Origin of the sequence: Streptomyces graminofaciens, assembly GCF_030294945.1 — a bacterium.
GTDB classification, from domain to species: Bacteria; Actinomycetota; Actinomycetes; order Streptomycetales; family Streptomycetaceae; genus Streptomyces; species Streptomyces graminofaciens.
The window spans coordinates 8,122,069-8,179,739 of the sequence record NZ_AP018448.1 but is presented as its reverse complement, the minus strand read 5'-3'; the positions used below and the strand labels follow the sequence as shown (position 1 = coordinate 8,179,739).

Here is a 57,671-nt window from a genome sequence, read left to right as displayed (position 1 = left end):
ACCGGCTGGGGCCGCACCGCCCCGACCGCCGCCCGGCTGATCCGTCCACGTACGTACGAGGAGGCCACGGACGCCGTGCGGGCGTGCGGGGCGCTCGGAGCGCGCGGAGGGATCGCCCGGGGGCTCGGACGGGCGTACGGGGACGCGGCGCAGAACGCGGGTGGCGCCGTGCTGGACATGACGGGCCTGGACCGGGTGCGCACGGTCGACGCGGACGCCGGCACGGTCCACTGCGACGCGGGCGTGTCGCTGCACCGGCTGATGGAGGTGCTGCTCCCGCTGGGCCGGTTCGTGCCGGTGACCCCGGGGACCCGTCAGGTGACCGTGGGCGGCGCCATCGCGGCGGACATCCACGGCAAGAACCACCATGTGTCGGGGTCGTTCGCCCGCCATGTGCTGTCGCTGGAGCTGCTGACGGCGGACGGGGAGATCCACACCGTGCGCCCCGGCACCCCGCTCTTCGACGCCACGGCGGGCGGCATGGGCCTCACCGGTGTGATCCTCGGCGCGACCGTACGGCTGCTGCCCGTCGAGACGGCGTGGATGTCGGTCGACACCGAACGCGCCACCGACCTGGACGACCTCCTCGCCCGCCTCGCGGCCACGGACCACTACTACCGCTACTCCGTCGCCTGGATCGACCTGCTCGCCCGGGGCGCGTCGACCGGCCGCGCGGTACTGACCCGGGGCGACCACGCGCCACGGGAGGCGCTCCGGACCGCAGGGTGGGCGTGGGGCACGCGCGCGCGTGGAGCACGTTCTGCCGAGAGGGACGGACACCCGAGTCCGTTGGAATTCCGGACTTCGCGGCTCCCGGCCGCCCCCTCCTTCGTCCCGGAGGGCCTCCTCGGCCGTACGACCGTCGGCCTCTTCAACGAGCTCTGGTACCGCAGGGCACCCCGCTCCCGCACCGGCGAACTGCAGCGGCTCGCCACCTTCTTCCACCCCCTCGACGGGGTCCCCCACTGGAACCGGATCTACGGTCGGTCCGGTTTCGTGCAGTACCAGTTCGTCGTCGGCTACGGCCGGGAGGAGGCTCTGCGCCGGATCGTGGACCGGATCTCGACGCGCCGCTGCCCCTCCTTCCTCGCCGTCCTGAAGCGGTTCGGCGAGGGCGATGCCGGCTGGCTGTCCTTCCCGATGCCCGGCTGGACCCTGGCCCTGGACATCCCGGCGGGCCTGCCCGGCCTCGACGCCTTCCTGGACGAGCTGGACGAGGAGGTGGCGGCGGCCGGCGGGCGGGTGTACCTGGCCAAGGACGCGCGGCTGCGCCCCGAACTGCTGGCCGCGATGTATCCCCGGCTCGACGAGTTCCGCGAACTGCGCCGGGAGTTGGACCCACGCGCGGTGTTCGTCTCGGACCTGGCGCGACGCCTGAGCCTGTGAACCCCACGAACCCCGCCCTCGTTTCCCCCCAAGGAGCCGCCATGAAGGACGCCTTCGGCACCCCCCAGTCCCTGCTGGTCCTCGGCGGTACGTCGGACATCGCGCTGGCCACCGCGCGCCGGCTGATCGCCCGCCGTACCCGCACCGTGTGGCTGGCGGGCCGCCCGTCGCCCGAGCTGGAGGCGGCCGCCGCGCATCTGCGCGGGCTCGGCGCCGACACGCACACCGTCGCCTTCGACGCGCTCGCCCCCGAGTCCCACGAGGCGGGCCTCGGCAAGATCTTCGCCGAGGGCGACATCGACATGGTGCTGCTCGCGTTCGGCGTACTCGGCGACCAGGCGGGCGACGAACGCGACCCGCTGGCGGCCACGCGGGTCGCCCAGACCAACTACACGGGCGCGGTCTCGGCGGGCCTGGTCTGCGCGCGTGCCCTCCAGGCGCAGGGCCACGGCTCACTGGTCGTGCTGTCCTCGGTGGCCGGTGAGCGCGCCCGCCGCTCCAACTTCATCTACGGCTCCAGCAAGGCCGGCCTCGACGCCTTCGCCCAGGGCCTCGGTGACGCCCTGCACGGCACCGGCGTCCACGTCATGGTCGTACGCCCCGGCTTCGTCCGCACCCGCATGACGGCGGGCCTGCCGGAGGCCCCCCTCGCCACCACCCCGGAGGCGGTGGCGACAGCCATCGAGCTGGGCCTGCGACGCCGGTCGGAGACGGTGTGGGTGCCGGGGGCACTGAGGCTGGTGATGTCGGTACTGAGGCACGCGCCGAGGTCGGTGTTCCGAAGGTTGCCGATGTAACAGTCACTCACCGGGGTGGGGCGCCCTCGCGCGCCCCTCAGTACATCAGTGCGCCGGCAGCGTCGTGTCCTCCACCGGCGCCCCCGCCTGCGGCGGCACGACCGACCCCCCGAAGGCGTACTCGCGGAGCTTGCGCCACACCCCGTCGGAGCCCTGCTCGTAGAGCGCGAACCCGGTGCAGGGCCACTCGGCCTCGAACTCGGCGAGCTCCTCGAACGCCCGGTCCATCGCCTCCTCGGCGATGCCGTGCGCCACCGTGACATGCGGGTGGTACGGGAAGTTCAGCTCGCGCGCCACCGGACCCGACGCGTCCCGGACCTGCTTCTGCAACCAGGTGCAGGCCTCGGCCCCCTCGACGACCTGCACGAACACGACGGGTGACAGCGGGCGGAAGGTCCCCGTGCCGGACAGCCTCATCGGGAAGGGGCGCCCGGTGCCCGCGACCTGGACGAGGTACGCCTCGATCGCCGGCAGGTCAGCCTGCTCGACCTCGGTCGGCGGCAGCAGCGTGACATGCGTGGGGATGCCGTGAGCCGCGGCGTCGCCGAAGCCCGCGCGCCGCTCCTGGAGCAGGCTGCCGTGCGGCTCCGGGACCGCGATCGATACACCGATCGTTACGGTCCCCACGTCGTCTCCTTCGTCGTGTCGTGCGCTGTGTCGTTCGTGGTCGTGCGTCGGTCGGCCGTCGGGGCGGCACCGGCTATCGACTGTACGGCCATGGCGGTGCCGGGGGCAGGCGCAGCCGGAGTGATGTGCGGCGCTCTGCGGTGGTGCGGCCCGGGCTCAGGGCGCGCGGTGGTACGGATCAGTGCTTGGCGGGGAGGAAGCCGACTTTGTCGTACGCCTGGGAGAGCGTCTCCGCGGCTACGGCACGCGCCTTCTCGGCACCCTTGGCCAGGATCGAGTCGAGCGTCTCCGAGTCGTCCAGATACTGCTGGGTGCGCTCCCGGAACGGCGTCACGAACTCGACCATGACGTCGGCGAGGTCCGTCTTGAGCGCACCGTAGCCCTTGCCGACGTACTGCTGCTCGAGTTCCGCGATACCCGTCCCCGTGAGGGTCGAGTAGATGCTCAGCAGGTTGCTGACGCCCGGCTTCTCCGCGGCGTCGAAGCGGATCACCGTGTCCGTGTCGGTGACGGCGCTCTTGACCTTCTTGGCGGTGGCCTTCGGGTCGTCGAGCAGATTGATCAACCCCTTCGGGGTCGACGCCGACTTGCTCATCTTGATCGACGGGTCCTGAAGGTCGTAGATCTTCGCCGTCTCCTTCAGGATGTACGGCTTGGGGATCGTGAAGGTCTCGCCGAAGCGGCCGTTGAAGCGCTCGGCGAGGTCACGGGTGAGCTCGATGTGCTGACGCTGGTCCTCGCCGACCGGGACCTCGTTGGCCTGGTACAGCAGGATGTCCGCGACCTGGAGGATCGGGTACGTGAAGAGGCCGACGCTCGCGCGGTCGGCGCCCTGCTTGGCGGACTTGTCCTTGAACTGGGTCATGCGGGAGGCCTCGCCGAAGCCGGTGAGGCAGTTCATGATCCAGGCGAGCTGGGCGTGCTCGGGGACATGGCTCTGCACGAAGAGCGTGCACCGCTCCGGGTCGAGACCGGCGGCGAGCAGCTGGGCGACGGCGAGGCGGGTGTTGGCCCGCAGGTCGGCCGGGTCCTGCGCGACGGTGATCGCGTGCAGGTCGACGACCATGTAGAACGCGTCGTGGGACTCCTGCAGGGCCACCCACTGGCGCACGGCGCCCAGGTAGTTGCCGAGGTGGAACGAGCCTGCGGTGGGCTGGATTCCGGAGAGCACGCGGGGTCGGTCAGAAGCCATGCTCACCATTCTCTCAGAGGGTGAGAGGGACATTGGCCCGAGAGGTGGGCAGTGGTTTCGGTGTGTGGGGACCGCGGACCGTTGTGGCTGGTCGCGCCTCGCGGCGGGGCCGCAGATGAATGCGGCCCCGCGCCCCTTTCAGGTTGGCCGCCCCTGCGGGCGTCGATCAGCCGAGGTCGATTTCGGGGTACAGCGGGAAGCCCGCCACCAGGTCCGTCGCCCGCTGGGCGATCTCCTCGGCCACCTTCTCGTCGAGGACGTGGGAGGCCTTGGAGGGCGCACCCGACTTGGTGGTGCCGGCCTCGGCCGTGGTCAGGACGCGGTCGATCAGGCCCGCGACCTCGTCCATCTCGGCGATGCCGAGACCGCGCGTGGTCAGCGCGGGCGTGCCGATGCGGATGCCGGAGGTGTACCAGGCGCCGTTCGGGTCGGCCGGGATGGCGTTGCGGTTGGTGACGATGCCGGAGTCGAGCAGCGCGGCCTCGGCCTGGCGGCCGGTGAGGCCGTAGGAGGTGGCGACGTCGATCAGGTTGAGGTGGTTGTCGGTGCCGCCGGTCACGAGGGTCGCGCCCTGGCGCATCAGGCCTTCCGCCAGCGCTCGGGAGTTGTCGACGATGCGCTGGGCGTAGTCCTGGAAGGCCGGCTGCCGGGCCTCGGCCAGGGCTACCGCCTTGGCTGCCATGACGTGCGGGAGGGGGCCGCCGAGGACCATCGGGCAGCCGCGGTCGACCTGGTCCTTGAGGGAGTCGTCGCACAGGACCATGCCGCCGCGCGGGCCGCGCAGCGACTTGTGGGTGGTCGTGGTGACGATCTGGGCGTGCGGGACCGGGTCGAAGTCGCCGGTGAGGACCTTGCCGGCGACGAGGCCCGCGAAGTGCGCCATGTCCACCATGAGCGTGGCGCCGACCTCGTCGGCGATCTCGCGCATGATCCGGAAGTTCACCAGACGGGGGTAGGCGGAGTAGCCGGCGACGATGATCAGCGGCTTGAACTCACGGGCGGAGGCGCGCAGGGCCTCGTAGTCGATGAGGCCGGTGGCGGGGTCGGTGCCGTAGGAGCGCTGATCGAACATCTTGCCGGAGATGTTCGGGCGGAAGCCGTGGGTGAGGTGGCCGCCGGCGTCCAGGGACATGCCGAGCATGCGCTGGTTGCCGAAGGCCTGGCGGAGCTCGGCCCAGTCGGCCTCGGAGAGGTCGTTGACCTGGCGGGCGCCGGTCTTCTCCAGGAAGGGGACCTCGACCCTGTCGGCGAGGACGGCCCAGAAGGCGACGAGGTTGGCGTCGATGCCGGAGTGCGGCTGGACATAGGCGTGGCGGGCGCCGAAGAGCTCGCGGGCGTGCTCGGCGGCAAGGGACTCGACGGTGTCCACGTTGCGACAGCCGGCGTAGAAGCGGCGGCCGACGGTGCCCTCGGCGTACTTGTCGCTGAACCAGTTGCCCATGGCCAGGAGGGTGGCCGGGGAGGCGTAGTTCTCGGAGGCGATCAGCTTGAGCATCTCGCGCTGGTCGGCGACCTCCTGGCCGATGGCGTCTGCCACGCGCGGCTCGACGGCGCGGATCACGTCGAGAGCACTGCGGAAGGCGGTGGACTCGGTGGAGAGGGGCTCGGCTGACATGGGGACCTCCGGACGTTGCGTTCAGCGTTCACGGTACGGCCCAGGCGCACGGCACTCATCTTGCGCGGGCCGCTCCCCGATGGTCGGTCCCATCCCAGCGCGCCAGTCACGGCCCGTCGATCACCCTATCGGGCACCCGCGAGCGGCGGCCGCCCGCGTCCACCATACGAACGACGAGGCGGGACGGCGGCCGTCACAGGATCACATGGGGCAGGAAGCGGGCGTACCCGTCCGTGACCAGCCCGGACGACTCGCGGATGCCGAGGCCTGCCGACTCGTCCTCGACGACCCAGGCGCCGAGGACGACGTGGTTGCCGTCGAAGGCGGGCAGGGGCGCCAACTCCTGGTAGCAGCAGGGTTCTTCGCGGACGACGGGGTCGCTGCCGGGCGGGTGGACGGTGACGCCGGCGCCCTCGCGGCCGAGGAGGGGCTTGGCGACGTAGCCGTTGGTCGTGGTCAGTTCGCGGGGGCCGTCGAGGTAGGCGGGGAGGAGGTTGGGGTGGCCGGGGTGGAGCTCCCAGAGGACGGCCAGGAGGGCCTTGTTGCTGAGGAGCATCTTCCAGGCGGGCTCGATCCACATCGTGGTCCCCGTGCCGCCGCCGTTGTCGAGGGTGGCGAGGACGTGCGGGGCGAAGCGGTCGGTGGTGAGCCATTCCCAGGGGTAGAGCTTGAAGACGCTGCGGATGAAGCCGAGCTTCTTGTCCACGAAGCGGCCGGAGAGGCGGTCCCAGCCGATGTCCTCCATGGGGATCCAGCCGGTGTCGAGGCCGGCCTGTTCGGCGGTCTCCTTGAGGTAGGCGACGGTCATCAGGTCCTCGCCGAGTTCGTCGGCAGCGGAGTGCGCGAAGTAGAGGGGGCTGCCCGGCGGGAGGAGGGAGGCCTGTTTCCTCCAGGCGTCGACGAGTCGTTCGTGGAGGGAGTTCCACTGGTCGCCGCCCGGGAAGCGTTCCTCCATCCAGAACCACTGGGCGCTCGCGGCCTCGACGAGCGAGGTCGGGGTGTCGGCGTTGTACTCCAGCAGCTTGGCGGGGCCGGTGCCGTCGTAGCGCAGGTCGAAGCGGCCGTAGACGGAGGGGAGTTCGGCGCGCCGGTGCCAGGCCTCGGCGACGAGGTCGACGAGGCGCGGGTCGGTGATGCCGAGGTCGGCGAAGCGGTCCTCGGCGACGATGTGCGCGGCGGCGGCCAGGCACATCCGGTGGAGTTCCTCGACGACCTCCTCCAGCGCCTCGACCTCGGGCAGCGAGAAGACGTAGTGGGCGCTCTCGTCCCAGTAGGGCCGCAGGGAGCCGTCCGGGTGGCGGGTCAGCGGGTAGATGAGCCCCTGTTCCTCGACGGTCTGCTGCCAGCCGGGGCGGGGCTCGATCGTGCGGCGTTCCATGGCTCTGCCTCCCCGGCGGGTCAGCCGCCGCCGGAGCCGGAGCCCGAGCAGCCGAAGCCGTCCCGGTCGACGGCCTCGCTGCGGCTGAAGGTGCCGTAGTCGGCCCACTGTCCGGTGACATCGGCGTCGTAGTACCAGGCGGCGTCGACGGTGCCGGCCGACTTGCGGTTGCTGCTGCCGCTGCTGGTCTTGCGACTCTTGCTAGACGAGGAAGACGTCGAGTTGCAGTTCCTGTCGGCGACGATCTTGTAGCCGTTGGCTATGTCGTAGCTGTCGCGGTCGACACAGCGGCGGTCCGGTTCGGAGCCGCAGGAGGTGAGAGCCGCCGCGACGACGCCCATGCCACCGAGTACGACCGTGCTGGACCGCAGACGTCTGCGCTGCTCTCCCATGTGTGCTCCCCCGTCGGGCGTGTGTGCTGGTGCGGGCCGGCGTGGCGTACGTCGACGACGTAGTGAATCGGCCATCCGGGTACCGGCCACCGCTGGACCGACGGTCAGACTAGTGATCGATTCCGCGGGCCCGCCAACCGGCCCCCCGAACGGACCGATGACGGGGGTACGGAGTTCGATGCGACCGCGCGGGACGCCGTGGCCAGGGCTTCGGTTGGGGGCGGCGGGCACGGCGCGGCGGGCGGCCGTGACGGGAAAAGGCCCTGCCCCCGGGCGAACCGGGGGCAGGGCCTCTCAGAACCGACTACGGCGCTTCTCAGATGAGGCCGAGCGCGCGGACCGCGTCGCGCTCCTCCGCCAGCTCCTGGACCGAGGCGTCGATGCGGGCGCGGGAGAACTCGTTGATCTCCAGGCCCTGGACGATCTCGTACTTGCCGTCCTTCACCGTGACGGGGAAGGAGGAGATGAGGCCCTCGGCCACACCGTACGAACCGTCGGACGGGATGCCCATGGAGGCCCAGTCGCCCTCGGCGGTGCCGTTGACCCAGGTGTAGATGTGGTCGATGGCGGCGTTGGCGGCGGAGGCGGCCGACGAGGCGCCACGGGCCTCGATGATGGCGGCGCCGCGCTTGGCGACGGTCGGGATGAAGTCCTCGGCGAGCCACTTCTCGTCGTTGACGACCTCGGCGGCGTTCTTGCCGGCCACCGTGGCGTGGAAGATGTCCGGGTACTGGGTCGCGGAGTGGTTGCCCCAGATCGTGAGCCTCTGGATCTCGGAGACCGGCACGCCCGTCTTCTTCGACAGCTGGGTCAGCGCGCGGTTGTGGTCCAGGCGGGTCATCGCGGTGAAGCGCTCGGCCGGGACGTCCGGCGCGGCGGCCTGGGCGATGAGGGCGTTGGTGTTGGCCGGGTTGCCGACGACGAGGACCTTGATGTCGTCCGCGGCGTGGTCGTTGATGGCCTTGCCCTGCGGCTTGAAGATGCCGCCGTTGGCCTCGAGCAGGTCGCCGCGCTCCATGCCCTTGGTACGGGGGCGGGCGCCGACGAGCAGGCCTACGTTGGCGCCGTCGAAGGCCACGTTCGGGTCGTCCGTGATGTCGATGCCCTGAAGCAGCGGGAAGGCGCAGTCGTCGAGCTCCATGGCGGTGCCCTCGGCGGCCTTGAGCGCCGGCGTGATCTCCAGCAGGCGGAGCTTGACGGGCACGTCCGCGCCGAGCAGCTGGCCGGAGGCGATGCGGAAGAGCAGGGCGTAACCGATCTGGCCGGCCGCGCCGGTGACGGTGACGTTCACGGGAGTGCGGGTCATGGCGTTCTCCGTATGACAGCTGGCGGTGGGGCGTCCCTGCCCCTGTGGGACGTACAAATGATCGATCTCTTGGCATCAAGAGAGATCGGTGGTCAGGCTATCGCGCATCCGGGATCCCGGACGTCCGGGTCCGTGTGGCCCACCCCACAGCCCGCCCGACGGCGCACTCCAACAGCCCGCAAAAGGAGACGCGGCCGCCCCGGTCCGGGAGAGAAGGACCAGGGCGGCCGCCTTGGGGATGCCGGGCCGGGAGGGGGGGATCTCCCGGGCGGGCCGGACTCCCGTGGGGGTACTGTCCCGTCTGCCCCGGACTCCGAATCCCATTCCCCCCGTACGGCGATTACTTTGCGTTACGACGTCGAGGCGCCCTCACCGCACCCGCCGAGCGTGCCGAACTCGCCGAAGCCGTCGAGCCGTCGGAGGCGTCGGAGGCGACAACCGCACCGAAGCCCCCGGCATCTACCCGGTGCACCCTTCCTCCCCGGTCGCCAGCGTCGCGCAGGCCGTGGCGTCGCCCGCGTCCTTCACGGCGACCATCATCGTGTACGCGATGTTGTCCCCGGCCGCCTCGATCGCCGCCGTCTGCTTGGTCTTTCCCACCGTCACCCGGACCTCGTCGCCCTGCGTGGCCTGCGTGATACGGGCCCAGGCGGCGCCGCAGGTCTCGCTGTAGCGGACCTCGACGCGGGCCGCGCCGACCGTGGCGAAGTCGGTGGTCTTCACGAGGTCGCCGATGCACCCCATGCTCTCCGGGTCCTTGCCATCGCAGTCCTTGCCGCTGCACTTCACCCCGGCCGGGAGGTCGGAGTTGGTGCTGATCGAGGGCGTCGGGGACACCGGCGACTTGTCCCCCGCCTCGTTCTCCCCGCCGCCCCTGGTCAGGAGGAAGGCCACGGCGATCAAGACGAGCGCGCCGACGGCCCCCGCGAAGAACATCGCCACCCGCCGCTTCGGCCGCGACCCGCCGCCGTCGGGCCGGGCGAGCCCCTGCACGGGCCCGAACACCCCGGGCGGAACAGACGCGCCGCCCGGCGTACGAACCCCGGCGGCCCCCGACGCCGAAGCCCCCGCCTCGGTCGACGGGGAGGACGACGGCGACGCCACCCCCGGCCGGTCCGACGGCGACGGCGTGACCCCCCAGCCCACCCGCGCCGGACCAGCCGTGCCCGCCGAGCCGCTTCCCCCACCGTACGAAGGCGAGGACGGGGACGGGGACGAGGACGAGCCGGACGGCGATGGGGACGGTGCGGAAGGGTCGGAAGGAGCGGACCGCGAAGGCGAACTCCCGTACGACGGCCTGCGTTCCTCCCCCGGCGGCGGTGCCTGCGGCGGAACCGTCGGGGACACTCCGGCCGGACCTGCCACACCCGGCGTCGCGGTCGCGCCCCGGCTCGCCCTGCCGCTCTTGCCCTTGGCGGACGGCTGCGACCCCGTGTCCCCCAGCGCGGCGCGCGCCTGGGAGATGCGGATCGCCTCCATGGTCATGTCGTGGCGCATCTCCGAGCGGCTCCAGGCGCGCTCGGCCAGCTCCCACATCGTGGTCAGATGGACGGGATTGGTACCGGTCACCTCGGCCAGAGCGACGATCGCGCCCTTCGGCGCGAGGAGTCTGCCGTTGAGGTACCGCTCCCAGGACGTCTTGCTGTAGCCCGTGCGGTCGGCCACCGCCGCGATGCTCAACCCGCTGCGGTCGACGAGCCTGCGCAGCTGGCCGGCGAACTCCTTGACCTGCGGATCGAGTTCATCGGGCAAGGCCCTCCAACGAGGCATTGCTTCCCCCTCTTCCCCCCGAACGTGCCTGAACTTTCCCCCGCGCCGACGGTCCCCGTCCGCCCTTGTCCCGCACTACCCCATGGGATGCGCGAGGCCGAGCTGTCAGTTCCCGGGGTGGGGGCGCGCGGGAGCATTTCGGGCCGGGGCGTGCGCCGTCGCGCACCCCTGATTCCGGGTCCCCAAGTGTCCCACCGACGTCCCGTACGGCATCCCGTGCCGCCGGACGAAACCCCAGGCCTGCGCACGGGACGTCCCGGACCATCCCGAATGCCCACATTAGCCCTGGCGTTGAGCAGATCAGCGGCAAATCCTCGAACTTGTCAACACATCGGCACAACGGCCACACATGCCCGGGCTCACGGGTCGAACGGAACCCGTACGACTCTTAGGGCTCGTACACCTCGGTGATGGCCAGGAAAGCACGGGGACCAGGGGGATCACATGCACCACAAGCCCAAGGCCAGGACCAGGCTGCTGCTCGCGGCCGTCGCCGTGACGGCCTCCGCCGGGCTCGCGCTCGGCGCCGCCGCTCCGCTCGCCACTGCCTCCGGGCCACATGTCGTCGACGGCACCGGATCCGCGTACAACGACTGGGGCGACGAAGGCACGCTGTCCGTGAGCAGCCACTCCAGGAGCAACGCGACGCGGCTGTGGCAGAGCGTGCTGTACGCCGACGGCGCCAAGTGGAAGGACGCGAACGGCGGTCTGCACACCTTCACCGCCTCCGACATCGACGGGATCTTCGGCCCGAAGACGCGCTCGGCGACCAAGTACTGGCAGGCGCAGGAGGAGTTGGAGTACATCGACGGCATCGCGGGCCAGGAGACCTTCGGCCAGGCCGACGGCTTCCTGGACGGCCCGTACAACAACGGCGACGTGCTCTACTCGGGCGTCGCGCACGAGGTGACCTTCAAGCGGATCGACGGGAAGTACCACGTCAGGATCGGCTCGAAGTGGAAGCTCGCCGCGTACGACTGGCGGGGCTGACAGGCCCTGGAAGGGCCCTAGGGGCCGTCCCCCGTCGGGTGATGTGCGCCCGAGGGCGATTCACGTCAGGGTGACGGCCCCTATCAGCGCGGCGCCCACGAGGGCCAGGACGGCGAGGACCGCGAGCGCCGCGTAGAGGGCGATACGGCCGGGCTGCCGGGGGCTCGGCTCCTCCACCAGGACGTCCCACCAGGGCACGGTCGGGTCGTCCTCGTACGCGCCGCTCTCGGGCTCGCCCGCCTGCCCCGGCTCGCCGGCCCGCTCCGGGGCACCCGCCGGTCCCCCGCCCGGTGGCGCGGTACGCGGCCAGACCCGTACCGCCATTTCCCAGCGGACTCCGAAGCGTTCGGCGTCCTCGCCGGCGACCCGGCACAGTGCGACGACCGCCTGCCGGGGCGGCGGCTGGGTGGCGTTGAGATAGCGCTGCCAGGAGGACTTGCTGTACGCGGTGCGCGCGCCGAGCGCGACCAGACTGAGGCCGGTGCGGTCCTTGAGGAGCCGCAGTTGCTCCACGAAGTGCCGTACCTCCGGGGGGAGTTCGTCCGGCAGCGGCTGCCACGCGCCCATCGGCTGCCTCCTCGGTGTCGGGCGGGGTCTGACCAGGGAACAGGGGTCTGCGCGCGGTGCGGGCAGGGGGGCGGCAAGGGTCTGAGCAAGTGACGAAGCCGGTGGGCGGACCGGTTCCCACCGGAAGGAGCACGGGTTCCGACCGGAAGGCGCACGGCCGACGCGACGGCTCCCGGCCGCCACTTCGCACTCCCCCGCTCACCCCTACGCGCCCCCGCCCACCCCGCCCATCCGCACATGGCGTGCGGACGACGCCGTCGTGGCCGGATGCGGACACCTTGGCGGAATGGTCACTTCCGTGCCACAGCGGCCCGACAGCTGTTGAACAGGGCGTTCGCCGTACCCGAGTGTGGATCGGGACGGCGGTTCGTCCTTACTCGGGGGAGGGGACGGGCCGCCGTCTCGATGCCGACGACGACAGGGGCTCGGCGCTCAGCCCGTCTCCTCGCCCACCGTGAAGTGCAGCGTGTCGCCGAGGAACGGGAGCTCCAGCCAGGGGTCCGGCTGGGCCATCAGCGCGAGCAGCACGATGGCCGTGCCGAGGACGCCGTAGGTGACCATGTCGGTGAAGCGGGAGCGGACGGCGAGCATGCCGACGTCCGGTACGACCCAGCGCAGCGCCCCGCCGGCGAGCAGCGCGGCGCCGATCAGCAGGGTGCCCCAGCGGAACACGTCCATCGCGGTGAGCAGCAGGCCGAGGCCCACTGCGCACAGCACGACGAGGATCGGCCACTGGCGGGCGGGGGCCGGCGCGTCACCGGAGGCGGCGCGGCCACCGCCCTCGGGGCGCGCGGTGTCCCTCGTGAACCTCGGGAAGCGCCGGGTGGCCCGGACGGGTCGGCCCTCGGCGTCGGGGGCGCTCACCGCGTCCCGCACCGTCTGTTCGGCGGCCTGCTCGGCGGCTTTCTCCGCCACCTCGTCCACCCCCTCGTCCGCCCTCTTGTCCACCATCCGGTCCGACCCGCCGTCAGCCGACACTGCGCTCCGCCGCCTCGACCACGTTGACGAGCAGCTGGGCGCGGGTCATCGGGCCGACACCGCCGGGGTTCGGGGAGATCCAGCCGGCGACCTCGGCGACGCCCGGGTGGACGTCGCCCACGATCTTGCCCTCGGCGGAGCGGGAGACCCCGACGTCGAGGACGGCGGCGCCCGGCTTCACGTCCTCGGGGCGGATCAGATGGGCGGAGCCGGCGGCGGCCACGATGATGTCGGCGCGCTTGAGGTGCGCTGACAGGTCACGGGTGCCGGTGTGGCACTGGGTCACCGTCGCGTTCTCGCTGCGCCGGGTGAGCAGGAGCGGCATCGGGCGGCCGATGGTGACACCGCGGCCGACGACCACGACCTCGGCTCCCTTGATCTCTACGCCGTACTGACGCAGGAGGGTGAGGACGCCGTTGGGGGTGCAGGGCAGGGGGGCGGGCTCGTTCAGGACGAGGCGCCCGAGGTTCATCGGGTGGAGGCCGTCGGCGTCCTTGTCGGGGTCCATCAGTTCGAGGATGCGGTTCTCGTCGATGCCCTTGGGGAGCGGCAGCTGGACGATGTAGCCGGTGCAGGCGGGGTCCTCGTTCAGTTCCCGCACCACCGCCTCGATCTCCTCCTGGGTGGCGGTCGCGGGCAGTTCGCGCTGGATGGAGGCGATGCCCACCTGCGCGCAGTCGCGGTGCTTGCCCGCGACGTACTTCTGGCTGCCGGGGTCTTCGCCGACGAGGATCGTGCCGAGGCCGGGCGTGACGCCCTTCTCCTTCAGCGCCGCCACCCGGGCGGTCAGATCGGACTTGATCGCGGCTGCGGTGGCCTTGCCATCGAGAATCTGGGCGGTCATGGGTCCAATCTTCGCGGATGACGGGGCCCCGGTTCCAATCCGGCCACCTCGTGGACGGACGAAGAGGGGCTGCGGAGGGTGCGTCGGCCCATCACAGCCATGATCGGAATGTGTTGCACTTGCACAACACACGAGGAATGCCGCTGGACAAGAGAGCGGGCATATAAAACGATTGTGGGCACAGTGCCGCGGGCACTGCCGGGGGGATGTAACCGCGTCATACAGATCACAGATCAGGGCTTTCCTCCGACCCGTGCCGCGCGTCCCCGCACAAGGCAACGGAGGAAAAACCGCCATGAGCTTCGGCGACCCGAAAAACCCCTACGGCCCGCCGCCCCAGCAGCAGCCGCCCGCCCCCGGCTACGGATACCCGCAGCAGACCCCGCCCCAGCAGCCCGGCTACGGCTACCCGACGGCGCCGCCGGTCTCGCAGGGCTACGGCGGCTACCCGGACGGGCCCGTCGCCATCCCGGGCGGTGTGAAGGGCGCGCGCATCATGCTGTACGTCCTGGGCGCGTTCCAGGTGATCGGCGGTGTAGCGCTGATGGTGGCCAGCGCCTGGTTCGCCGACTACATCTCGGACAGCGCCAACGCCGACGGCTCGCTCTCCTCGGAGGACACGGACACGATCGCGAACTTCGGCGCCGGCGTGTTCATCGCCTTCGGCGTCGTCGCCCTGGGTTTCGCCGCCTGGGGGATCCTCACCGCGACGAAGTTCTCCACCGGGGGCAACGGCATCCGGATCTCCGCGATCGTCTATGCCTCCTTCGTCACGGCTTTCAGCGTGGTCAGCCTCATAAGCGCCAACGTCTTCGCCCTGATCAGCCTCGCGCTCGGCATCCTGATCATCGTCTTCTGCAGCAAGCGGGACGCCGGTCAGTGGTTCAACCGCCCGCGCTACTGAGCCCCCGCGCCCGCAGGGCCGTACCTCCCATTACCGGGCGCCACAGCGAGCGGGAAAGCTGCCGATCCGGTCGTTCTTCGACAGCAGACATACAAATCCGTGCGGCCCACTGATCCGGAATCGGTGGGCCGTCCGGGCCCTCGCGGGTAGTCTCTCGCTGAACTGGTGTTGCCACATGGACCGTTGAGGCAACGCATGGCCAGAGCACACCACTCCGGGGGGACCATGTCAGATCAGCGGCAGCCCCTGCCGTCATACTCCCCGGCCTCCGGTGACGCAGCGCTGGCGCAGGCCGGCGCCACTCCGCTGAAGTCCTCGGACCCCGCGCGCCTCGGCCCGTACGTACCGCTCGGGCTGCTCGGCAGCGGCGGGATGGGGCGGGTGTACCTGGCCAGCCCCGCCGACGACGGGCCCGGGCTCGCCGCGGTGAAGGTGATCCGGCCCGAGTACGCCGAGGACGTCCGGTTCCGGCGCCGCTTCGAGCGCGAGGCGATCGTGCACGAGCGGGTCCGTACGCAGTACGCGCCCTCGTTACTCGGCACGGGCTTCGAGGACGAGCATGAGCTGCTCTGGATGGCCACGCAGTACCTGCCGGGCCTCAACCTCGCCGACGCGGTCCAGGAGTGCGGCACGCTGACGTCCGCCGGGGCCTGGCGGCTGGTCGGCGAGCTGGGCCACGCGCTGTCGGCGCTGGCCGCCGCCGGGGTCGTGCACCGCGACCTCAAGCCGTCCAACGTGCTGCTCTCGACCGGGGGCGTGCACGTCATCGACTTCGGCATCTCGCAGGCCGTCGACAGCAGCGCGATCACCTCGACCGGCAACCGCGTCGGCACCCCCGCGTACATGTCGCCCGAGTATCTGCGCGACGGCCGCTGCGACTCCGCCTCCGACGTCTTCTCCCTCGCCGGGACCCTTGTGTACGCCGTCACCGGGCACGCCCCGTTCGGCGACGGGACCGGGGTGGACGTCATGCACCGGGTGGCGTTCGAGGAGCCCAGGCCGGACGTCATGACCGAGCTCCTGGCCCTGGACCCCGACCTGTCGACGCTTCTCACCGCCTGCCTCGACAAGGACCCCGTCGGGCGGCCCACTCCGGCAGGGCTCGTCGAGGCCGCGACGGCCGCCGCCGCCCGGCTCGGCCCCGGACTGCCCTGGCCCGAACCCCTCGACTCCCGGCTGCGGGCCCGCCGGGAAGCCGCCGTCCTGCTGTCCCGGGCGACGGCCCAGGAGACCGTTCACCTGCGGGCGTCCACGCGACGGGAGGGTGCGGGCGGATCGGGCCTCGCCGCCGGATCAGGGCTCGCCGCCGGGTCGAATCCCGCGTCCGCGTCGGCTGCCGCGTCCGCTGGCGCCGCCGATCCGGTCTCCGGCTTCGGGCCGGCTCCGGAGATGCCGGGGGCCGCAGGGGCCGCGGGGGCTGCGGGGGCTGCGGCGGGAAGTCAGGGCAAGGCGCCGAACCGGGCCCGCCGAAAACGGCCGTACTTCGTGGTCGTCGCCGCGCTCGCCGTGTGCGTCCTCGCCGTGACCGCGTGGTTCGCGACCCGTCCCGCCATCGGCGACCCCTCGTCCTCCTCCGAGGCTGCGGAGGGCTCCGCGCGCGACGCCGCGGTCTCCGCCCTGCCCGCCGCCTCCGACTCGCCCTCGACCGAGAAGGCGAGCGGCAAGGCGAACGGCAAGGTGGGCGAGGAGGAGGAAGAGGAAGGCGACGAGGAGGAGGGCAAGGGCTCGAAGATCGAGGAGGATCGTTCCTCCGGCTCGACGAACACGACCCCCGGGGCCGGCGACCCCACCGACGACACATCGGACGGCGACGGGGAGGGCGGCGACAGCGGCACCGCCCCGAGCGCCACCCCCACCGATGCCCCGACGAAGCCCTCCACCCCGGCGTGGATCTCCGACTGCGCGTACTACTCCGGCAGCGAACTCACCAAGCGCGGCGACACCGGCGACCCTGTCCTGCAGGTGCAGTGCATGCTCAGCAAGCGCGGCTACAGCATCGGCGGAGCCGGAGTGGACGGCAACTTCGGCAAGGACACCCGCGCCTCGGTCAGGCTCTTCCAGAGCGACAAGGGCCTGAACGCCAACGGCCGGGTCAACGCCGCGACCTGGGCGGCTCTGCGCAGTACGACCTAGGGCGTGTTTCGAAAGTGGCGTCGTCCGCCCGGAGGGCGGGGCCCGCGGCGTCTGGTGCGGTGCGTCGCAAGGCGGAGGGTCGTCCGCGTACTGGGCGTACGCGGACGACCCCGACAACGCGGCGAGGTGCCGTGCCAGGCGTCGCGGGGCAGACGGGACTTTCGAAACACGCCCTAGGGCCCAGAGACCCTAGGGCCTGAGCACATGGTCGTGAACGGCGAGGGCCCGCCGGGGGTACCGGCGGGCCCTCAGGCCTGTCCAGCGGATCACCGGACAGGCCCCAGCCGTACAGGCGGATCGGCGACTCAGTGGAAGAAGTGGCGCGTACCCGTGAAGTACATCGTGACGCCCGCCTTCTGCGCGGCCTCGACGACCAGTTCGTCGCGGACCGAACCGCCCGGCTGGACCACGGCCTTGACGCCGGCCTCGGTGAGGATCTCCAGCCCGTCGGGGAACGGGAAGAACGCGTCGGAGGCGGCGTACGAGCCCTGCGCGCGCTCGGCGCCCGCCCGCTCGACGGCGAGCTTCGCGGAGTCGACGCGGTTGACCTGGCCCATACCGACGCCGACCGAGGCGCCGTCCTTGGCGAGCAGGATCGCGTTGGACTTCACGGCCCGGCACGCCTTCCACGCGAAGGCGAGCTGCTGGAGCTCGTCGGCGGAGAGCGCCTCGCCGGTCGCGAGGGTCCAGTTGGCGGGGTCGTCGCCGTCGGCCTGGAGACGGTCCGTCACCTGCAGGAGCGCGCCGCCGTCGATCGGCTTGACCTCGACGGGGTGGGCGGGGCTGTCGGGGACGCGCAGCACGCGGATGTTCTTCTTCTTGGCGAGCGCCTCCAGCGCGCCCTCCTCGTAGTCCGGCGCGACGATGACCTCGGTGAAGATCTCCGCGACCTGCTCGGCCATCTCCTTGCTGACCGGCCGGTTGACGGCGATCACACCGCCGAACGCGGACAGCGGGTCGCAGGCGTGCGCCTTGCGGTGCGCCTCGGCGACATCGGCGCCGACCGCGATACCGCACGGGTTGGCGTGCTTGATGATCGCGACGGCGGGCTCGTCGTGGTCGTACGCGGCACGGCGGGCGGCGTCCGTGTCCGTGAAGTTGTTGAACGACATCTCCTTGCCGTGCAGCTGCTCGGCAGCCGCCAGCCCACCCGTGCCGGAGGTGTAGAGAGCCGCGGGCTGGTGCGGGTTCTCGCCGTAGCGCAGGGTGTGCGAGCGCTCCAGGCTGCCGGCGACGAAGTCGGGGAACTGGGAGTCGTCGGCCGGGGCGTAGGCGGAGGCGAACCAGGAGGAGACCGCGATGTCGTACTCGGCCGTGTGCCGGAAGGCCTCGGCGGCGAGCCGCTTGCGGGCGGCGAGGTCGAAGCCGCCGTCCTTCACTGCGGTCAGGACGTCGGCGTACCGGACCGGGCTGGTGACCACGGCGACCGACGGGTGGTTCTTGGCGGCGGCGCGGACCATCGACGGGCCGCCGATGTCGATCTGCTCGACGCACTCGTCGGCCGAGGCGCCGGAGGCGACGGTCTCGCGGAACGGGTAGAGGTTCACGACGACGAGGTCGAAGGGCTCGACGCCGAGTTCTTCCAGCTGGCTCCGGTGGTCGGGGAGCCGCAGGTCGGCGAGGATGCCCGCGTGGACCTTGGGGTGCAGGGTCTTGACCCGGCCGTCCAGGCACTCGGGGAAGCCGGTCAGCTCCTCGACCTTGGTGACGGGGACGCCGGCGGCGGCGATACGGGAGGCGGTGGAGCCGGTGGAGACCAGCTCGACACCGGCCTCGTGCAGCCCGCGCGCGAGCTCCTCGAGCCCGGTCTTGTCGTAGACGCTGACGAGCGCGCGCCGGATCGGCCGCTGGGTGCTCTCGTTGCTCTCGGCGGTCACTGGATAACTACCTTTCGTCCCTCAATGCGATGGCCGTGGCGGGCGAGCCGCCCCACGACCTCGACGAGCAGCCTTCGCTCGACTTCCTTGATGCGCTCGTGCAGAGCGCTCTCGTCGTCCTCGTCCCGGATCTCCACCACGCCCTGGGCGATGATCGGTCCGGTGTCGACGCCGTCGTCGACGAAGTGGACGGTGCATCCGGTGACCTTGGCGCCGTACGCGAGCGCGTCGCGCACGCCGTGGGCTCCCGGGAAACTGGGGAGGAGGGCCGGGTGGGTGTTGACGAACCGCCCACCGAACCGCGCCAGGAACTCCTTCCCCACGATCTTCATGAACCCCGCGGAGACCACGAGATCGGGCTCGTACGCGGCGACGGCCTCGGCGAGCGCCGCGTCCCACTCCTCGCGGGTGCCGTGGTCCTTCACCCGGCACACGAAGGTCGGCAGCCCGGCGCGCTCGGCCCGGGCGAGCCCCTCGATGCCGCCGCGATCGGCCCCGACGGCCACGATCTCGGCTCCGTAGGCCTCGGGCCCGGTGGCGGCGATGGCGTCGAGGAGTGCCTGCAGATTGGTACCGGATCCGGAGACCAGCACGACGAGGCGCTTGGCCTTGGCCACGGCGGGGCCCTTTCTCGGGGGAACGGTGACGCGGTCGACTCTTCGCGCTCATCACGCTCATCACGCTCTTCGTGTATTCCTACGAAGGCTTCGCGCCTCCCGATACGGGGAAGTCTACGAAGCGGCCGACCGTCAGCAACGATACCGGCACACCGGGCGGCCCCCACGGGACGGGTGGGTGGCCGGAAGGTACGGTCTGGGGAGCATTCGCCGACGATCACCGTCGTGTGACGCCCTGCACAGCCCGGGGAACGCCGTGCGTACGTGGGACGTTGACCGAGGACGGGTACGGGCATATGCGCGACGAGCAAAGCCCAGCAGGACGACACGTACGAGCATGACGAGCACGACAGCCCGCCAGAGCCACCAAGGGGAAGACGCACACCTGATGCCGGACCGCAGCCTCCGCCTCTCTTCGCTCCTGCTGCGCGAGCGGAGCTCCTCTCCCACGCCGCCGCGCGAGAGCGAGGACGTACCCGAGAACGGGCGGCCATCGGCACCGTCGGACGAGAACCCGTTCGCGCCGCCGCCCGAGGGAGCACCGGACCAGCCGTGGCGCCCGCGCGGCCAGGGCCAGGACTCCGGCGACGGCGACGGCTCCCCCTGGGGCAGCCAGTGGAGCGACCGGCAGCCCGGCCGGGCGCCCGGCGGTCACTTCGGCGAGCGTCCCGGCGGCCCCGGAGGTCCCGGTGGTCCGGCCGGCGGCCCCGAGGGCGGGCCGGGCTCGGGCCTGCGCTGGGACCCGACGGACCCCGCCCAGCGCCGCGCCCGCTACGCGCTGCTCTCCGGCATGTGGGCCTTCTTCTTCGTACTCTTCGGCTGGCCGTACGTGGCACTGCTGCTCGGCGCGCTGGCCCTCCACTGGGGCATCAGCGCGCTGCGCGCCAAGCCCCCCACCCCCGACCCGACGGCCCCGGCACCGGCCCCGGGCCCCCGCCGCCCCCAGAAGACGGCGGCGATCAGCGGCCTGGTGACGGCGTCGCTGGCCCTCGTGATGGTCGCCGCGACGTTCTCCCTCCAGTTCGTGTACCGCGACTACTACACCTGCGTGAACGACTCACTCACGACCGCGTCGAAGAAGTCCTGCGAGCAACTGATCCCGAAGGAACTCCGGGACGTGCTGTCGACGAGCTGACGAGCTGACGAGCTGACGAGCTGACGAGGTCGGCATGCCGGATGCCTGATCTGCTGTGGGACGACACCAAATGGTTCTTCGACCCGGCGGAGATGCCGTCACTGCCGGACGTGTTCGTCCCGGACACCACGGTCGAGGACGGGCAGTCGGTCCTCGACCTCGTCGAGGAGCAGGGCTGGACGTTCCAGGACAGATCGGGCGCCATCCCAGTCCGCCCGCCCGCCCGCACCTCAACGACAAACCCGGCATCATCCAGCCCGTCCGGCGTTCGAGGACGAGACCGCAGGGCGATTCGCCACCCACTCGGCCGTAGGTGACCATCCACGCCAGCTCCCCGTGGGGGTCTGGGGGCGCAGCTCCCAGGGAGGGGAACGGGGGTAGGGGCGGCGGCGGGGGCGACCTCTCACGGCTGCACCGGATCAACCGGCTCCGCCGAACCCGCCACCTCCTTCAACGAGGCCCACCTCGTCTCCCGGGACGCATCGTCATGCCACACGAATCCCTCAGTCCCGGCCCCGGATGCCACCTCGAACTCGGCTCCACCCCCGCCCCCGCCCCCGCTCCCGGGCTTGAGCTCGGGCTCGGGCTCGGGCTCGGGCTCCGGCTCCGGCTCCGGCTCCGGCTCGGCCGACGGCAAGTCGTACCCCCCACCCACACCCCCTCCGCCCACCACCGGGGCCCGCCGCCGACCACCCCCCACACTCCGCCCGTCGACCCATCGCACACCCACCCCCACAGGCACCCCCACCGCCCCCACCCAAAGCACCACCGCACCCCCCACCTGCCACCACACCGGCCCGAAGTGAGCCAACGCCGCACCCCCCAACGGCCCACCCGCAAGCTTCGCCAACCCGGCCGCGCCCAACCCGCACAGCACGCCCGCCAACGACGTCACTCCCGCAGTCCGCCACCCGGACCACACCCCACCGGCCCGCCCTCCCACGAACCACCCCACGGCCACCCCGACCCCCACCGGCACCACCCCCGCCACCAGCCCCCACGCCCCGCCCCCACCCGGCACCGCCGCCAGCAACGGAAACGGCGGCAACAACACCGCCTCCACCCCGGCCCGCGCCCCACCCCCGGTCAACGGCCCGACCACCTGCCCCGCCCCCAGCACAAACCCGGGCCCCACCCCGTACGCCGCCCCCCACACCACCGCGTTCGGCACCAGCGCCAGACACAGCAACAACACCGCGAACCTCCCCGACCACCCCTCGGTGAGCTGCGCGAACGACTCCCGAGCCGCCCCGCCGTGCCACACCAGGGCCCCGGCCACCAGCAAGGCGCCCCCGCCGACCAGCACCAACACCCCGGCCCCGGCAGCCCGCCCGGCAACCCCCAACTCCCGCCGCCGCTCCACCCCCAGGGCGCCCGAGAGAAGTACCGGGCGCCCGCACGCCGCCCACGCCCCCACCCCCGCCGCGAGCGCCGCCACCACCGGCACACACACCGCGACCCACACCCACGAGGGCCGCAACGCGCCCCCGGCTGCGTACACCGCAGCCACGCCGCCGACCGCCGCGTACCCGATGACGACACCGGCGCACGCGGCCCACGCCGTACGGACCGCGCCCCCCGCCCGGTCCACCGCGTCGCGCGCCGCCCGCCGCACCAGCCACACCGGCAGCGCGAGCAGCAGCAGCGGGGTGACACCGACCGGCGCGGGGACACCGGAGAGCGTGTCGACGCGGACGAGTTCGACACCGTGGGACAGCAGCCACAACGCCGCCGCCACATGCAGCGCCCCGCCCGGCCCGCTGTCCGGGTACGGCGAAGTGATCCACAGCAGCATCACCAGCACGGCGAACGCCCCGAGCCCGAGCCCCGCCGCCAGCGCACCACCGAGCAACCCGGCGACCAGCCCGGACGACCGACGGCCACGCGAGAACCTCGCCGACAACGGCGGCACCACCGAGGCCGAAGCGCTCGAAATGTACGAGGGGAGAGAGAAGCCCGAGGCAGTCGAAGCGTTCGAGCCGTCCGAGTCGGTCGCATGCGTCACGCTCGCCATGCTCCCAACGACACGCTCCTTTCCGGCGCAACGGAGGAAATGCGCACGTGTCGCTCAAGATGTGCTTATGTGTCTTTCCGTACGAGGAGCGGTCACGCGCGGAGCGATCCGGTGACCGCGCAGGACGACGTCCGAAACACCGCGGACGCCCAGGCGGACGCCCAGGGCGAGTGGTACCAGCAGCCCCTCTCCACCGATGCGGAAGCGGAAGCCGACCCCAGGGCCGCCGCACAACCCTCCCGCACCCCGGCCCAGGCCTTCGACGCCCTCCACGCCCACTGCGCCCACACCCTCGTACGGCAGACATATCTGCTCACCGGGCGGCACGAACTGGCCCTCGAATCGGTGGAGCGCGCCTTCGAGCTGGCCTGGCAGCGCTGGCCGGAGGTGGCGGTCGACCGGGACCCGCCGGGCTGGCTGCGAGCGGCGGCACACGAGTACGCCCTCTCCCCCTGGCACACCCTGCGCCCACGCCTGCGCCTGCGCCGCCCGGACCCCCCGCCGTCCGACCCTGAGCAGCGCACCCTCCGCGACGCGCTCCTGAAACTCCCGCCCGTGTACCGCCGCACCCTGCTCCTCTACGACGGCGTGGGCCTCGACCTCCCGGACACGGCCGCCGAGACGGAGGCGAGCACGCCGGCCGCGGCGGGCCGTCTGCTCTACGCCCGCGCGGCGATCGCCGACCGCCTCCCCCACCTGTCGTCCCCGGAGGCCCTGCACGACCACCTGGCCGGCCTGGCCTCCGGCCGACGCCTGTGCACCGCCCGGCCGACCGCCCTCCGCGCCCGCGGTGAGTACCGCGCCCGCCTCTGGACCCACTGGGCCTTCGTCTGCACGATCCTCCTCCTCACCGTCACGGCCCTGACCCTGCGCACAGCCCCCGACCACTACGAACCCCCGGTGCCCCCGGGCGCCCCCGTCCAGGGCGTCCCGCCGAGAGCGGCCCCCGGCCCCCTCTCCGACAAGGAACGGTCGCTACGCAAGAAACTGAAGGCAGAGACGGCCAACGGCCCGGAGAAGCTGTCCCCGGAACCCCGGTGAGCCTCCGCACCTCTGACTGCGGCGGGCGATCGTGCCGCCAGGGCCTGTAACGAACGAGCGGCCCGAGCCCGGAAACGCCGACGGGCCCGCACCCCACGAGGGATACGGGCCCACCAAAGGCTCAGCCGATCAAACGTCAGCCGGCCAGAATCTCGCGCGCCAGCTTCGCCGTCTCGGTCGGCGTCTTGCCGACCTTGACGCCGGCGGCCTCGAGGGCCTCCTTCTTGGCGGCGGCCGTACCGGAGGAACCGGACACGATGGCACCGGCGTGGCCCATCGTCTTGCCCTCGGGCGCGGTGAAGCCGGCCACGTAGCCGACGACCGGCTTCGTGACGTTCGCCTTGATGAAGTCGGCCGCACGCTCCTCCGCGTCGCCACCGATCTCACCGATCATCACGATCAGGTCGGTGTCGGGGTCGGCCTCGAAGGCCGCCAGCGCGTCGATGTGCGTCGTACCGATGACCGGGTCGCCACCGATGCCGACGGCCGACGAGAAGCCGATGTCACGGAGCTCGTACATCATCTGGTACGTCAGCGTGCCGGACTTCGAGACCAGACCGATGCGGCCCGGCTTGGTGATGTCGCCCGGGATGATGCCGGCGTTCGACTGGCCCGGGGTGATGAGACCGGGGCAGTTCGGGCCGATGAGGCGGGTCTTGTTGCCCTTGGACACGGCGTACGCGTAGAACGCGGCCGAGTCGTGAACGGCGATGCCCTCGGTGATGACGACCGCGAGCGGGATCTCGGCGTCGATGGCCTCGACGACGGCAGCCTTGGCGAAGGCCGGCGGTACGAAGAGGACGGATACGTTCGCACCCGTCTTCTCGATCGCCTCGGCGACCGTGCCGAAGACCGGGATGTCGTTGCCGTCGATGTCGACCGACGTGCCCGCCTTGCGGGGGTTCACGCCACCGACGATGTTCGTGCCGTCGGCCAGCATGAGCTTGGTGTGCTTCATGCCCGTGGCACCGGTCATGCCCTGGACGATGACCTTGGAGTCCTTGTTGAGGAAGATAGCCATGGCTGTTTTCCCTCGTCCTTACTTCGCAGCCGCGAGCTCGGCGGCCTTGTCGGCCGCGCCGTCCATGGTGTCCACGCGCTGGACCAGCGGGTGGTTGGCGTCGGAGAGGATCTTGCGACCCAGCTCGGCGTTGTTGCCGTCCAGGCGGACGACGAGGGGCTTGGTGACTTCCTCGCCCTTGTCCGCGAGCAGCTGCAGCGCCTGCACGATGCCGTTGGCGACCTCGTCACAGGCGGTGATGCCACCGAAGACGTTGACGAAGACGGACTTGACGTCCGGGTCGCCGAGGATGATCTCCAGGCCGTTCGCCATGACGGCGGCGGAGGCGCCACCGCCGATGTCGAGGAAGTTGGCGGGCTTCACGCCACCGTGGTTCTCACCGGCGTACGCGACGACGTCCAGGGTGCTCATGACGAGACCCGCGCCGTTGCCGATGATGCCGACCTCGCCGTCGAGCTTGACGTAGTTGAGGCCCTTCTCCTTGGCGGCGGCCTCGAGCGGGTTGGCGGCGGCGTGGTCGACCAGCGCCTCGTGCTCCGGCTGACGGAACTCGGCGTTCTCGTCCAGGGAGACCTTGCCGTCAAGGGCGAGGACGGCGCCGGAGGCGACCTTCGCCAGCGGGTTGACCTCGACGAGGAGCGCGTCCTCGGCGACGAAGGTCTTCCACAGCGTGACGAGGATGTCGGCGATCTGGTCGGCGACCTCGGCCGGGAACTTCGCGGCCGCGACGATCCCACGCGCGACCTCGGGGGTCACACCCTCGTTGGCGTCGATCGGCGTCTTGGCGACGGCCTCGGGGCGGGTGGCCGCCACCTCCTCGATCTCCATGCCGCCCTCGACGGACGCGATGGAGAGGAAGGTGCGGTTGGTGCGGTCGAGGAGGAAGGAGACGTAGTACTCCTCCACGATCTCCGGAGCCGTCTCGGCGATCATCACCTTGTGGACCGTGTGGCCCTTGATGTCCATGCCGAGGATGTCCGTCGCGCGGGCGACGGCCTCGTCCGGGGTCGCCGCCAGCTTCACGCCGCCGGCCTTGCCGCGGCCACCGACCTTCACCTGTGCCTTGACGACCGACTTGCCGCCCAGGCGCTCGGTTGCCGCGCGCGCCGCCTCAGGCGTGTCGATGACTTCACCGGCCAGCACCGGTACACCGTGCTTGGCGAAGAGGTCCCTCGCCTGGTACTCGAACAGGTCCACGCGCGTCCGTCCCTATCAGTGATCTCGCGGTTCGTTGGATGCGTGGGCGTGCCGCGAAGGGCAACGTGACGTCCGCTGTGTGTCACAAAGGAGGCGCACACGGTGTCCGAGCGCGCGGCATGTCCGTCTCGCAGGCTATCGCTGCTTCCCGAGGGCCTCTAAATCGCAGCTCACACCTGAGCGGTGATACCTGTCACATGATGCCGCGCTCACTGGCACCGCGTGCCGGACGTGCGGGACCTCACCGGGCTGGGGTTGACCCGGTGAGGTCCCTTGAACAGCCCGTAGGGGCACGAATGGCCCACCCCTACTGGGCTCACGGCGGTCGATCCCCACCCCAATGGGGACCGCCCGCCTCGTCCGCCGGGTGCCACCCGAACCCGTCCGACGGTTTTCGGCCGTCCGGGTTTCTCCGACGGAGTCGTTCGATCACTCCGCCGCCGGTCCACGGCAACGGGTGACGGTCATTGGCTTCGCCCGCGGGTTTCGGCTGCGGCTGCGGGCTGCGGCTTTCGGCTGCGGGTTGCGGCTTTCGGCTGCGGGCTGCGGCTGCGGGTTGCGGCTTTCGGCTGCGGGCTGCGGCTGCGGGTTGCGGGTTTCGGCTGCGGGCTGCGGCTGCGGGTTTCGGCTGCGGGCTGCGGCTGCGGGTTGCGGGTTTCGGCTGCGGGCTGCGGGTTTCGGCTGCGGGTTGCGGGTTTCGGGTTTCGGGTTTCGGCTGGGGGGTTCGGCTGCGGCTTTCGGCTACGGATTTGCGGCTACGGGTTTCGGTCAGAGGCACTGGTGGACGTCGCGCAGGGTGATCGAGCCGGCGACGCCCTGCCGAACGGCTGCACGTCCGTCGGCGGCCATGGGCCGGGGCTGCGGTCGCGGTCACCGGCATCGTGGAGGCGACGGGGTCGCGATTCCGGCTCCGATGGCCTTCGTCCGGGCTTGGGGGGAGACGCCTGGGCGGCGGGCACGAACTGTTCCGCCCCCGTGCGACAGGTCCGGCAGGGGAAGTCCCGCCTACCCGGGAAACTCGGCGATGTCCCGGTGTCGGTCCCGGGTCCCATCCGTGGCGACGAGCGTGAGGGAGCCGGGCACGAGGCTCGACGGCGCCCGGCGGGAAGAGGTGACCGCATGCGGTTCGGCGTGGCGCGGCCCACCGCTGTCGATCGCGGAACGCCCACCGAACGCACCCGTCGGGGCACCACCGGGGAACCGCTGCGCGGGCACGTGCGCGGCAGGCACGTCCCCGACGTCGTGTGTCCCCGAAGCCGTGGATGCAGCCGTGGATACGGCCACCGCCGTGCCAACGCCAACGCCAACGCCGACGCCGACGCCGACGCCGACGCCGACGCCGACGCGCGGACCGTACGTCGCCGAAACGGGCCCGACGGCCTGTTCGCCGACCTCGTCCGACTGCCCGGCGGCCGGCTGCTGCGGCGCCGCCTCGGCGGGCAGGGTCTGCCCCGGCAGCACGGGCAGCTCAGGAAGCGGGGGGAGAGTGGGAAGGGTGGGAAGGGTGGGGAGTTCGGGCAGCGCGGGCAGCTCTGGGAGGCTCGGCAGGCCGGGCAGCGACGGCAGTTCGCTCACCGGCGGGAGCTGCTCCGGAGCCTCCACCAGTCCACCCGTCACCGACTCCACGAGGTCACCGACAGGCGTGACAACGTTCTCGGCGACCGGCTGAACGACCAGCTCCTCGACCGGTTCGACAACGGGTTCGACAACCGGTTCGACCGCAGCCTCGGTCACGGCGTCGGTGACGGCCTCGGTCACCGGCCGCACTGTACGGTCGACGGCAGAAGTTCCCGTGGTCTGGCTGTGGGCCGCCCCGGCCACCTCGGTCGCTTCGGTCACCTCGGTCACCTCGGTCACCGAAGCGACCGGCACCCGCTCCGCCGCCTGCGCCCGCTCCCCGCAGAGGAGCCCCAGCGTGAGGATCCCGCCCGCCAGCAGCACCACCTGCAGCAGCCGGCGCCCGGCGAGCCCGCGCGGCAGGCGCGGGGCGACACCGGTACTGGCACCGGCACCAGCACCGGCACCGGGCGGTGCGGTTGGCGAGGTCAAGGCGGGGAGAGCCCTCCGTGCGGCGGAACGAAGCAGTACGGGGCGAAGATGCGAACACCCGTGTGAAGGCTGTGAAGTGCTGCCGATCCTCGCACGGCCCTCCCGCGGTCGCGCAAGCCCCCCGTCACCGACGCGCGGTCATGTCCGTTTTTCAACCTCCCCTGTCCTGTTTCCCCCTCTCGTCACAACCGCGTGTCACTCGTCCCCGGGCTCACACGCCCTCCGGTATCGGCAGCGGCCGCTTCTCGATCGCCGCCGCCATGACCTCGGGGAACAGGTCGGGCGTGCAGGCGAACGCCGGTGCGCCGAGGGCCGAGAGCGCCGCCGCGTGCTCGCGGTCGTACGCGGGCGTCCCTTCGTCGGAGAGCGCGAGCAGCGTCACAAACTGCACCCCCGACGCCTTCATCGCCGCCACCCGCTTCAGCATCTCGTCGCGTATCCCGCCCTCGTAGAGGTCGCTGATCAGCACGACCACCGTCTCCGCGGGCCGGGTGATCTGCGACTGGCAGTACGCGAGCGCCCTGTTGATGTCCGTGCCACCGCCGAGCTGGGTGCCGAAGAGGACGTCGACCGGGTCGTCCAGCTGGTCGGTGAGGTCCACGACGGCCGTGTCGAAGACGACGAGCCGGGTGCTGATGGACCGCATCGACGCCAGCACGGCCCCGAACACCGACGCGTAGACGACGGACGCCGCCATCGACCCCGACTGGTCGATGCAGAGGACGACCTCTTTCTTCACCGACTGCGAGGCCCGCCCGTACCCGATGAGCCGCTCGGGCACGACCGTGCGGTACTCCGGGAGGTAGTTCTTCAGGTTGGCCGCGATCGTGCGGTTCCAGTCGATGTCGTGGTGGCGCGGGCGGTTGATCCGGGCGCTGCGGTCGAGGGCGCCGGTGAGGGTGGCCCGCGTGCGGGTGGCGAGCTTCTTCTCCAGGTCCTCGACGACCTTCCGCACGACGGCCCGCGCGGTCTCCTTCGTCGTCTCCGGCATGGCCTTGTTGAGGGAGAGGAGGGTACCGACGAGGTGGACGTCGGCCTCCACCGCCTCGAGCATCTCCGGTTCCAGCAGCAGCGTGGACAGCCCGAGCCGGTCGATGGCGTCCCGCTGCATGACCTGCACGACGGAGGACGGGAAGTACGTCCGGATGTCCCCGAGCCAGCGCGCCACGGACGGCGCCGACGCCCCGAGCCCCGCCGAACGGTCCTTCCCCTTCTGCGGTTTGTCCCCCTTTCCGTACAGCGCGGTCAGCGCCTGGTCCATCGCCGCGTCCCGCCCGCCGAGCGCGCACCCGGTGCCGTCGGCCGCGTCCCCGCCCAGCACCAGCCGCCAGCGCCGCAACCGCTCGCCGGTCGCCTCCGCCGCCGGCCCCCCTGTACCCGTCGTCCCCGTCGTCCCCGTCGTCCCCGTCGTCCCTGTCGTCATCCGCGCACCCCAGTACGAGGCCGGTCCCAGAGGGGGATCACCGGCACGGTCGTCGCCGGGCGGTCGTCCGGGCGAAGCCCGCGCCCCTGCCCGTGCCGGTCCCCGGCGGCCACCGCTTCGGCGGCCTGCCCCTGCTCCCTCAGTCCGTCGGTCGTCATCCCGCCACCCCCACAAGGTTCTTGTCGTCAATGTCGTTTTCGTCGACGTGCTCCTGGTCGCCGTCCAGGCCGAGCAGCAGCCGCAGCACAGGCAGCACCGCGTCCGCACGGGCGTCGTCCAGGTCGGCGGCGAAGCCCGGTATCCCGGCACCGGAAACCGCAGCACCGACCCTCGCCCCCGGTCCACGCCGCACCAACTCGCCGAGCGTCCGGCGCACCCCCGGTTCGTACGCCGAGAACGTCCGCCGCAGCAACGGCAGTACGTCGGTGAACGCGTCCCCCGGCACCCCGGTCAGCCACGCGTCCACCAAGCCGAGCAGCCGCTCGTCGTGGACCAGCAGCATTCCGCCGCCGGAGCCGCCGCCGACGAACCCCTCGATCCACGCGGCCGCGTCGGCCGGCGCCGTGCCCGGCGAGAGCACCAGCCCCATGAGCCGCGCCGCCTCGTCCTGCGCCAACTCGCCCTCGTCCAGCAGGAGTCGCACGGACCGCCCACGGATGACACCCGGGACGGTGTCTCGCGCGCTCAGCACGCGGAGCACGGAGTGCCAGCGGCCGCGTATGTCGCCCGGAAGCCCATGCCGTATGTCGCCCCGCTCGGCCGTGACGGCGTCCCCCAGGAGGCCCACCGCCCCGTGCACGGCGTCCACATGGCCGCGCAACTCCTGTGCGGCCTCCGCGTCGAGCGCCGCACAGGCGGGCGGCAGGCCGACGAAGACGCGCTCGGCAAGTCCGGCCGCGACGCCGGCCAGGGCCCGGGTGTCCGTGGCGCGGACGTCGCCGTAGCGCAGGGTGCGGACCAGTGCCGGGAGGGCCTGGGCGAGGTGGCCGACGTCCGCGTCGAGGGCGGCGCGGTCGGCGAGCACCCGCATCACCACCGGCAGGGCGTCCGGGAGTTCGGCGAGGAGGCAGCGCTCGGCGAGGCCGGTGATGTCGGCGAGCGACGGGGCGGCCAGGGCGTCCGCCTCGGCCTTCGCGGTCGCCGCCGCGAGCACGGTGGTCCCCCACACCCCGGCCTCGGCGATCCGCACCGACAGCTCCGGCTCCCAGCGCAGCCGCCAGGCCTCCCGGAACGTCCCCGTGCTGCCGCGCGTGACCGCCGGCTCGCCCCACTCGACGCCGAGCAGCCGCAGCCGGTGCAGCAGACGGCTGCGCTCGGTGTCGTTCTCCTTGCGCAGGTCGAGCTCCAGCTCCCGCTCCAGCGCCTCCGGCTTGAGCCGCAGCCGCCGCTGCTGCCGCGCGAGGTCCCGCTGCAAGGGCACCGCCGGCGCCGCCTCGGGCACCTCGCCCAGCACATCGCCGACCACCAGCCGGTCGTGCACCAGCGACAGCGGTACGTCCGAGCCCTCGCACATCACCGCCCGTACGGCGTCGGTGGTCTCGGTCAGCCCGGGCAGCGGGCGCCCGCGCATCGCCGCGAGCGTCTCGGCCAGCCGTACCGCCTCGATGACGTGCGCGGAGGAGACGATCCGGTCCTCCTCGCGCAACAGCCCCGCGACCTTGGTCAGCCAACGCTCCACGGGACGGTCGGGCGCGCCGAACAGATGCCCGTACCAGCCCGGCGAGTCGATGCCCGCGCCGTACCCGCTGGCCCGGGCGAGCCGCCGGTGCGTCCACGGCACCCACGTCATGTCGGCCTTGACCTTGGGCAGCCCCTTCAGCAGTGCCCGGTCGGCGGCGACGGTTCGCCTCTCCCGCAGCGCGGGGACATGCCAGGCCCCGCACACCACAGCCACCTCGCCGTCCCCGAACTCCTTCTGCGCGGCCCGTAGTTGAAGCCGCATGTACGCCTCGCGCACCAGGTCCCGGTCGTGCCCCCCGCTGCCGTACGCCTCCCGCAGCGCGCTCATGGCCTCCTCCAGCGCGGTGAACGGCGCGAAGACGTCTCCACCCGTCCCCCGGTGCTCGACCACGTCCTCCCACCAGCGCTCGGGATCGTCGTACCCGGCGGCTTCGGCGAGCGCGGCGAGCGGATCGACGCGGATCGACGCCTCGGAGGACACCGACTCGGAGGACATGGCCTCAGGGGACGCCGGCTCGGGAGACACCGGCTCGGGAGAACCCTCAGCCGTCTCCTCGTCCTCGTCCGACCCATCGGCGCCGCCCTCGGCCCGCCCGTCCGGGGAACCCTCTCCCGCCGCCCCCGTCTCCTCCTTCTCCCAGGCCAGCGTGTGTGTGGCCGGGAGGTCGATGAAGCGGGCCGGGACCCCGTGGTGCAGGGCCCAGCGGATGGCGATCCACTCCGGGGAGAACTCGGCGAGCGGCCAGAACGCCGAGCGGCCCGGCTCGTCCACCGCGTGGGCGAGCAGGGCGACCGGGGGTCGCATGCCCTCCTCGGCGGCCAGCGGAACCAGAGCGTCCGCTTCGGGTGGTCCCTCGATCAGCACCACCCGGGGCCGGGCCGCGTCCAACGCCGCCCGCACCGCCCGGGCCGACCCCGGCCCGTGATGCCGTACGCCCAGCAGCAGCGGCCCGCCGCCGGAGGTCCTTCCCCTCCCCTCCTGGGCGGTCATGCGCTCACCTCGCGGCAGGCGCGGTAGAAGTCCGTCCAGCCGTCGCGCTCGCGGACGACGGCCTCCAGATACTCCTGCCAGATGACGCGGTCGGCGGCGGGGTCGCGGACGACGGCGCCGAGGATGCCGGCGGCGACGTCGGAGGCGCGCAGGACGCCGTCGCCGAAGTGGGCGGACAGGGCGAGGCCGTTGGTGACTACGGAGATCGCCTCGGCCGTCGACAGCGTGCCGCTGGGCGACTTCAGCTTCGTGCGGCCGTCCGTCGTGACGCCGTCGCGCAGCTCGCGGAAGACCGTGACGACGCGGCGGATCTCGTCGATGCCGTCGGGCGCGGTCGGCAGGTCGAGGGAGCGGCCGATCTGGTCGACGCGGCGCGAGACGATGTCGACCTCGGCGTCGGCGCTCTCCGGCAGCGGCAGCACGACCGTGTTGAAGCGGCGGCGCAGGGCGCTCGACAGGTCGTTGACCCCGCGGTCGCGGTCGTTGGCCGTGGCGATGAGGTTGAAGCCGCGGACGGCCTGCACCTCCTGCCCCAACTCCGGTATCGGCAGGGTCTTCTCGGACAGGATCGTGATCAGTGTGTCCTGGACGTCGGCCGGGATGCGGGTCAGCTCCTCGACGCGGGCCGTCATGCCCTCCGACATGGCCCGCATGACGGGGCTGGGCACGAGGGCGTCGCGGCTCGGGCCGTGGGCGAGCAGCCGCGCGTAGTTCCACCCATAACGGATGGCCTCCTCGGGTGTGCCCGCCGTACCCTGCACGAGCAGGGTCGAGTCGCCGCTGACGGCCGCCGCCAGGTGCTCGGAGACCCATGTCTTCGCCGTGCCGGGCACGCCGAGCAGGAGCAGGGCTCGGTCGGTGGCGAGGGTGGTGACGGCGACCTCGACGATGCGGCGCGGGCCGACGTACTTCGGTGTGATCACCGTGCCGTCCGGGAGCGTGCCCCCGAGCAGATAGGTCGCGACGGCCCACGGCGACAGCTTCCAGCGGGCCGGGCGGGGCCGGTCGTCCTGTGCGGCCAGCGCGGCCAGTTCATCGGCGAAGGCGTGCTCGGCATGCGCCCGCAGCACCTCGCCGCTCGTACGCGCGTTCGCGGGCGCGGACTGGTTGCGGGTCGGGTCGACAGTGGTCGTTTCAATGGACGCAGGCATGGCTGAGTCCCCCTCCAGCTCGGCCGGTTCGGATCTGCTGACCACACTGCACCACGCCACTGACAATCCAGTCTGACCTGCGAAAATCGAGTGGCGCAAGCCAATTGTCAGTGGTGGGATCTACCTTCGGAACATGACTCAGCAGGGGGTGCGCTGGACGGCTGAGCAGGTGCTGGCATCGGCGCCTGACGCAGCGTCGCGCAAAGCCGGAAGCAAACTCGCCGCGGCCGGACCGTGGTCGCAGGCGGGCACTTCGGACGAGGGGACGGTGTGGGGACTGTGCAAAGGCAGTGGCAGCAAGCCGTATCAGACCGTGGTCGACGTCGCGGATCCCTCCGGGCCCGCGTACAAGTGCAGTTGTCCGAGCCGCAAGTTCCCGTGCAAGCACGCACTGGGACTGCTGCTGCTCTGGGCGGCCGACGACGGTGCGGTGCCGCATGGGCAGGCGCCGGACTGGGCGGAGCAGTGGCTCTCCGGGCGCCGCACGCGCGCAGCGGAGAGGACGACGAGGACGGGCGCGGCATCTGGGGCCACGTCCGCTGACCCGGAGGCGGCGCTCCGCAGGGCGGAGCGCCGCGCCGAACGCATCACCGCGGGCGCGACGGAGCTGGAGCAGCGCCTGGGCGATCTGCTCCGCGGCGGCCTGGCCGCCGCGGAGCGGGCGGGGTACGGGCTGTGGGAGGAGACGGCGGCCCGCATGGTCGACGCCCAGGCCCCCGGACTGGCCGCCCGTGTAAGGGAATTGGGTGCGATACCGGGCTCGGGCCCCGGCTGGCCGGTCCGGCTCCTTGAGGAGTGCGCGCTTCTGCACCTCCTCGTCCAGGGCTGGCTGCGTCGCGAACGGCTCCCGGAGGGACTCGCGGCGACGGTCCGCTCCCGGGTCGGCCTGCCCGGCTCCCCGGACGGCCCGCCGGTCCGCGACCGCTGGCTGGCCCTCGCCCAGTACGACACGGCGGACACCCGCCTCACCACCCGCCGCATCTGGGTCCACGGCGCCGAGTCGGGCCGTACGGCACTGCTCCTCTCCTACGGCGCCGCCGGCCGCGCGCCCGAGCTGTCACTGCCGGTCGGGCTGGCGTTCGAGGCGGAGGTGTCGTCGTACCCCGGCGCGGGGCAGCTGCGCGCCGCCTTGGGCGAGCGGTTCACCGTCCCCGAGCCGGCGGCGATACGGCCCCCGGGTGTGACCCCGGCCGAGGCCGCGGCGCGCTACGGCGAGGCCCTGCGGGACGACCCGTGGCTGGACTCGTACCCGGTGACGCTCGCCGGGGTGATACCGACCCCGGACGGCGACGGCTGGCAGCTGACGGACCCCGCCGGCGAGCTGGCCCTGCCCCTGACCCCGTCCGCCGGCACCCGCCCGGGCCTGTGGCGCCTGGCCGCCCTCTCCGGCGGCACCCCCGTCACGGTCTTCGGCGAGTGCGGCCACCGGGGCTTCACACCACTTACGGCCTGGGCGGAAGGGACCGGTGGAGCCGACGGGGCCGACGGGGCCGTGGCCGGGCGGATGGTGACGCTGTGCTGAGGCCCACCAGCGCGAACCCGACCGACTCGGCGTTCCCGACCGATCGTCTCCGTACGAAAGGAACCCTCATGACCGGCACTTCGGCGGCGAGCGCCTGGGAGGAGCTCGTCACCACGGCGTTGCTCGGCACGGACCGTCGTATGCCCGTGGGGGCGGTGCACGGCCGTCAGGCGCCGGTGGCCCTGGTGGACGCGGCGGCGGTGGAGACCGTGCGGCGCAGGGCGGGGATACGGCCCGTACGGGCGGCGGCGCGGCCGGAACCCGCGGCGGCGGACCGGCGGGCGGCGCTGCCACCCGCCGCGACGCGCAGGCTCACCACGCTGCTGGCCGACCGGCCCGGCACGGGCGGTGGCCGCAGGGGCACGGCGCCCGATCTGATGGAACTGCTGCCGCAGTGGCTGGCCCTGGCGAACGCGTACGGCTACGCGGCGCCCCCGGAGGCGCTGCCCGCGCTGCTGGACGCGGCGCGCGGGCGTACCGACCTGCGCCCCGCCGCCCTGGCCTTCGCGGGCCCGCGCGCGCTGTGGCTGGCCCGGCTCAACTCCGACTGGCGGTTCGCGCTGCGCGCCGCGCCGGGCGGCGGTTCGGCCCTGCCCGGGGCGGACGAGCCGGACCGGGTGCGGCGGCTCTGGCAGGAGGGCCTGTTCGCGGAGCGGGTGGCTCTGCTCACCGGGATACGGGCCCAGGAGGCCGCGGCCGCCCGTGAGTTGCTGATGTCGACGTGGGCGACGGAGCGGGCCGAGGACCGGTTGATGTTCCTCGACACGCTCCGTACGGGGCTGGAGTCGGCGGACGAGCCCTTCCTGGAGGGGGCGTTGGCGGACCGCAGCCGGAATGTGCGGGCCACGGCAGCGGAGTTGCTGTCCGCGCTGCCCGACTCGGCGCTCGCGGGACGGATGGCGGTACGGGCGACGGCCTGCGTGGCGGTCGACCACACGGGCGACACGCCCACGCTGGTGGTCGAGGCACCGCACGCGTGCGATGCCGGCATGGAGCGCGACGGTGTGGTGGCCAAGGCTCCCGCCGGACGGGGTGAACGGTCGTGGTGGCTGGGCCAGTTGGTGGAGGCGACACCGCTCGGGGCGTGGTCGGGGCGGTTCGGGGGGCGTACGCCGGAGGAGATCGTGACGTTGCCGGTCGCGGACGACTGGCAGGGCGAGTTGCACGCGGCGTGGTGCCGGGCGGCGGTGCGGCAGCGGGATCCCGGGTGGTCGCGGGCGTTGCTGGGGGCGCCGTCGACGCCCGAGGCAGGGGGGCCGGGGGCCGTGTCGTCGGCCGAGCGGGCCAAGTTGCTGGCGACGTTGGAGGCGGACGAGCGGGCCGCGTGGGTGGCGGGGTTCATCGGGACGCACGGGCTGTCGGAGGCGTTCCAGCTGCTCGGGGTGTGTGCCGTGCCGTGGGCGCCGCCGTTGGGGCGGGCGGTGGTGGACGCGCTCGACATCGCCCGGGACGCCGGGAGCTATCCGTGGAGCTTCAGTGGGGTGATGGGGCTGGCCGAGCGTTGTCTGGACCCGGCGGAGGCGGTGCGGCTGGATCCGCTCGCGGCGACGCCGGAGGAGACGGAGGGCGCTTCGCCCGGGGCCGGGGGGTACTGGGCGGAGGCGTTTCAGCGACTGACGACCACGTTGCGGTTGCGCGCGGCGATGCGAGCGGAACTGACACCGCCGCCGTGACCCCGAAAGCGTCCCGTCCTCGTCGTCGCCTGCCCTACTCGAGCCCGGCTACAGCCGGCCCACCACCTCGGCCACGACCAACCCGCCCCGTCCGGAGGCCTACGCTCCGGCCGGCTGCCGTACGTTCGCCCGCACCCAGTCCACGATCGACGCGGTCGTCGCGCCCGGCGTGAAGATCTCGGCGACACCCTTGTCCTTGAGGGGCTGGATGTCGGCCTCGGGAATGATGCCGCCGCCGAACACGAGGATGTCGGCGGCATCACGCTCGGCGAGCAGGTCGATGACGGCCGCGAAGAGCGTGTTGTGGGCGCCGGAGAGGATGGAGAGACCGATCGCGTCCGCGTCCTCCTGGATGGCGGTGCCGACGATCTGCTCCGGCGTCTGGTGGAGGCCGGTGTAGATGACCTCCATACCGGCGTCGCGCAGCGCCCGCGCGATCACCTTGGCACCGCGATCGTGGCCGTCGAGTCCCGGCTTGGCCACCACCACGCGGATCGGACCGGCTGCCACACCCATCACTGCCTCCATGAAACGACTACACCGACCAGTCCGGCCACTCGCACCCGCGCCGGGGTAGTGAACGAACGTTATCTCCAGCATCCCGCAACCGGCAGTTTCACAGTGGAGGGCGAGGGGGAAATCACACGACAGGACATACGTTCGCAGCGCACGGCAGTACGGACACGGGGAGCGCCCTGAGCGATCAGGTCACCGTCACAGCTCTCCATGAGGGCATACGGGGGAGGACAGAGTCGTCCACCCGCGTGCCGACAGGAGGTCGGGGATGTCGGGGACGAAGGTCACCAAGGCGGTTCAGCCCTTGCTTCCGCTCTACGAGCGGTTGCTGCCCGCCAGGCTGACAGGGCTGTCGATGGCCCTGCTGAAAGCGACCGCGCTGGAGCTCGCGATCCTCGCCGGACATCTGTTGATCTACCCCTCCGGGCTCGTCCAGGAACGCCGTCCGGCCCCCACCGCCCCGTCCGACCCCTCGCCGGATCTTCCCGACCGGACCGCTCAGCTGCCGACCGAGGAGAAGCCGCCCGTCGTCCTGCTGCACGGCTTCATCGACAACCGTTCCGTCTTCGTCCTGCTGCGCCGCTCCCTGGCCCAGCACGGCCGCCGCCAGATCGAGTCCCTCAACTACTCTCCTCTGACCTGCGACATCCGCGCCGCCGCCGAGCTGCTCGGCCGGCATATAGAGGACATCTGCGAGCGCACCGGCCACGACCGGGTGGACGTCGTAGGACACAGCCTCGGCGGGCTGATCGCGCGGTACTACGTGCAGCGCCTGGGCGGCGATCTCCGCGTCCGTACGCTCGTCACGCTCGGCACCCCGCACTCCGGCACCCGGGTCGCACCGCTGGCGAACGCGCACCCGATCGTCCGCCAGATGCGCCCGGGCTCGGACGTGCTCGAGGAGCTGCGCGAGCCGGCGCCGGGCTGCCGTACGCACTTCGTGGCGTTCTGGAGCGACCTCGACCACCTGATGGACCCGCTGGAGACCGCCTGCGTCGATCACCCCGATCTGATGGCGCAGAACACAAGGGTCACCGGCATCGGACATCTCGCGCTGCCCGTGCACCCGGCCGTCGCCGCCGGGATACGCCAGGCCCTGGACACCTCGCAGACCGGAGCCCTGCCCGCCACCGGCCACCCCGGAGGTCTGACCGTGGCGTAGGCCCTGCTCACCAGGGTCCGGCGCCGGCCACACCACGAGGGCCTGAAAGCGCGAGCCCCACCGCGCCAAACCACGCGAAACGGGGTAAACCCCGGTCACCTCCGCACGCCCCCGCCGCACACCCGGCCCGCGACACCCGCCCCACAGCCACAACACGCCCGTCGCCCGCGCACCACGCCCACCCCAGCCGCACGGGAGTCACGCCGGAACCGCTCCGACACCCCGCCGAGGTGGCCCGGGGGCTCGGCACGGCCGTTTCACAGCCCCGGCACAGCCGCCCACAATCGAACGGATTTCGAACCCCAGGCCAAAGTCCTGCCCGCTGATCGCCGAAAGACGCTCGAATGCCCGTTTCCTACAGCCGTGAAACCCGTTGAAGATTGTCGCGCCCGCGTACCGCCGGGTACAGTCACCGCACTGCTCTGCCAGCCCCTGTCGTCGAGGCGAAAGAGAAGTTGGTGAACGATCGTCACCCGTCGGGGACCGCAACACCCCCGGCCCCGGCTTCCGATGCCGACTCGGCGCCCTATGCGTCGCACGGCCACCAGGAGGCCACGTACGGCGACTTCACCACGTACGGCGACTACGGCGCCACGGGTTTTGACGCCGGTACCGGCGCGCACACGCCCGCCACCGGGACCTTCGCGGTCGACCCCCTCTTCGGCGACATGCCGGGCAACGACTCCGGTGCGGGCACCGGTTCGTACGACGCCTCGCAGTGGGCGACGGGCAGCCACCAGACGCTGAACTACGACCCGTACGCCGCGCAGCACCAGGCCGCGTACGACACGGGCAGCTACGACACCACGGACTGGACGACGTCCGGTTACGAGAACCTCGCCCAGGTTCCCGCGCAGTCGACGGGTCCCGACGGCAACACCGGCCAGTGGGACGCGAACGGCTGGCTCCAGGCCGAACAGCTCGACCGGGCCGATCAGTTGGGGCAGAACGACCAGACCCAGCAGTGGGTCGGCACCCAGCACTTCGACACCGGCGCGTACGACGCCACGCAGTGGAACGGCGACGGCGCACAGACGGCCGACGACGAGCACGGCGGCAGTGCCCCCGAGTCCTACGACGCCCACGAGCACCCTTCGACGGACACGTCGGACGAGCGCCCCTCGACCGTCTCGTTCCACGAGCAGGCGACCGCGACCTTCGAGCAGGTCGATCTGTACGGCGAGGCCCAATCCCTCCCGGCGGAGGACGAGTTCGGGGCCGACGGCGACAGCCGTGCCGCACTCCTCGACGACGAGGAAGAGGTCACCCCCGGCTCGGCCAGGAGCGGGAGCGCGGGCAACGGTGGCCGCGCGGCCACCCGTGCCGCCTCGCGCTCGCGACGCAAGGCTCCGGCCAAACGTTCCGCCCTGCTGACCGTCGCCGTTCCCTCGGCGTGCGTCATGGGTGTCGCGGGCATCGCGGCCGCCTCGGTCGGCACCGGCGTGGACGACACGGAGACGACGGCGACCACCAAGTCGGACGTCACCGCGGTCAAACCGTCCACCGCCAACAACAAGCTGGACACCCAGCTCGAAAGCCTCTCCGCCGGAGCGGACGACTTCGCCGACCGGGCGAGCCGTACGCAGGAGCGCATCGACCTCAAGGCACAGCAGGAGCTGGAGCAGAAGAAGGCGGCGGCGGAGGCGGCCCGCAAGGAGCGACTGCGCCCGAAGTTCGCGCTGCCGGTCGCCGCGCACGGACTCAGCGCCTACTACGGCCAGTCCGGCGTCAACTGGATGTCCCTGCACACCGGCATCGACTTCCCCGTCTCGTACGGCACGGCGGTGATGGCCGCGACCGACGGCACCGTCCGGACGCAGTGGAACAGCGCCTACGGCAACATGGTGATCGTGACGGCCAAGGACGGCACCGAGACCTGGTACTGCCACCTCTCCACGTACAAGGTCGCCTCGGGTACGACGGTCAAGGCCGGCGACACCATCGCCTTCTCGGGCAACTCGGGCAACTCGACCGGCCCGCACCTCCACTTCGAGGTACGCCCCGGCGGCGGCTCGGCCATAGACCCGCTGCCGTGGCTGCGCAGCCACGGGCTGGACCCGACGTAACCCCCGGTCTCGGTCAACGGCTTGCATACGCGGAGGGCCCCTGCTCGGTGAGCAGGGGCCCTCCGCGTATGTGCGGCTCTACAGCTTCTCCACCGGCGCGTACCGCAGCAGCAACCGCTTCGGCTTGGTGTCGCCGAAGTCGACCGTGGCCTCCGCGTTCGCGCCCGTGCCCTTCACTCCGACGACCGTGCCGAGACCGAACTGGTCGTGGGTGACTCGGTCGCCGACGGCCAGGGACACCACCGGCTTCTCGGACGTACGGCGGGTCGCGAAGCCCGAGGCACCCGCGGCCGAGGAGCGGGAGCGGGCGGACGACAGCGAGGACGCGATCCCGGCGGCCGGGCCCGAGGACACCGGCGCGGAGGCACCCTTCCGCTTCCACTCCAGGTGGGTGGCCGGGATCTCCTCCAGGAAACGGGACGGCGGGTTGTACGAGGGCTGGCCCCAGGCGCTGCGCAGCGAAGCGCGCGTGAGGTAGAGCCGCTCCCGCGCGCGCGTGATGCCGACGTACGCGAGGCGCCTCTCCTCCTCCAGTTCCTTGGTCTGGCCGAGGGCGCGCATGTGCGGAAAGACGCCGTCCTCCATGCCGGTCAGGAAGACGACCGGGAACTCCAGGCCCTTGGCGGTGTGGAGGGTCATGAGGGTGATGACACCCGAGCCGTCCTGCTCCTCGTCCGGGATCTGGTCGGAGTCGGCCACCAGGGCCACGCGCTCCAGGAAGGCGGGGAGCCCACCGGACACCGCGACCGCAACCGCGCCCGCATCCGCATCCGCACCGGCATCCGCACCGGCATCCGCGCCTTCGCCCTCGGCCGCGCCCTCGCCGCCCCCGGCAGCCGCAGCCTCGGCCGCAGCCGCCTCCTGCTCGAACTCCAGTGCCACGGCGGCGAGTTCCTGGAGGTTCTCGATGCGGGTCTCGTCCTGCGGGTCGGTCGATGCCTGCAACTCGGCCAGATAGCCGGTGCGTTCGAGGACCGCCTCCAGGATCGTCGCCGGACCGGCGCCCGACTCGACGATCGTGCGCAGCTCCTCCATCAGCGTGTTGAACCGTTTGACGGCGTTCGTCGACCGGGCCGCCATGCCGTACGCCTCGTCGACGCGCTTCAGCGCCTGCGGGAAGCTGATCTTCTCGCGCTGGGAGAGCGCGTCGATCATCGCCTCGGCGCGGTCGCCGATGCCGCGCTTGGGCACGTTCAGAATGCGGCGCAGCGGGACCGAGTCCTCCGGGTTGGCGAGGACCCGCAGGTAGGCGAGGACGTCCCGGACCTCCTTGCGCTCGTAGAAGCGGACACCGCCGACGACCTTGTAGGGCAGGCCGACGCGGATGAAGACCTCTTCGAAGACGCGGGACTGGGCGTTCGTGCGGTAGAAGACGGCGACGTCGCCCGCCTTCGCGTCACCCGCGTCCGTCAGTCGGTCTATCTCGTCGGCGACGAACTGTGCCTCGTCGTGCTCGGTGTCGGCGACATAGCCGGTGATCTGCGCGCCCGCGCCCGCGTTGGTCCACAGGTTCTTGGGGCGCCGGGACTCGTTGCGCTCGATGACCGCGTTGGCCGCGCTCAGAATGGTCTGGGTGGAGCGGTAGTTCTGCTCCAGCAGGATCGTCGTCGCGTCCGGGTAGTCCTCCTCGAACTGGAGGATGTTGCGGATGGTCGCGCCGCGGAAGGCGTAGATCGACTGGTCGGCGTCACCCACGACGCAGAGCTCGGCGGGGGGTACGTCCCACTCGTTGGGCGGTACGTCGACCGGGTGCTCGGAGGTGCCGACCAGCTCTCTGACCAGGGCGTACTGCGCGTGGTTGGTGTCCTGGTACTCGTCGACGAGGACATGGCGGAAGCGGCGGCGGTAGTGCTCGGCGACGTCCGGGAAGGCGCGCAGCAGATTGACCGTCGTCATGATCAGGTCGTCGAAGTCGAGGGCGTTCGCCTCGCGCAGACGCGACTGGTACATGGCGTAGGCCTGGGCGAGGGTCTTCTCGAAGCCGTCGGAGGCCTGGGCCGCGAAGTCCTCCTCGTCGATCAGCTCGTTCTTCAGGTTCGAGATCTTGGCGCTGAAGGACTTGGGCGGGAAGCGCTTGGGGTCGAGGTCCAGGTCGCGGCAGACCAGCGCCATCAGCCGCTTGCTGTCGGCGGCGTCGTAGATCGAGAAGGACGACGTGAAGCCGAGCTTCTTGCTCTCGCGCCGCAGGATGCGGACGCACGCGCTGTGGAAGGTCATGACCCACATCGCGTTCGCGCGCGGCCCGACGAGCTGCTCGACACGCTCCTTCATCTCGCCCGCGGCCTTGTTGGTGAAGGTGATCGCGAGGATCTGGCCCGGGTGGACATGCCGCTCGCCCAGCAGGTGCGCGATGCGGTGGGTGAGCACACGGGTCTTGCCGGACCCGGCGCCGGCCACGATGAGCAGAGGGGAACCGGCATGGACCACGGCCGCACGCTGGTTCTCGTTGAGTCCGTCGAGGAGGGCCGCCGGGTCGATGACCGGGCGTGAGGCGCCGTCGCGGTAGTAGGCGTCCCGGTCCGGGGGCGCGTCGAACTTCCCGCCGAACAGATCGTCCGGAATCGGCTCCGGTACGTGATCGTCCTCGGGCGGTGGCGGAGGTTCCTCGGTGTGGGCCCGTGGGGCCTGGAGGTCCGCCAGGAAGCTGTCGTCAAAGAGGCTGCTCATCGCTCTCCGAGTCTAGGCGCCTCCACTGACAGCCATGGGCCGCCCCGGAAAGTCCGCCCCGGCGATCTCCGGAGCTCCCATATGGACGGTGACCACCGGATGCGATCGTTCAAGGACGAATAGTGACTGTTGATCTCACTCATCGCGATCACCGTACTAAGGTCACAAAAACGTATCGGGCCTATCGGACATCAACCTTCACAGGGGCCACAGGAGTTGGCTAGCGTTTTGGGTTGGGTCGTACGACACAACCGGCGAACGTCGCCGGGCCGTTCGGCCTCCGCCGAGTCCGGTGCGTCCCCTGGGGCAGCCGGAGCCGGGGACCCAAACCGACCTTGGGGTGAATCGGCCCGCGTCGCCGCACGCGGCAGGGCCGTAGGGCAAACCTTCCGAAGCTTGCGCCCGAACCCGACAGCTAACTCGGTAGGCGGACAACGGAAGGAGTCGCCGACCCATGGCGCACCGAAAGCCTCGTCCGGCGCGCCCGGGCATACGCACCCCCGCCCTCGCCACCGCCGCCCTCACCTCCGTGGCCCTGCTCTCCCAGACGGCCAACGCGGCCCCCTCGGCCGACGACAAACCGAGCCTCGAAGAGGTCGAGAAGAAGGTCGACGACCTCTACCGCGGGGCGGAGACGGCCACCGAGAAGTACAACTCGGTGAAGGAGCAGACCTCCCAGCAGAAGAAGAAGGTCGACACGCTTCTCGACGACGTCGCCAAGCGCGCGGAGAAGCTGAACGAGGCGCGCGAGGAACTGGGCGAGTTCGCGGCCGCCCAGTACCGCACGGGCGCGGCCTCGCCCGACGCGGCACTGCTCCTGCTGGCGGAGAACCCCGAGGAGTACTTCGCCCAGAACCAGCTGATGGACCGGCTGACGGACCGCCAGCAGACGGCCGTCGACGACTACGTCACGCAGCAGGCCGACGCGGCGAAGCAGCGGCAGGAGGCGACCGAGGGCCTCGAACAGCTCACCGATTCGCAGAACGCGCTGAAGACCAGCAAGGCGAAGGTCCAGAAGAAGCTCGCCCAGGCCCGCGAACTGCTGTCCGAACTCACGGCCGAGGAGAAGGCCCGGCTCGCCGCGATCGAGAAGCGGGAGCAGGAGGAGGCCGACCGCAGGGCGGAGGAGCTGGCGCAGCAGCAGGCGGCGGCCGCACAGGAAGCTCAGCAGGCACAGGAGACCCCACAGGCTCCACAGGCTCCACAGGCTCCACAGGCTCCACAGCCACAGGAGACCCAGCAGTCCCAGGAGACCACACAGCCACAGGGATCTCAGCAGACCCAGCCCCAGGAGGACACCTCGACCGCGGTCGAGGACTCCACATACGCCTCGAAAGCCGCGAGGGCCCTCACCTTCGCCCGCTCACAGATCGGCAAGCCGTACGTCTGGGGCGCCACCGGCCCCGGCTCCTACGACTGCTCCGGCCTCACCCAGGCAGCCTGGAAGGCCGCCGGAGTCGACCTCCCCCGCACCACGTACGACCAGGTGCACGCCGGCACGACGGTCTCCCTCTCCACCGCGAAGCCCGGCGACCTGATCTTCTTCTACGACAACATCGGCCACGTCGGCATCTACATCGGCAACGGGATGATGATCCACGCGCCGAAGCCGGGGGCGTATGTGCGCGAGGAGTCGGTCTTCTACGACGGCGAGGGGTCGATCCACAGCGTGGTGCGGCCGGCGTAGGAGTCAGAGCCGCTGCGGCAGCTCCATCATCCGCGGCGTCTCGTGCCGATACCGGTTCACCACCGCCCATGCCGCGTCGGGTTCCGCCGCGAGCTTGGGGCGAGCGGTGGTGAGCCGGTCGATGGGCCCGGGGCCCGCGGAGTTCAGCCGGTCGAAGCGCAGGGCCAGGTCGGCGGGGCCGCCTTCCGCGAACGTGCGCAGGAGGGTCGTGCAGAGGGCGAGATAAGACTGCACCTGCTCCACGGCACGACGGGTCTCGAATTCGTCAGGGGGAACCGTGGGCGCGGCGTAGATCAGCTGTTCCCAGTCGGTGAGGTCGAGGGGCGCCTGCGAGGCCTCGGCGATCCAGCGGGCGGCCGCCGGTGCGTTGGCGCCGGTCAGGGTGGCGGCGTGCCGGGACTGGGCGGAGAGTACGGCGTGCGCGTCCTCGGTGATCAGCTCCCTGGCCAGTTCATCGAGTTCGCTGATGTTCCGCAGGGCCTTGGCCGTGGCGAGGCTCATCACCGCGCGCAGCAGATCGCGCGGCAGCCCGCCGGAGAGCACCTGGCACAGCCAGAGGTAGGGCTCCGGAAGCCACACGCCCCGTAGCTCCAGCAGGGTGCGGGCCTGCGCCAGGTCGAGCGGCGGTACCGCCACCACCTTGTCGAAGGCACTGTCGAACGCGGTCCGTACGTCGAGGACGTGCCGTCCGAAGGCGGTGAGCGCGTCCTCGGAGACGGCGACGAGGAAGTGACAGCCCCGGATCCCGAAGACGACCTTGAGGTCGTTGAGGAACCGCTCGGCCTCCTCCGCGCTGCCCAGCTTGTCGAGTTCGTCGATGCCTATGACGACCCGGCCGCCGAGGGGTCGTCGCTCCAGCGCGACGAGGTCGAGCAAGGCCCGGAAGCGGGCGACGAGTTCGGGGTAGGTGAGCACCTGTTCGGTGTGCTGGACCTGCTGTGCGTCGGCGACCTGGAGCCCGGCGGGGAGCGCGAGCTGGTTGGTGCGGGAGCGCATGATGGTCAGCTGGTAGTGAAGGGTGCGGAGGTGGCGTACGGCGGCGGCTTCCGCGCCGCCCGTGCGCTGCTCGGGTTCGCGCCCGGCGCGTCCGGACAGGACGAGCGCCCAGACGATTCCGGCGATCGCGAGCAGGTATCCGCCCGTGCCTATGAGCAGGCGGGGATTCCTCGACCACCACCGGCCGAGACCCGACAGATCGGGCCACAGGATCGCGCCGATCGTGGCGAGCACCCCGACGACGACGGCGAGCACGGCCCCGATCCGCTGCGCCCGCACCGCGCGCCGCCCCGGCTCGGGCCCCGGCCGCCCGTCGGCGGAGGCGTCCTGCCCGGTGATCCTGCGGCAGACCTCCGCGAAGAGGTGGATCAGGAACTCCCGGGGGTCGTACGACGTCGGGGCGGGCACGAGGACGAGCAGGTCGTCAGGGGCGGTGGACATGTCGGGGGCGCAGAACCGCTGCATCAGGCTGCTCTTGCCCGCCCCGCGCGGCCCGCTCACCCCGATGCTCGCGCTCTCCAGCTCCCTCAGGTGGTACTCGGTCTGACGGGCCGCCTCCGTGGCCACGAACTGGTCAAAGCGGCGGGTTCCGGTGAGGCGGGAGGGGTCGATGGTGGGGAAGGTCAGGTTCTGCGGGTCCTGGGCCACGCGCAGCCTGCTGCGGAGCAGAGGCATCACTCCGTCGCGGGCGAGGGCGGTCAGCCAGTCACGGCGGGCCTGGAGGGCGGCGTCGCGGTAGCGGGACCGGGTGGCGGGGACCTCGGGCCAGTGGGCCGGGTCCTCCGAGTGGAGGGCGCGGTGGGTGGTGGCGTGGGGGCGGGCGTTGAGGTAGGCGAGGAGGGTGAGCGCTGTGAGGGCGGCGGACACGAGGGCGACGGTGGGAAGGCGGCCGGGGTGGACGGGCGTCAGCGCCAGCAGACCGGCGTAGGGGGCCAGGATCATCGACAGCGGGGTCGCCCAGTTCTTGCGCCGGGCCACCAGGAAGCCGCTCTGCCGGACGACGAGCCCTATGACGATGGTCGGCACCCACACCAGGAGCACGACGTCGCCGCCCACCCTCACCAACCCCATGGCGTTGAACAGGACGATACCGCCGGCATAGGCGAGCGCGCCGTACGCGAACGTGAGGGCGCGTCCGGCCCACCACGGCCGCCGCTGCACGGCGACCATGCTCAGGTGGGCCTGCCGGAAACGTTCGTACGCCTCGACGCCGGCCTCGGCGATGGTCGGCAGGTCGTCGTCGAACGCCCTCTCGGCCAACGAACCGACGTGCTCCGCAGCCCGCTGCTCGGCCGCCAGATCGCCGTCGGACGTGTAGGCGATGTAGGCGACGGCTTCCGGCAGCGCGAGGGTCTCGTCCACGACCTCCTGTCGAAAGCGTCGGACGGTGTCCCGGTGGGAGTTGTTGTCGCCACCGCGCGCCACGAGCGCGTCGCGCACCAGGTCGTGCCGGAAGGCGTGACAGCCGTCGCCGTATCCCTCCGGGGTGGTCAGCAGCCCTTCCGCGGCCGCCCGGTCGAGGAAGCTCTGCAGCCGCCACGGCAGTTCCTTCGTAGCGGCCAGCCAGGCGTGGACCAGGCGGTAGCGGCCCCAGGCGCTGTCGAGCAGCAGCACGACGCCGAACCAGAGCACACAGACGGACGCCAGGACGGTCCAGCCCCGCGCGGACAGTTCGCCCCACCACGCGTAGCTCATCGGGAGGCCGACGAGGGCCGTGAGAGAGGACGCCGTCAGCAGTGCCGCGCGCCTGTCCTGCCCCAGGTCGCCGAAGCGGTGGTCGGACGGCGGGACGGCATCGGTTCCACGCGCCGCCCCGGATCCCAGGGCGAGGCCGACGCCGGCGGACAGACAGACGAACACCACAGCCAGGTCGGCCGGCTCCACGCTCCGGCCGTCCGGGCGGGACCCCACCGCGAGCGCCACGGCCAGGGCCCCGGAGACACAGCCCGCCAGACCCCCGAGGAGCGAGCGCGCGATCCGCCGGATGCGCGGTGCGCCCGGTTCCCGTCCGCCGATACGCCTGGGTGCCTCGCCGTCGAACACCACCAGAAACAGTTGCAGGAGGACGGCGACGACAAGGGATCCGGCGAACAACGGGTCCGAACCGCCCAGGCGAGCGAGCAGCGTCGAGAGGATCAGCGACAGCGTCCGCATGGCCGGCACCGACCACATGGGCTGGTAGGCCGCCGCCATCCGCCACCACAACAGCAAGGTGTCGTCGGCGCTGCCCATGGCTCGCGTCGCGACCCGCAGCCAGCGGCGCCGGTCGGCGTCACGCCAGAGGTCGAAGTTCGCGGTCGGGTCGGCCGTGTCGAGGATGCGCCGGGTGATCTCCTCGGCTCCCGGGAACCGTTCGCGATCGAGGAGTTCGGCCGGGTCACGCCGTTCGTAAGCGCTCAGCGCCAGCACGAGGATCCAGGGCGAGGAGAAGGCCTGGGCCAGCGGGCCCTCGGGGTCGGTCTCGATGGCCAGGGCCACGGGCTGCCAGCGTGCCTCGTCCTCGGGGCTCCGCCACCGCGCGCCGGACAGAATCGTGCGCGCGTCCAGGGGCAGCATCCGTACGATCCGGCCGAGGCGGGTCGCGCGGATCCCGAAATGGTCCTCCTCGGCGACGTTCGTACGGCAGGTCAGCACATACCCGCCGCCCCCCGTCCAGGCCCACCTACCGCGTGCCAACTGCTCGACGAACGCCGCCTGGTGGGATGCGGCGAGTTCGTCGAGACCGTCGAAGACCGGCAGTACCCTCCGAGCCGCCACCAGCGCGGCGGCCGTCCCTCGGGGGAGGCCGTACTCCTCGTGCAGCCGTTCGACCACCCAGGTCCTCCCCCACATTCCCCAGGTCACGGATCCGACGCCCCTCAGCTCCTACCATCAACCGGAGCCACCCCTTCCGCCGAGCGAGGCCCACCCCCATGCCCTCTCCCCCACCCGCACCCCCCTGGTGGACCCAGCTCTCCCCCGCCGCCGGCGCCTGCTCCATGGCCACCGGGATCATCTCGATCGGGCTGCACCTGACCGGCCACGAACTGCTGTCCCGGATCACCCTCGCCCTGGCGGCCGTCGTCTGGACGGTGCTGGCCGTGGACTTCGCGGTCCTTCTGTTGGGTGACCAGGCGCGGTGGCGGGCCGAGGCACGGACCCCGGCCGCGCTGACCGCCGTCGCGGCGACCACCGTGCTCGGGACCCGCGTCTCCACACTCGGCCGGCAGACCGCGGCCGAGGCGCTGCTCGCCCTCTCCGCCGCGCTCTGGCCGGTGCTGCTCCTCGTGGTCGTACGGCATTGGCGGCGCCGCATGTCCGGATCGGTGTTCCTGGCGTGCGTGGCCACACAGGGGATCGCCGTGCTCGGAGCGACGCTCGCGGCGGCCGAGGACGTGGCGTGGCCGGCGCACGCGGCGCTCGTGCTGTTCTGGCTGGGGCTCTTGCTCTACGCCGTCGCGCTCTACCACTTCGACCTGCGGCAGGTGGCCGTCGGCGCCGGGGACCAGTGGGTCGCGGGCGGTGCGCTCGCCATCTCCGCGCTGGCCGGGGCGAAGCTGCTCACCGCGGCCGGGGACGGTGGACCGTACCTGTGGAACGACGACGACAACGACGTACTGCGTACCGCGACCGTCGCCCTCCTCGTGCTCGATCTCGCCTGGTACTGCGTGCTGGCGATGGCCGAAATCGTGTGGCGACGGCCCCGCTACGACACCCTCCGCTGGTCCACCGTCTTCCCGATGGGGATGACGGCGGCGGCGACGCTCTCGGTGGCCACCGCGGCCGACGTGCCGTGGCTGCGCGGGCCGGGGCAGGTGTTGCTGTGGATCACGGTGGCGGTGTGGCTCGTGGTCTTGGGGGGTGCGGTGAGGGCGGTCGGCGCGCCACGGACCTAGATTCTCAGGTCCGGCCGTCGGCCCGCCACAGACCTGGATTCTCAGGTCCGGCCGTCGGCCTGCCACCGACCTGGATTCTCAGGTCCGGCCGTCGGCCCGCCACCGACCTGGATTCTCAGGTCCACAACACCGCGATGAAGATGTTCGCGGTCGTCAGCAGGCCGACCAGGCCGAAGAGCGGCTTCTCCACCGTCTCCTCGTCCCGCTTCACGTACACCAGTCCGAGAATCACGATCAGCAGCGCCAGCTTGATGCCGATCTTGATGTTGTTGACGCTCTGGTCGTCCGCCTGATTGAGGCCGACGAGGATCACGCCGGTCACCAGCATGGTGAGGGCGCCATGGAGCATGGCGGGGACGAAACGGGCCGTGCCCTGGCCCATCGCCTTCATCTGGGTGAGGAAACCACCGAGGAGGGAGGCGATGCCGATGATGTGCAGGGCGACGAAGAGGTGGATGAGTACGTCCATGGGGCGGAGCCTAATGACGGGCCCGCGCGCCGAAGGACACGGGGCCCGGCCGACGCCGCGACCGGCAACTGACCTCGCATATATGCACCCATAGCACCGCTCCGCCCCCGCCCGAATCGAAATCACCTCATCGGTCATCGCCCCGCTGAAGAAGACGGCGCCATCACCGGCTCACGGTCACATACGGTCACTCCAGATCGACCCACGCCACTTCCGCACAACGCGTTACCCCGCCGTCACACTCAGGTTTAGCGTCCTCCCCCAGGTGACCGGCTCCCCACCGCCGCCCGGGCCAGGGGCGGCAGTCGGCCACCACCGCCGAGAAGGTCCGGCGGCGCCCCGCTCCCCCCTGTGCGGGCCGCCGCCGGACGCGCAACCGCTCCCCCAGGCGGTCTGTACGGACAGACGGCGGTCGTACGAGAGGACGTGGCCCCCACGTGGCAACGCACCGCAAGCCCAGACAGCGCTCGCTCGGCGGTCACACGGCTCGGACCGCCGCCACGCTCGCGCTCGCGGGCGCGGCGACCGCGACCGGGTTCGACGGCACCGGGTACGCCGACCCACAGCTCACACCGGAGCAGGTCAAGGCGAAGGTGAACAAGCTGTACGAGGAGGCGGAGGTCGCCACCGAGAAGTACAACGGCACGAAGGAGAAGGCCGACAAGGCGCAGGAGAACCTGGAGGAACTGCGCGACCAGGCGGCCCGCCGGACGGACCTGCTCAACGCGGAGCGCGACAAGCTCGGTTCGCTGGCGGCCGCGCAGTACCGCAGCGGCGGCATGGCCCCCTCATGGCAGCTGGCACTCTCCGGCGATCCCGACCAGTACCTGGACGGCGCCGCCCTCGCCGACCGGGTCGGCAACCGGCAGGCGACGGACGTGGCGGGCGTACGGAAGCAGCTGCGGGAGATCGAACGACTGCGCGGGGCCGCCCGGGTCGAGCTGGCCTCGCTCAAGATCAAGCAGACGGAGCTGAAGAAGCAGAAGAAGACGATCACTTCGAAGCTCGGTGAGGCGCGACGCCTCCTCGACCGGCTCAGCGACGCGGAACGGGCCCGGTTCGACGCGGCGGGAGGCTCGGGCCACGCCTCCCGCTCCTTCGGCCGCGACACCATGACCGACGGCCCGGCCCCGGTGGCCGCCACGGCCTGGACGGCCTCGACGGCGGGCATGCAGGCCCCCGACTCCCGTGTCGCGAGCGCCGTCTCCTACGCCTACTCGAAGCTCGGCAGCCCCTACGTCTGGGGCGCCACCGGCCCCAACGCCTTCGACTGCTCGGGCCTCACCCAAGCCGCGTACCGCGCCGCCGGCATCTCCCTGCCCCGCACCACCTACGCCCAGATCAACGCGGGCCACCGCGTCTCCCGCTCCGAACTCCGCCCGGGCGACCTGGTGTTCTTCTACTCCGGCATCAGCCATGTGGGCATCTATGTCGGGAACGGCCAGATGGTCCACGCCCCGAGACCGGGAGCACCCGTACGTGTGGCCCCGCTCGACGAAATGCCGTTCGCGGGAGCCACACGGGTCGTGTGAACCACCGCGCACCGCCGGGCCTTCCTGTCGTTTCGTGCACCGCCAGGCTGTCCCGTCGTACGTCCGCCAGGCTCTCCCGTCGTGCACCGCCAGGCTCCCGTCGTACGTCCGCGGGCCGTCCCGTCGTGCATTGCCGGGCCGTCCAGTCGTACGTTCCCGGGGCAGCGGGGGTACGACGCGGGGGTCGCTGTAGTGCGCCCCGGCCGACTTCGTCGCCAGCAGCGCGGCGACGAGGACAGGGCCTGGTGTCGTCGGCCCGAACGCGAGAGCGAGGCGAACTCAGTAACAGGGGCAGGGGTCGGGCGCGAGCGGACGCAACGGGAGCAGGTGAGGGTGAGCAGGCGATCGGGGAGGGCGAGTAGCGCAAGTAAGGAAGGCAAGCGAGGTCGGGGGCTGGGGCCGAGGCTGGGGCCGAGCTTGAGGCGGAGGGCGGTTGAGGCAGGGCTCGGGATGGCTGGGCCGCCCGGCCCCGGCCCCGGCCCCGGCCCGCAGTCTCCGGCGATCAGACCAATCGGCGTGCCGTCGCCCATCTCGTCAGCTCGTGTCGGTTGGAAAGCTGCAACTTCCGCAGCACGGCGGAGACATGGGACTCCACCGTCTTCACCGAGATGAACAACTGCTTGGCGATCTCCTTGTACGCATAGCCACGGGCGATAAGACGAAGCACCTCACGCTCGCGCTGGGTCAGACGGTCCAGATCCTCGTCCACCGGCGGCGCATCCGTGGAAGCGAAGGCGTCGAGAACGAAGCCGGCCAGGCGCGGCGAGAAGACCGCGTCGCCCTCCTGCACACGGAAGATGGAGTTCACGAGGTCCGTGCCCGTGATCGTCTTGGTGACATAGCCCCGAGCTCCGCCACGAATCACCCCGATCACATCCTCCGCCGCGTCCGAGACGGACAGGGCGAGGAAACGAACCGGCTGCTCGGCATCCGCCATCAACGCCGAGCAACGACGCAGCACCTCGACACCGCCGCCTCCGGGAAGGTGGACGTCGAGCAGCACCACCTCGGGCCGCGTGCTCGTGATCACCGAGACCGCCTGATCGACGTCCGGCGCCTCCCCCACGACCTCGACGCCCGTACGCTCCGTCTGCCCGATCTCGGCCCGCACCCCCGTACGGAACATACGGTGATCGTCGACCAGCACAACCCGAACATGCCGCCCGGGCGGGGAAACCCTCACCCCGGCCGAGTCCACGGCTTCGCCAGCCACGCCGGCCACGCCGGCCACATCAGGCGCACCGGACGCACCGGACGCACCGCGTTCATCGGACGCACTCACGTCGTCGGGCACGCTCCCTCCGGAGGAGGGGCTCACTCCGGCAGACGGACGGACCTCACCAGATGCTGCGGCTTCGCCGGCACTCGACCCGGCTGGCTGCGTGGACGCGGTTGCCGGAACAGCCCCGCCCCCGCCCGGGACGGCAACCCCCGGCGAATCTCCCGCACCGGTCGAGGCGTCCCCCACAGCCGACCCACCCGGTCGCACCGCACCGCTCCGCGCGGCCGGACTCCCCGGCTCCCCGATCGGCGCGGCAGCCGAAACACCCTGACCGGCAAGGCCGTTCACCCAGCTCGCTCCGTTCTCCCCGTTCGCGTCACTCATGACGTGGTCTCCGCCCTCTCCATCTCCAGCTCGACCTCCGTACCGCCGTCCGGTACGGCGCGGAGCCGTGCCGTCCCCCCGTTGCGCTCCATGCGGCCGATGATCGATTCTCTGACGCCCATGCGGTCGGCGGGTATCGCGTCGAGGTCGAAGCCGGGGCCGCGGTCGCGGACGGACACGAAGACCGTCCTGCCCTCGACTTCGGCGTAGACCTGTACGGCGCCGCCCTGGCCACCGTACTTGGCGGCGTTCACCATCGCTTCCCGCGCGGCCTGCATCTGCGCGGCCAGGCCCTCGTCGAGTGGGCAGTCCCCGACCACGACCACCTCAATGGGGACGCCGTGCTTGTCCTCGACCTCGGCTGCGTTGCGTCGCACGGCCTCGGCGAGAGTGCCCGGCTCGTCGTCCTCGTCCTTGCCCGTACCCTCGGGTTTGTACAGCCAGTTGCGCAGGTCTCGCTCCTGGGCTCGGGCCAGGCGGCGGACCTCGTTGGCGTTGTCCGCGTTGCGCTGTATCAGTGTCAGGGTGTGCAGCACCGAGTCGTGGACGTGGGCCGCGACCTCCGCACGTTCCTGGGCGCGGATGCGCATCAGGCGCTCCTCGGAGAGGTCCTGGGTCATGCGGACGAGGTACGGGCCGGCGAGCAGCGTTATGCCGACGAGGACCGCGAGCGCCGCCTGCAGCACCGCGCTGAGATGGACGGCGGAGCCCTGCAGGACGAATATCCCGGAGACGCCCGCGGCGACCAGCAGCACTCCGCCCACCGTGCGGAGCAGCGTGATCGTGCGCCTGCTGCGTCCGACCTCCGCCCAGCGGGCCCGTCGCGCGTTGTCCGCCTGGCGCCAGACCAGGGCGACACCTGCACCGACGAGCACGGTCGGCCACAGATACGCCCGGGCACCCCCGCCCAGATTCACATTGCCGACGAAGACCATCGCCACGACGACCATGAGGAGGAGGGCGACGATCTGGCCCCGGTCCGGCTTGCGGGCCACGAGTCTGCGACGGCCGTCGGGTGAGGTGTCGGAAGTGATGGTCGGCGGTCGCTGGCTGCCCACGCCGCCCATACCGAGCGGTACGAAGAACCAGAACGCCGCATACAACAGCGCGCCGAGGCCGTCTGCCATCAGCAGGCCGACGAACACGAGCCGCACCCAGGTCACAGGCAGCCCGAGATGCCCGGCGAGCCCTCGCGCCACGCCACCGAGCCAGCGTCCGTCGCTGCTGCGGTAGAGCTTGCGCGGGGGCCGCGGGGTGTCGAGTGGCAGTGCTGCGGCTTCCGGCATGCCATCGATGTTCACACGCATGGCGGACCGAGGCATCAGGGTCGACCCCCGAGACGCCCCTGATCTTCGGTCCGGCCGTGATCGAACGCATCCCCGGGGCGATATCAGGGTTCGGCCAGGGTCATCCCGACTGCCATCGGACGGGCTCGCCGGTCACGATGGACGCATGACGGATCACCAGCACGCGGCACCGGAACCGGGCCCCGGCTCGGCCCCCCAGCGGCCGGACACCCAGCCGCAGGACGCCACGCCCACACCGGGCACGGCAAAGGAGCCGCGCGCGCACGAGGGCGCGCCCGCACACTCGCACGCGAGCACAGGCACGCATCCGGGCACGGGTACACCCGCGGATCGAACGGCGTCCGCCGGCCCGGCGGGACAAAGGGCCTCCGGGAGCAGAGCCGATCCAACCGACCCGGTCGACACTCCCGCCGCTCCACCCAAGTTCCGCCGTAACCGGCAGTACAAGATGCTGGGCGGTGTCTGCGCCGGGCTCGGGCGGCACTGCGACATGGACCCGGTGATCTTCCGGATCGTCCTCGCGGTGTTGTCCGCGACCGGCGGCCTCGGTCTCATCTTCTACGGCTTCGTCTGGCTGTTCGTGCCGTACGACGACGAGGAAGAGGAGAACGAAGTTCGCAAGTTGCTGACCGGGCGGGTCGACGGCCATGCCCTGGCGGCCGTGCTCTTCGCGCTGGTCGGCTGTGGAGTGTTCCTCACGCTGCTCAACAACAGCACGATCCTGGCCTTCGCCGTCGTCGTTTCCCTGCTCCTGGCGGGCGCGGGGTACTGGTCGCAGCAGCGCGGCGATCCAGACCCCGATCCGCTCGCCGCGCAGGCCGCCGCCGACGCTCCGCCGGAGCCCCAGGCGCCGCCCATCGCCATCTCCTACCCCTCCTGGTGGCGTGACCCGATAGTCAAGGACGGCACCCATGTGGGGGGCACGGGCTATCTGTGGGGACCGCGGGAGTCACGGGAGCGCGACATCATGGAATCCGTCACGGTCGCTCCGGGCGCGCTGCCGCACCGGCACATACGCACCGAACGCGAGCCGAGGCCACGCGGCCCGCGCTGGATAGGCAGCTGGGTCTTCCTGCTCGCGCTGCTCGCCGGAGTCGTGAGCGCGAAGGCGACCTGGGAGGACCGTGAGCCGGCCGCCGCGCTGCAGACCGGTCTGGCCTGCGCACTGATCGTGTTCGGCCTGGGGATAGCGGTGAGCGCGTTCCTGGGCAGGACGGGAGCGGGGTCGATCTTCCTGGCCGTGGTCACCGCCGGGCTTCTGGCGTGCTCGGCGGCGCTCCCTGCGAACATCAGCTCCGACTGGGTCCGTACGGAGTGGGCACCGAGGAAGGCGGCGAATGTGGCCGCCCGGTACGAGTTGGGCACGGGCGTGGGCACGCTGGACCTGTCACGGCTGAAGCTGTCGAAGGGCCAGACGCTGACGACCGGCGTGGAGGTGGGAGCGGGGAAGGTGAAGGTGGTGGTCCCGCCGGACGTCACTGTGAAGCTCGACATCGAAGTGGGACTTGGCGACATCCAGTTGCCGGGCGACGGGAAGGAGGACGTGGACGTGGCGCCGGACAAGACCAAGCAGTTGACGTTGCCGCCGGTGAAGGGCTTGAAAGACAGTGGCACGATCACTGTCGACCTCGAAGTCGGTGTGGGACAGGCGGAGGTGACCCGTGCCGCGTCATGACGTCCGGCCCGGCAAGCTCACAGCCGGCTTCTTCCTCGCCCTCACCGGGGTCCTGTACCTGGGTGACGCGGGCGGCGCCTGGAAGACCCCGTGGTTCATCGCGTTCCCCCTCGTCATCGCCGGGCTCTGCCTCGCGGGGGCGGTGGCGTTCCTGAACCACGCGATACGCGGTCACCGCGTGTCCCGGCGGGCGAACGGCCAGGGCGGACCGGAAGCGGGAGGCGTGGGAGAGCCGGGAGGACCAGAAAGAGCGACAGGCAAGCCGGGAAGGAAAGCGGAGGACATACGGCCGCCGGATGCGGGCGTGCAGGGGTGACCAACGCGGCACCACCCGGTGGGAAGCACGCACAGTGTCACCGGATGGACGAATAACTGAAAAGTGAGCCATAGAGCGCATCCGCGTGATGACCGAACCATGTCCCAGCGGACGTTCGTCCAGATCCTGCGACCCCGACGAATGCGACAGCATTGCGAGGTGACCCTGGCCCGCGGTGGGGGGTGCCACGGGGTCCCCTCCGGGCCACGAGGTCCCCTTCGGCTCCCCCGGGGCGTTCGTAGTCCAGCCGACGCCCCCTGGCACCCCAAGCACCGCCCGTCGCCGCAGAGTCGTGAGTGGGCGAGGTCACCCCACCCCCAGAGCTCAGCGGTATTCGGCTGGTCGTCGTCTGCGGCGGGAGCGGATGACCGCGTCGAGCGAGAAGATCGAGGCTCCGGCGAGGATGAGGGGGAGCCAGGCCATGAGGTACGGGAGGTCGTTGCCGTAGTAGTAGGGGTCGGAGGCCCAGCTGACCGTCAGCCACAGGCTGAGGGAGATCAGGGCGCCACCGACGGCGGCGAGGCGGGCGAAGAGTCCGATGAGGGTGCCGATACCGACGGCCAGTTCGCCGAGGGCCATGGCATAGCCGAACCCCACGGGGTTCTTGAGAGCCATGTCGATGAGGGCCGGAATGGCGGAGGCGTCGCGGGCCGCGCGCATCGTGTCGCCGATGGAGCCGGCGCCGGAGTCGGACAAGAAGGCGCTGTCGGTGAGTTTGTCCAGGCCGGCGTAGATGAAGGTGACGCCGAGGAAGACGCGTAGGGGTAGCAGGGCGTAGCGGGTGGCTGTGTCCCGCCAGTCGCGGCCGCCGCCGTCGTAGGGGGCGTGGGTGTTCGTGCGAATGCTGTGAGTCATCAGTCTGCGCCGCCTCTCGCCCGCTGTGCCGTGACCCCTCGACGAACGATACGTTCGGACGGGTGGAGGCGCTCAATGCCGCGTCGGCCTTTTTGTTGGCTCGTGGCCGTCTGGTGCGGGCGATGTGTTTGTGACTGTGTTCGCCCCCGCTGCCTTCGCCGCTCTTGCCCCTCCCGGCCTGGGCCTCTGTGCGTCCCGTCCTGAACCGAGGCCGTCGCCCCCAGGCCTCACCGGGCTGCTTCCCTGTGGGGGCCTGCCAGCTGATCCTCGGCGCGGTCGAGCCGAATGTCCGATGGCCCGGCAGTCCGTGGCCCGGCAGTCCGATGGAGCCGCGTATCCGGTGCAGCCCCGCAGCCCGCTTCGCCCCAGCACCGGGGCCCTGTGGGGAGCGCGTTCCCGGCCGCGTGCCGTGTCCACCGCTGCCCTGCCAGGGCCACTCTCGGCGCGCGATCCCAGGCCCGCGTCCCATGCCCCCGCTGCCGCGGCTCCGTCCCTCAGTCGGCCGACACCTCGATCGCGTAGCGGTTGGTTTCCACGCCGGCCGCGGTGACGACCTGGACCTCGACCTTGCCGGGCTCCACGTCGGCGGGGACGGGGACGGTGAGGACGGCGTCGGTGGGGTTGTTGAAACCGCCGGCGACGGGGACGAGGGGGACGTGGACATGGACGGGG

The 57,671-nt window shown here is 71.6% G+C and carries 45 protein-coding genes and 2 riboswitches (2 of these 47 only partly in view); of the genes, 17 read left to right on the top strand and 28 right to left on the bottom strand.

What is annotated here, in order from left to right:
* Positions 1–1,386 carry the 3' portion of an FAD-binding oxidoreductase gene (locus tag SGFS_RS35965; RefSeq protein ID WP_286256331.1) on the top strand. 42 nt of this gene lie to the left of the window's left edge, so only the last 1,386 of its 1,428 coding nucleotides appear in the window; its start codon lies off the left edge, out of view; it ends in the stop codon at positions 1,384–1,386.
* Between the two features lie 41 nt (positions 1,387–1,427).
* Positions 1,428–2,183 (top strand): decaprenylphospho-beta-D-erythro-pentofuranosid-2-ulose 2-reductase, encoded by a 756-nt coding sequence (locus SGFS_RS35960; protein ID WP_286256330.1) that lies wholly within the window; start codon positions 1,428–1,430, stop codon positions 2,181–2,183.
* A 45-nt stretch (positions 2,184–2,228) separates the two neighbouring features.
* Here the strand turns inward: SGFS_RS35960 and SGFS_RS35955 are convergent, their stop codons facing one another.
* The 7 genes from SGFS_RS35955 to SGFS_RS35925 form a co-directional block, all read right to left on the bottom strand.
* Positions 2,229–2,810, bottom strand: a complete 582-nt coding sequence (locus SGFS_RS35955) for a 2'-5' RNA ligase family protein (RefSeq protein ID WP_286256329.1) — start codon at positions 2,808–2,810, stop codon at positions 2,229–2,231.
* 178 nt (positions 2,811–2,988) lie between these two features.
* Positions 2,989–4,002, bottom strand: coding sequence for a tryptophan--tRNA ligase (trpS, locus tag SGFS_RS35950; RefSeq protein ID WP_286256328.1), 1,014 nt, complete (start codon positions 4,000–4,002; stop codon positions 2,989–2,991).
* Between the two features lie 166 nt (positions 4,003–4,168).
* The gene (locus tag SGFS_RS35945) at positions 4,169–5,617 is read right to left on the bottom strand and encodes a glycine hydroxymethyltransferase (protein WP_286256327.1); all 1,449 of its coding nucleotides are present in this window, start codon (positions 5,615–5,617) and stop codon (positions 4,169–4,171) included.
* Positions 5,618–5,648: 31 nt separating this feature from the next.
* Positions 5,649–5,737, bottom strand: a riboswitch (ZMP/ZTP riboswitch).
* A 73-nt stretch (positions 5,738–5,810) separates the two neighbouring features.
* On the bottom strand, positions 5,811–6,995 hold the full coding sequence (locus SGFS_RS35940) for a glutathionylspermidine synthase family protein (RefSeq protein ID WP_286256326.1): 1,185 nt from the start codon (positions 6,993–6,995) through the stop codon (positions 5,811–5,813).
* Positions 6,996–7,015: 20 nt separating this feature from the next.
* Positions 7,016–7,387, bottom strand: a complete 372-nt coding sequence (locus SGFS_RS35935) for a hypothetical protein (RefSeq protein WP_286256325.1) — start codon at positions 7,385–7,387, stop codon at positions 7,016–7,018.
* A gap of 316 nt (positions 7,388–7,703) precedes the next feature.
* The gene (locus tag SGFS_RS35930) at positions 7,704–8,693 is read right to left on the bottom strand and encodes a malate dehydrogenase (protein ID WP_286256324.1); all 990 of its coding nucleotides are present in this window, start codon (positions 8,691–8,693) and stop codon (positions 7,704–7,706) included.
* 459 nt (positions 8,694–9,152) lie between these two features.
* Positions 9,153–10,463, bottom strand: a complete 1,311-nt coding sequence (locus SGFS_RS35925; protein WP_286256323.1) for a helix-turn-helix domain-containing protein — start codon at positions 10,461–10,463, stop codon at positions 9,153–9,155.
* A gap of 444 nt (positions 10,464–10,907) precedes the next feature.
* On the opposite strand from SGFS_RS35925, the gene SGFS_RS35920 reads away from it, so the two are divergent.
* Positions 10,908–11,453 (top strand): peptidoglycan-binding domain-containing protein, encoded by a 546-nt coding sequence (locus SGFS_RS35920; protein ID WP_286256322.1) that lies wholly within the window; start codon positions 10,908–10,910, stop codon positions 11,451–11,453.
* A gap of 60 nt (positions 11,454–11,513) precedes the next feature.
* Here the strand turns inward: SGFS_RS35920 and SGFS_RS35915 are convergent, their stop codons facing one another.
* From SGFS_RS35915 to SGFS_RS35905, 3 genes are all read right to left on the bottom strand, one after another.
* Positions 11,514–12,020: a helix-turn-helix domain-containing protein gene (locus SGFS_RS35915; RefSeq protein WP_286256321.1), complete on the bottom strand. Its 507-nt coding sequence runs from the start codon at positions 12,018–12,020 to the stop codon at positions 11,514–11,516.
* 432 nt (positions 12,021–12,452) lie between these two features.
* Positions 12,453–12,971 carry a DUF3017 domain-containing protein gene (locus tag SGFS_RS35910; RefSeq protein WP_286256320.1) on the bottom strand — a complete coding sequence of 173 codons (519 nt, stop codon included), beginning with the start codon at positions 12,969–12,971 and terminating at the stop codon, positions 12,453–12,455.
* Between the two features lie 16 nt (positions 12,972–12,987).
* The gene (locus SGFS_RS35905) at positions 12,988–13,842 is read right to left on the bottom strand and encodes a bifunctional methylenetetrahydrofolate dehydrogenase/methenyltetrahydrofolate cyclohydrolase (protein WP_286256319.1); all 855 of its coding nucleotides are present in this window, start codon (positions 13,840–13,842) and stop codon (positions 12,988–12,990) included.
* Positions 13,843–14,137: 295 nt separating this feature from the next.
* Here SGFS_RS35905 and SGFS_RS35900 point away from each other — a divergent pair, with 295 nt between their 5' ends.
* Together SGFS_RS35900 and SGFS_RS35895 are read left to right on the top strand one after the other, a co-directional pair.
* The gene (locus SGFS_RS35900; protein ID WP_286256318.1) at positions 14,138–14,746 is read left to right on the top strand and encodes a hypothetical protein; all 609 of its coding nucleotides are present in this window, start codon (positions 14,138–14,140) and stop codon (positions 14,744–14,746) included.
* A gap of 225 nt (positions 14,747–14,971) precedes the next feature.
* Positions 14,972–16,879 carry a serine/threonine-protein kinase gene (locus SGFS_RS35895; protein WP_286256317.1) on the top strand — a complete coding sequence of 636 codons (1,908 nt, stop codon included), beginning with the start codon at positions 14,972–14,974 and terminating at the stop codon, positions 16,877–16,879.
* 305 nt (positions 16,880–17,184) lie between these two features.
* On the opposite strand, the gene purH is transcribed toward SGFS_RS35895, so the two are convergent.
* The gene (gene purH, locus SGFS_RS35890) at positions 17,185–18,756 is read right to left on the bottom strand and encodes a bifunctional phosphoribosylaminoimidazolecarboxamide formyltransferase/IMP cyclohydrolase (protein ID WP_286256316.1); all 1,572 of its coding nucleotides are present in this window, start codon (positions 18,754–18,756) and stop codon (positions 17,185–17,187) included.
* Positions 18,753–19,373: a phosphoribosylglycinamide formyltransferase gene (gene purN / locus SGFS_RS35885; RefSeq protein ID WP_286256315.1), complete on the bottom strand. Its 621-nt coding sequence runs from the start codon at positions 19,371–19,373 to the stop codon at positions 18,753–18,755. Before purN ends, purH begins: the two co-directional genes overlap by 4 nt.
* Positions 19,374–19,761: 388 nt before the next feature.
* Here purN and SGFS_RS35880 point away from each other — a divergent pair, with 388 nt between their 5' ends.
* Together SGFS_RS35880 and SGFS_RS35875 are read left to right on the top strand one after the other, a co-directional pair.
* Positions 19,762–20,508: a hypothetical protein gene (locus SGFS_RS35880; protein ID WP_286260239.1), complete on the top strand. Its 747-nt coding sequence runs from the start codon at positions 19,762–19,764 to the stop codon at positions 20,506–20,508.
* A gap of 41 nt (positions 20,509–20,549) precedes the next feature.
* Entirely contained in the window at positions 20,550–20,825 is a 276-nt protein-coding gene (locus tag SGFS_RS35875) for a hypothetical protein (RefSeq protein ID WP_286260470.1), read from the top strand.
* An 86-nt stretch (positions 20,826–20,911) separates the two neighbouring features.
* Here SGFS_RS35875 and SGFS_RS35870 read toward each other — a convergent pair whose 3' ends face one another.
* Positions 20,912–22,423: a cell division protein PerM gene (locus SGFS_RS35870; protein ID WP_434028230.1), complete on the bottom strand. Its 1,512-nt coding sequence runs from the start codon at positions 22,421–22,423 to the stop codon at positions 20,912–20,914.
* A 210-nt stretch (positions 22,424–22,633) separates the two neighbouring features.
* Here SGFS_RS35870 and SGFS_RS35865 point away from each other — a divergent pair, with 210 nt between their 5' ends.
* Positions 22,634–23,563: an RNA polymerase sigma factor gene (locus SGFS_RS35865; protein ID WP_286256314.1), complete on the top strand. Its 930-nt coding sequence runs from the start codon at positions 22,634–22,636 to the stop codon at positions 23,561–23,563.
* 136 nt (positions 23,564–23,699) lie between these two features.
* Here the strand turns inward: SGFS_RS35865 and sucD are convergent, their stop codons facing one another.
* The 7 genes from sucD to SGFS_RS35830 form a co-directional block, all read right to left on the bottom strand.
* Positions 23,700–24,584 carry a succinate--CoA ligase subunit alpha gene (sucD, locus tag SGFS_RS35860; RefSeq protein ID WP_286256313.1) on the bottom strand — a complete coding sequence of 295 codons (885 nt, stop codon included), beginning with the start codon at positions 24,582–24,584 and terminating at the stop codon, positions 23,700–23,702.
* Between the two features lie 18 nt (positions 24,585–24,602).
* The gene (gene sucC, locus SGFS_RS35855) at positions 24,603–25,781 is read right to left on the bottom strand and encodes an ADP-forming succinate--CoA ligase subunit beta (protein ID WP_286256312.1); all 1,179 of its coding nucleotides are present in this window, start codon (positions 25,779–25,781) and stop codon (positions 24,603–24,605) included.
* Between the two features lie 1,005 nt (positions 25,782–26,786).
* Positions 26,787–27,830: a hypothetical protein gene (locus SGFS_RS35850; RefSeq protein ID WP_286256311.1), complete on the bottom strand. Its 1,044-nt coding sequence runs from the start codon at positions 27,828–27,830 to the stop codon at positions 26,787–26,789.
* Positions 27,831–28,041: 211 nt separating this feature from the next.
* Positions 28,042–29,253 (bottom strand): vWA domain-containing protein, encoded by a 1,212-nt coding sequence (locus SGFS_RS35845; protein WP_286256310.1) that lies wholly within the window; start codon positions 29,251–29,253, stop codon positions 28,042–28,044.
* Positions 29,250–29,411, bottom strand: a complete 162-nt coding sequence (locus SGFS_RS35840) for a hypothetical protein (protein WP_286256309.1) — start codon at positions 29,409–29,411, stop codon at positions 29,250–29,252. Before SGFS_RS35840 ends, SGFS_RS35845 begins: the two co-directional genes overlap by 4 nt.
* Complete coding sequence (locus SGFS_RS35835; RefSeq protein ID WP_286256308.1) at positions 29,408–31,924, bottom strand: DUF5682 family protein; 2,517 nt, start codon at positions 31,922–31,924, stop codon at positions 29,408–29,410. Before SGFS_RS35835 ends, SGFS_RS35840 begins: the two co-directional genes overlap by 4 nt.
* The gene (locus tag SGFS_RS35830) at positions 31,921–33,075 is read right to left on the bottom strand and encodes an ATP-binding protein (protein ID WP_286256307.1); all 1,155 of its coding nucleotides are present in this window, start codon (positions 33,073–33,075) and stop codon (positions 31,921–31,923) included. Before SGFS_RS35830 ends, SGFS_RS35835 begins: the two co-directional genes overlap by 4 nt.
* Before the next feature lie 133 nt (positions 33,076–33,208).
* Between SGFS_RS35830 and SGFS_RS35825 the strand changes: the two genes are divergently transcribed.
* On the top strand, positions 33,209–34,597 hold the full coding sequence (locus SGFS_RS35825) for an SWIM zinc finger family protein (RefSeq protein WP_286256306.1): 1,389 nt from the start codon (positions 33,209–33,211) through the stop codon (positions 34,595–34,597).
* 68 nt (positions 34,598–34,665) lie between these two features.
* On the top strand, positions 34,666–36,270 hold the full coding sequence (locus SGFS_RS35820; RefSeq protein WP_286256305.1) for a DUF5691 domain-containing protein: 1,605 nt from the start codon (positions 34,666–34,668) through the stop codon (positions 36,268–36,270).
* Between the two features lie 99 nt (positions 36,271–36,369).
* Here the strand turns inward: SGFS_RS35820 and SGFS_RS35815 are convergent, their stop codons facing one another.
* Positions 36,370–36,786: a cobalamin B12-binding domain-containing protein gene (locus tag SGFS_RS35815; protein ID WP_286256304.1), complete on the bottom strand. Its 417-nt coding sequence runs from the start codon at positions 36,784–36,786 to the stop codon at positions 36,370–36,372.
* Between the two features lie 268 nt (positions 36,787–37,054).
* Here SGFS_RS35815 and SGFS_RS35810 point away from each other — a divergent pair, with 268 nt between their 5' ends.
* Positions 37,055–37,948 (top strand): lipase family alpha/beta hydrolase, encoded by an 894-nt coding sequence (locus SGFS_RS35810; RefSeq protein WP_286256303.1) that lies wholly within the window; start codon positions 37,055–37,057, stop codon positions 37,946–37,948.
* Positions 37,949–38,406: 458 nt separating this feature from the next.
* Entirely contained in the window at positions 38,407–40,014 is a 1,608-nt protein-coding gene (locus SGFS_RS35805; RefSeq protein WP_286256302.1) for a M23 family metallopeptidase, read from the top strand.
* A gap of 78 nt (positions 40,015–40,092) precedes the next feature.
* Here the strand turns inward: SGFS_RS35805 and SGFS_RS35800 are convergent, their stop codons facing one another.
* Positions 40,093–42,681, bottom strand: coding sequence for an ATP-dependent DNA helicase (locus SGFS_RS35800; RefSeq protein WP_286256301.1), 2,589 nt, complete (start codon positions 42,679–42,681; stop codon positions 40,093–40,095).
* Positions 42,682–42,952: 271 nt separating this feature from the next.
* A riboswitch (cyclic di-AMP (ydaO/yuaA leader) is annotated at positions 42,953–43,126 on the top strand.
* A gap of 9 nt (positions 43,127–43,135) precedes the next feature.
* On the opposite strand from SGFS_RS35800, the gene SGFS_RS35795 reads away from it, so the two are divergent.
* Entirely contained in the window at positions 43,136–44,368 is a 1,233-nt protein-coding gene (locus tag SGFS_RS35795) for a C40 family peptidase (protein WP_286256300.1), read from the top strand.
* Positions 44,369–44,371: 3 nt separating this feature from the next.
* On the opposite strand, the gene SGFS_RS35790 is transcribed toward SGFS_RS35795, so the two are convergent.
* Complete coding sequence (locus SGFS_RS35790; RefSeq protein WP_286256299.1) at positions 44,372–48,178, bottom strand: hypothetical protein; 3,807 nt, start codon at positions 48,176–48,178, stop codon at positions 44,372–44,374.
* 98 nt (positions 48,179–48,276) lie between these two features.
* On the opposite strand from SGFS_RS35790, the gene SGFS_RS35785 reads away from it, so the two are divergent.
* Positions 48,277–49,239, top strand: coding sequence for a tellurite resistance/C4-dicarboxylate transporter family protein (locus tag SGFS_RS35785; RefSeq protein ID WP_286256298.1), 963 nt, complete (start codon positions 48,277–48,279; stop codon positions 49,237–49,239).
* A gap of 115 nt (positions 49,240–49,354) precedes the next feature.
* Here the strand turns inward: SGFS_RS35785 and SGFS_RS35780 are convergent, their stop codons facing one another.
* Positions 49,355–49,708, bottom strand: coding sequence for a hypothetical protein (locus SGFS_RS35780; protein ID WP_286256297.1), 354 nt, complete (start codon positions 49,706–49,708; stop codon positions 49,355–49,357).
* Positions 49,709–50,145: 437 nt separating this feature from the next.
* Here SGFS_RS35780 and SGFS_RS35775 point away from each other — a divergent pair, with 437 nt between their 5' ends.
* Positions 50,146–51,240 carry a C40 family peptidase gene (locus tag SGFS_RS35775; protein ID WP_286256296.1) on the top strand — a complete coding sequence of 365 codons (1,095 nt, stop codon included), beginning with the start codon at positions 50,146–50,148 and terminating at the stop codon, positions 51,238–51,240.
* Between the two features lie 502 nt (positions 51,241–51,742).
* On the opposite strand, the gene SGFS_RS35770 is transcribed toward SGFS_RS35775, so the two are convergent.
* Together SGFS_RS35770 and SGFS_RS35765 are read right to left on the bottom strand one after the other, a co-directional pair.
* Entirely contained in the window at positions 51,743–52,462 is a 720-nt protein-coding gene (locus SGFS_RS35770) for a LuxR C-terminal-related transcriptional regulator (protein WP_434028229.1), read from the bottom strand.
* 380 nt (positions 52,463–52,842) lie between these two features.
* A complete protein-coding gene (locus SGFS_RS35765) occupies positions 52,843–54,132 on the bottom strand; it encodes an ATP-binding protein (RefSeq protein ID WP_286256295.1) in 1,290 nt (429 codons plus the stop codon).
* 166 nt (positions 54,133–54,298) lie between these two features.
* Between SGFS_RS35765 and SGFS_RS35760 the strand changes: the two genes are divergently transcribed.
* Together SGFS_RS35760 and SGFS_RS35755 are read left to right on the top strand one after the other, a co-directional pair.
* Positions 54,299–55,828, top strand: a complete 1,530-nt coding sequence (locus SGFS_RS35760; RefSeq protein WP_286256294.1) for a PspC domain-containing protein — start codon at positions 54,299–54,301, stop codon at positions 55,826–55,828.
* Entirely contained in the window at positions 55,815–56,144 is a 330-nt protein-coding gene (locus SGFS_RS35755; RefSeq protein ID WP_286260469.1) for a hypothetical protein, read from the top strand. Before SGFS_RS35760 ends, SGFS_RS35755 begins: the two co-directional genes overlap by 14 nt.
* 324 nt (positions 56,145–56,468) lie before the next feature.
* Here the strand turns inward: SGFS_RS35755 and SGFS_RS35750 are convergent, their stop codons facing one another.
* Both SGFS_RS35750 and SGFS_RS35745 read right to left on the bottom strand, forming a co-directional pair.
* Positions 56,469–56,999, bottom strand: a complete 531-nt coding sequence (locus SGFS_RS35750; protein ID WP_286256293.1) for a DoxX family protein — start codon at positions 56,997–56,999, stop codon at positions 56,469–56,471.
* Between the two features lie 494 nt (positions 57,000–57,493).
* Positions 57,494–57,671, bottom strand: partial view of a hypothetical protein gene (locus SGFS_RS35745; RefSeq protein ID WP_286260236.1) — the final stretch only. The gene runs 1,076 nt beyond the window's last position; only the last 178 of its 1,254 coding nucleotides appear in the window; its start codon lies off the right edge, out of view; its stop codon occupies positions 57,494–57,496.

Bases quoted from the DNA above. Each gene is read 5' to 3' on its own strand.
- SGFS_RS35960 (WP_286256330.1), top strand. From the start codon at position 1,428: ATGAAGGACGCCTTCGGCACCCCCCAGTCCCTGCTGGTCCTCGGCGGT.
- trpS (WP_286256328.1), bottom strand. From the start codon at position 4,002: ATGGCTTCTGACCGACCCCGCGTGCTCTCCGGAATCCAGCCCACCGCA.
- SGFS_RS35945 (WP_286256327.1), bottom strand. From the start codon at position 5,617: ATGTCAGCCGAGCCCCTCTCCACCGAGTCCACCGCCTTCCGCAGTGCT.
- SGFS_RS35940 (WP_286256326.1), bottom strand. From the start codon at position 6,995: ATGGAACGCCGCACGATCGAGCCCCGCCCCGGCTGGCAGCAGACCGTC.
- SGFS_RS35935 (WP_286256325.1), bottom strand. From the start codon at position 7,387: ATGGGAGAGCAGCGCAGACGTCTGCGGTCCAGCACGGTCGTACTCGGT.
- SGFS_RS35930 (WP_286256324.1), bottom strand. From the start codon at position 8,693: ATGACCCGCACTCCCGTGAACGTCACCGTCACCGGCGCGGCCGGCCAG.
- SGFS_RS35925 (WP_286256323.1), bottom strand. From the start codon at position 10,463: ATGCCTCGTTGGAGGGCCTTGCCCGATGAACTCGATCCGCAGGTCAAG.
- SGFS_RS35920 (WP_286256322.1), top strand. From the start codon at position 10,908: ATGCACCACAAGCCCAAGGCCAGGACCAGGCTGCTGCTCGCGGCCGTC.
- SGFS_RS35915 (WP_286256321.1), bottom strand. From the start codon at position 12,020: ATGGGCGCGTGGCAGCCGCTGCCGGACGAACTCCCCCCGGAGGTACGG.
- SGFS_RS35910 (WP_286256320.1), bottom strand. From the start codon at position 12,971: ATGGTGGACAAGAGGGCGGACGAGGGGGTGGACGAGGTGGCGGAGAAA.
- SGFS_RS35905 (WP_286256319.1), bottom strand. From the start codon at position 13,842: ATGACCGCCCAGATTCTCGATGGCAAGGCCACCGCAGCCGCGATCAAG.
- SGFS_RS35900 (WP_286256318.1), top strand. From the start codon at position 14,138: ATGAGCTTCGGCGACCCGAAAAACCCCTACGGCCCGCCGCCCCAGCAG.
- SGFS_RS35895 (WP_286256317.1), top strand. From the start codon at position 14,972: ATGTCAGATCAGCGGCAGCCCCTGCCGTCATACTCCCCGGCCTCCGGT.
- SGFS_RS35880 (WP_286260239.1), top strand. From the start codon at position 19,762: ATGCCGGACCGCAGCCTCCGCCTCTCTTCGCTCCTGCTGCGCGAGCGG.
- SGFS_RS35875 (WP_286260470.1), top strand. From the start codon at position 20,550: ATGCCTGATCTGCTGTGGGACGACACCAAATGGTTCTTCGACCCGGCG.
- sucD (WP_286256313.1), bottom strand. From the start codon at position 24,584: ATGGCTATCTTCCTCAACAAGGACTCCAAGGTCATCGTCCAGGGCATG.
- SGFS_RS35845 (WP_286256310.1), bottom strand. From the start codon at position 29,253: ATGACGACAGGGACGACGGGGACGACGGGGACGACGGGGACGACGGGT.
- SGFS_RS35840 (WP_286256309.1), bottom strand. From the start codon at position 29,411: ATGACGACCGACGGACTGAGGGAGCAGGGGCAGGCCGCCGAAGCGGTG.
- SGFS_RS35835 (WP_286256308.1), bottom strand. From the start codon at position 31,924: ATGACCGCCCAGGAGGGGAGGGGAAGGACCTCCGGCGGCGGGCCGCTG.
- SGFS_RS35830 (WP_286256307.1), bottom strand. From the start codon at position 33,075: ATGCCTGCGTCCATTGAAACGACCACTGTCGACCCGACCCGCAACCAG.
- SGFS_RS35825 (WP_286256306.1), top strand. From the start codon at position 33,209: ATGACTCAGCAGGGGGTGCGCTGGACGGCTGAGCAGGTGCTGGCATCG.
- SGFS_RS35820 (WP_286256305.1), top strand. From the start codon at position 34,666: ATGACCGGCACTTCGGCGGCGAGCGCCTGGGAGGAGCTCGTCACCACG.
- SGFS_RS35815 (WP_286256304.1), bottom strand. From the start codon at position 36,786: ATGGGTGTGGCAGCCGGTCCGATCCGCGTGGTGGTGGCCAAGCCGGGA.
- SGFS_RS35810 (WP_286256303.1), top strand. From the start codon at position 37,055: ATGTCGGGGACGAAGGTCACCAAGGCGGTTCAGCCCTTGCTTCCGCTC.
- SGFS_RS35800 (WP_286256301.1), bottom strand. From the start codon at position 42,681: ATGAGCAGCCTCTTTGACGACAGCTTCCTGGCGGACCTCCAGGCCCCA.
- SGFS_RS35795 (WP_286256300.1), top strand. From the start codon at position 43,136: ATGGCGCACCGAAAGCCTCGTCCGGCGCGCCCGGGCATACGCACCCCC.
- SGFS_RS35785 (WP_286256298.1), top strand. From the start codon at position 48,277: ATGCCCTCTCCCCCACCCGCACCCCCCTGGTGGACCCAGCTCTCCCCC.
- SGFS_RS35780 (WP_286256297.1), bottom strand. From the start codon at position 49,708: ATGGACGTACTCATCCACCTCTTCGTCGCCCTGCACATCATCGGCATC.
- SGFS_RS35765 (WP_286256295.1), bottom strand. From the start codon at position 54,132: ATGCCGGAAGCCGCAGCACTGCCACTCGACACCCCGCGGCCCCCGCGC.
- SGFS_RS35760 (WP_286256294.1), top strand. From the start codon at position 54,299: ATGACGGATCACCAGCACGCGGCACCGGAACCGGGCCCCGGCTCGGCC.
- SGFS_RS35750 (WP_286256293.1), bottom strand. From the start codon at position 56,999: ATGACTCACAGCATTCGCACGAACACCCACGCCCCCTACGACGGCGGC.